This window comes from Herbaspirillum sp. C7C8 (assembly GCF_022627875.1).
Classification (GTDB): domain Bacteria; phylum Pseudomonadota; class Gammaproteobacteria; order Burkholderiales; family Burkholderiaceae_D; genus Herbaspirillum.
Genome location: NZ_JABXGG010000024.1, coordinates 1 through 56,563, shown reverse-complemented (window position 1 = coordinate 56,563; position 56,563 = coordinate 1). Strand labels below are relative to the sequence as shown.

At 63.4% G+C, this 56,563-nt stretch carries 53 protein-coding genes and 1 pseudogene (1 of these 54 cut by a window edge); 38 read left to right on the top strand and 16 right to left on the bottom strand.

What is annotated here, in order from left to right:
* The 6 genes from HWE01_RS21000 to HWE01_RS20975 all read right to left on the bottom strand — a co-directional run.
* Positions 1-843, bottom strand: the 5' portion of a protein-coding gene (locus tag HWE01_RS21000) for a CaiB/BaiF CoA transferase family protein (RefSeq protein ID WP_008326320.1). 366 nt of this gene lie to the left of the window's left edge; 843 of the gene's 1,209 nt are visible here — the first part of the coding sequence; the start codon lies at positions 841-843; the stop codon falls past the left edge of the window.
* Positions 844-915: 72 nt separating this feature from the next.
* Positions 916-1,716, bottom strand: coding sequence for an oxepin-CoA hydrolase, alternative type (locus HWE01_RS20995; RefSeq protein ID WP_241822772.1), 801 nt, complete (start codon positions 1,714-1,716; stop codon positions 916-918).
* Positions 1,713-2,858: an acyl-CoA dehydrogenase family protein gene (locus HWE01_RS20990; protein WP_241822771.1), complete on the bottom strand. Its 1,146-nt coding sequence runs from the start codon at positions 2,856-2,858 to the stop codon at positions 1,713-1,715. The genes HWE01_RS20995 and HWE01_RS20990 overlap by 4 nt, the downstream gene beginning before the upstream one ends.
* A 10-nt stretch (positions 2,859-2,868) precedes the next feature.
* Positions 2,869-4,065: an acyl-CoA dehydrogenase family protein gene (locus HWE01_RS20985; protein WP_241822770.1), complete on the bottom strand. Its 1,197-nt coding sequence runs from the start codon at positions 4,063-4,065 to the stop codon at positions 2,869-2,871.
* A 39-nt stretch (positions 4,066-4,104) separates the two neighbouring features.
* Positions 4,105-5,295, bottom strand: a complete 1,191-nt coding sequence (locus HWE01_RS20980) for an acetyl-CoA C-acyltransferase (protein WP_241822779.1) — start codon at positions 5,293-5,295, stop codon at positions 4,105-4,107.
* 77 nt (positions 5,296-5,372) lie between these two features.
* The gene (locus tag HWE01_RS20975; RefSeq protein ID WP_241822769.1) at positions 5,373-7,514 is read right to left on the bottom strand and encodes a 3-hydroxyacyl-CoA dehydrogenase NAD-binding domain-containing protein; all 2,142 of its coding nucleotides are present in this window, start codon (positions 7,512-7,514) and stop codon (positions 5,373-5,375) included.
* 360 nt (positions 7,515-7,874) lie between these two features.
* Between HWE01_RS20975 and HWE01_RS20970 the strand changes: the two genes are divergently transcribed.
* From HWE01_RS20970 to HWE01_RS20945, 6 genes are all read left to right on the top strand, one after another.
* Positions 7,875-8,675, top strand: a complete 801-nt coding sequence (locus HWE01_RS20970) for an IclR family transcriptional regulator (RefSeq protein WP_008326330.1) — start codon at positions 7,875-7,877, stop codon at positions 8,673-8,675.
* 311 nt (positions 8,676-8,986) lie between these two features.
* Positions 8,987-10,171 carry an ABC transporter substrate-binding protein gene (locus HWE01_RS20965; protein WP_175344651.1) on the top strand — a complete coding sequence of 395 codons (1,185 nt, stop codon included), beginning with the start codon at positions 8,987-8,989 and terminating at the stop codon, positions 10,169-10,171.
* 64 nt (positions 10,172-10,235) lie between these two features.
* A complete protein-coding gene (locus tag HWE01_RS20960; protein ID WP_008326334.1) occupies positions 10,236-11,108 on the top strand; it encodes a branched-chain amino acid ABC transporter permease in 873 nt (290 codons plus the stop codon).
* 4 nt (positions 11,109-11,112) lie between these two features.
* On the top strand, positions 11,113-12,093 hold the full coding sequence (locus HWE01_RS20955; RefSeq protein WP_241822768.1) for a branched-chain amino acid ABC transporter permease: 981 nt from the start codon (positions 11,113-11,115) through the stop codon (positions 12,091-12,093).
* Positions 12,080-12,784, top strand: coding sequence for an ABC transporter ATP-binding protein (locus HWE01_RS20950; protein WP_008326342.1), 705 nt, complete (start codon positions 12,080-12,082; stop codon positions 12,782-12,784). The genes HWE01_RS20955 and HWE01_RS20950 overlap by 14 nt, the downstream gene beginning before the upstream one ends.
* The gene (locus HWE01_RS20945; protein WP_008326344.1) at positions 12,785-13,486 is read left to right on the top strand and encodes an ABC transporter ATP-binding protein; all 702 of its coding nucleotides are present in this window, start codon (positions 12,785-12,787) and stop codon (positions 13,484-13,486) included.
* Positions 13,487-13,560: 74 nt separating this feature from the next.
* On the opposite strand, the gene HWE01_RS20940 is transcribed toward HWE01_RS20945, so the two are convergent.
* Positions 13,561-14,835, bottom strand: a complete 1,275-nt coding sequence (locus tag HWE01_RS20940; protein WP_241822767.1) for a glucarate dehydratase family protein — start codon at positions 14,833-14,835, stop codon at positions 13,561-13,563.
* 44 nt (positions 14,836-14,879) lie between these two features.
* Entirely contained in the window at positions 14,880-16,199 is a 1,320-nt protein-coding gene (locus HWE01_RS20935) for an MFS transporter (RefSeq protein WP_241822766.1), read from the bottom strand.
* Positions 16,200-16,410: 211 nt separating this feature from the next.
* Between HWE01_RS20935 and HWE01_RS20930 the strand changes: the two genes are divergently transcribed.
* On the top strand, positions 16,411-17,118 hold the full coding sequence (locus tag HWE01_RS20930; RefSeq protein ID WP_008326349.1) for a GntR family transcriptional regulator: 708 nt from the start codon (positions 16,411-16,413) through the stop codon (positions 17,116-17,118).
* Positions 17,119-17,214: 96 nt separating this feature from the next.
* On the opposite strand, the gene HWE01_RS20925 is transcribed toward HWE01_RS20930, so the two are convergent.
* Entirely contained in the window at positions 17,215-19,491 is a 2,277-nt protein-coding gene (locus tag HWE01_RS20925; protein ID WP_008326352.1) for an NADP-dependent malic enzyme, read from the bottom strand.
* A gap of 514 nt (positions 19,492-20,005) precedes the next feature.
* Here HWE01_RS20925 and HWE01_RS20920 point away from each other — a divergent pair.
* From HWE01_RS20920 to HWE01_RS20885, 8 genes are all read left to right on the top strand, one after another.
* A complete protein-coding gene (locus HWE01_RS20920; RefSeq protein WP_241822765.1) occupies positions 20,006-20,752 on the top strand; it encodes a DUF2076 domain-containing protein in 747 nt (248 codons plus the stop codon).
* A gap of 200 nt (positions 20,753-20,952) precedes the next feature.
* Positions 20,953-21,390 (top strand): MarR family winged helix-turn-helix transcriptional regulator, encoded by a 438-nt coding sequence (locus HWE01_RS20915; protein ID WP_241822764.1) that lies wholly within the window; start codon positions 20,953-20,955, stop codon positions 21,388-21,390.
* Between the two features lie 103 nt (positions 21,391-21,493).
* On the top strand, positions 21,494-22,789 hold the full coding sequence (locus tag HWE01_RS20910; protein WP_175344660.1) for an MFS transporter: 1,296 nt from the start codon (positions 21,494-21,496) through the stop codon (positions 22,787-22,789).
* A gap of 203 nt (positions 22,790-22,992) precedes the next feature.
* Positions 22,993-24,378 carry a S1C family serine protease gene (locus HWE01_RS20905; RefSeq protein WP_237713508.1) on the top strand — a complete coding sequence of 462 codons (1,386 nt, stop codon included), beginning with the start codon at positions 22,993-22,995 and terminating at the stop codon, positions 24,376-24,378.
* Positions 24,379-24,436: 58 nt separating this feature from the next.
* Complete coding sequence (locus HWE01_RS20900; RefSeq protein WP_241822763.1) at positions 24,437-25,552, top strand: LacI family DNA-binding transcriptional regulator; 1,116 nt, start codon at positions 24,437-24,439, stop codon at positions 25,550-25,552.
* A gap of 169 nt (positions 25,553-25,721) precedes the next feature.
* A complete protein-coding gene (gudD, locus tag HWE01_RS20895; protein WP_241822762.1) occupies positions 25,722-27,101 on the top strand; it encodes a glucarate dehydratase in 1,380 nt (459 codons plus the stop codon).
* A 113-nt stretch (positions 27,102-27,214) separates the two neighbouring features.
* On the top strand, positions 27,215-28,570 hold the full coding sequence (locus tag HWE01_RS20890; protein WP_241822761.1) for an MFS transporter: 1,356 nt from the start codon (positions 27,215-27,217) through the stop codon (positions 28,568-28,570).
* A gap of 287 nt (positions 28,571-28,857) precedes the next feature.
* Entirely contained in the window at positions 28,858-29,781 is a 924-nt protein-coding gene (locus HWE01_RS20885) for a DedA family protein/thiosulfate sulfurtransferase GlpE (protein ID WP_241822778.1), read from the top strand.
* Here HWE01_RS20885 and HWE01_RS20880 read toward each other — a convergent pair.
* On the bottom strand, positions 29,763-30,149 hold the full coding sequence (locus HWE01_RS20880; RefSeq protein WP_008326374.1) for an OsmC family protein: 387 nt from the start codon (positions 30,147-30,149) through the stop codon (positions 29,763-29,765). The genes HWE01_RS20885 and HWE01_RS20880 overlap by 19 nt on opposite strands.
* A 54-nt stretch (positions 30,150-30,203) precedes the next feature.
* Positions 30,204-30,995: an IclR family transcriptional regulator gene (locus tag HWE01_RS20875; RefSeq protein ID WP_241822760.1), complete on the bottom strand. Its 792-nt coding sequence runs from the start codon at positions 30,993-30,995 to the stop codon at positions 30,204-30,206.
* 332 nt (positions 30,996-31,327) lie between these two features.
* Between HWE01_RS20875 and HWE01_RS20870 the strand changes: the two genes are divergently transcribed.
* The 4 genes from HWE01_RS20870 to HWE01_RS20855 all read left to right on the top strand — a co-directional run bounded on the left by HWE01_RS20870 (position 31,328) and on the right by HWE01_RS20855 (position 34,874).
* The gene (locus HWE01_RS20870; RefSeq protein ID WP_008326387.1) at positions 31,328-32,095 is read left to right on the top strand and encodes an ABC transporter substrate-binding protein; all 768 of its coding nucleotides are present in this window, start codon (positions 31,328-31,330) and stop codon (positions 32,093-32,095) included.
* Between the two features lie 88 nt (positions 32,096-32,183).
* The gene (locus HWE01_RS20865; RefSeq protein WP_241822759.1) at positions 32,184-32,840 is read left to right on the top strand and encodes an amino acid ABC transporter permease; all 657 of its coding nucleotides are present in this window, start codon (positions 32,184-32,186) and stop codon (positions 32,838-32,840) included.
* On the top strand, positions 32,837-33,565 hold the full coding sequence (locus HWE01_RS20860) for an amino acid ABC transporter ATP-binding protein (protein ID WP_241822758.1): 729 nt from the start codon (positions 32,837-32,839) through the stop codon (positions 33,563-33,565). The genes HWE01_RS20865 and HWE01_RS20860 overlap by 4 nt, the downstream gene beginning before the upstream one ends.
* 16 nt (positions 33,566-33,581) lie before the next feature.
* Entirely contained in the window at positions 33,582-34,874 is a 1,293-nt protein-coding gene (locus tag HWE01_RS20855; protein ID WP_241822757.1) for an NAD(P)/FAD-dependent oxidoreductase, read from the top strand.
* A gap of 74 nt (positions 34,875-34,948) precedes the next feature.
* On the opposite strand, the gene sodB is transcribed toward HWE01_RS20855, so the two are convergent.
* Positions 34,949-35,527, bottom strand: a complete 579-nt coding sequence (sodB, locus tag HWE01_RS20850; RefSeq protein ID WP_175344665.1) for a superoxide dismutase [Fe] — start codon at positions 35,525-35,527, stop codon at positions 34,949-34,951.
* A 337-nt stretch (positions 35,528-35,864) separates the two neighbouring features.
* A complete protein-coding gene (gene xseA / locus HWE01_RS20845; protein ID WP_241822756.1) occupies positions 35,865-37,271 on the bottom strand; it encodes an exodeoxyribonuclease VII large subunit in 1,407 nt (468 codons plus the stop codon).
* Between the two features lie 173 nt (positions 37,272-37,444).
* Between xseA and HWE01_RS20840 the strand changes: the two genes are divergently transcribed.
* From HWE01_RS20840 to HWE01_RS20765, 16 genes are all read left to right on the top strand, one after another.
* The gene (locus HWE01_RS20840; RefSeq protein ID WP_008326395.1) at positions 37,445-38,050 is read left to right on the top strand and encodes a MotA/TolQ/ExbB proton channel family protein; all 606 of its coding nucleotides are present in this window, start codon (positions 37,445-37,447) and stop codon (positions 38,048-38,050) included.
* A gap of 21 nt (positions 38,051-38,071) precedes the next feature.
* On the top strand, positions 38,072-38,500 hold the full coding sequence (locus HWE01_RS20835) for an ExbD/TolR family protein (RefSeq protein ID WP_175344667.1): 429 nt from the start codon (positions 38,072-38,074) through the stop codon (positions 38,498-38,500).
* Positions 38,501-38,613: 113 nt separating this feature from the next.
* Complete coding sequence (gene lpxK, locus HWE01_RS20830; protein WP_241822755.1) at positions 38,614-39,642, top strand: tetraacyldisaccharide 4'-kinase; 1,029 nt, start codon at positions 38,614-38,616, stop codon at positions 39,640-39,642.
* On the top strand, positions 39,623-39,802 hold the full coding sequence (locus tag HWE01_RS20825) for a Trm112 family protein (RefSeq protein WP_034349859.1): 180 nt from the start codon (positions 39,623-39,625) through the stop codon (positions 39,800-39,802). Before lpxK ends, HWE01_RS20825 begins: the two co-directional genes overlap by 20 nt.
* 55 nt (positions 39,803-39,857) lie before the next feature.
* The gene (kdsB, locus tag HWE01_RS20820) at positions 39,858-40,673 is read left to right on the top strand and encodes a 3-deoxy-manno-octulosonate cytidylyltransferase (protein ID WP_241822754.1); all 816 of its coding nucleotides are present in this window, start codon (positions 39,858-39,860) and stop codon (positions 40,671-40,673) included.
* Between the two features lie 280 nt (positions 40,674-40,953).
* Complete coding sequence (adk, locus tag HWE01_RS20815; protein ID WP_008326404.1) at positions 40,954-41,610, top strand: adenylate kinase; 657 nt, start codon at positions 40,954-40,956, stop codon at positions 41,608-41,610.
* Between the two features lie 275 nt (positions 41,611-41,885).
* Positions 41,886-43,925, top strand: a complete 2,040-nt coding sequence (locus HWE01_RS20810; RefSeq protein WP_008326405.1) for a sodium-translocating pyrophosphatase — start codon at positions 41,886-41,888, stop codon at positions 43,923-43,925.
* Positions 43,926-44,151: 226 nt separating this feature from the next.
* The gene (locus tag HWE01_RS20805; protein WP_241822753.1) at positions 44,152-44,910 is read left to right on the top strand and encodes an SDR family NAD(P)-dependent oxidoreductase; all 759 of its coding nucleotides are present in this window, start codon (positions 44,152-44,154) and stop codon (positions 44,908-44,910) included.
* A gap of 60 nt (positions 44,911-44,970) precedes the next feature.
* Entirely contained in the window at positions 44,971-46,176 is a 1,206-nt protein-coding gene (locus tag HWE01_RS20800) for a patatin-like phospholipase family protein (protein ID WP_034349863.1), read from the top strand.
* 125 nt (positions 46,177-46,301) lie between these two features.
* Positions 46,302-46,697: a guanyl-specific ribonuclease gene (locus tag HWE01_RS20795; protein WP_034349949.1), complete on the top strand. Its 396-nt coding sequence runs from the start codon at positions 46,302-46,304 to the stop codon at positions 46,695-46,697.
* Between the two features lie 33 nt (positions 46,698-46,730).
* Positions 46,731-47,237 carry a barstar family protein gene (locus HWE01_RS20790; protein WP_502798461.1) on the top strand — a complete coding sequence of 169 codons (507 nt, stop codon included), beginning with the start codon at positions 46,731-46,733 and terminating at the stop codon, positions 47,235-47,237.
* Between the two features lie 100 nt (positions 47,238-47,337).
* Positions 47,338-47,949 carry a phosphoribosylglycinamide formyltransferase gene (gene purN / locus HWE01_RS20785; RefSeq protein ID WP_008326418.1) on the top strand — a complete coding sequence of 204 codons (612 nt, stop codon included), beginning with the start codon at positions 47,338-47,340 and terminating at the stop codon, positions 47,947-47,949.
* Between the two features lie 63 nt (positions 47,950-48,012).
* A complete protein-coding gene (locus HWE01_RS20780; protein ID WP_008326420.1) occupies positions 48,013-49,275 on the top strand; it encodes an RsmB/NOP family class I SAM-dependent RNA methyltransferase in 1,263 nt (420 codons plus the stop codon).
* The gene (locus HWE01_RS20775; protein ID WP_241822752.1) at positions 49,272-49,847 is read left to right on the top strand and encodes a phospholipase D family nuclease; all 576 of its coding nucleotides are present in this window, start codon (positions 49,272-49,274) and stop codon (positions 49,845-49,847) included. Before HWE01_RS20780 ends, HWE01_RS20775 begins: the two co-directional genes overlap by 4 nt.
* 39 nt (positions 49,848-49,886) lie before the next feature.
* Positions 49,887-51,245: a mechanosensitive ion channel family protein gene (locus HWE01_RS20770; RefSeq protein ID WP_241822751.1), complete on the top strand. Its 1,359-nt coding sequence runs from the start codon at positions 49,887-49,889 to the stop codon at positions 51,243-51,245.
* An 82-nt stretch (positions 51,246-51,327) separates the two neighbouring features.
* Positions 51,328-52,524 (top strand): DesA family fatty acid desaturase, encoded by a 1,197-nt coding sequence (locus tag HWE01_RS20765; RefSeq protein WP_008326424.1) that lies wholly within the window; start codon positions 51,328-51,330, stop codon positions 52,522-52,524.
* A gap of 290 nt (positions 52,525-52,814) precedes the next feature.
* Here the strand turns inward: HWE01_RS20765 and rpmG are convergent, their stop codons facing one another.
* From rpmG to radC, 3 genes are all read right to left on the bottom strand, one after another.
* Positions 52,815-52,982, bottom strand: coding sequence for a 50S ribosomal protein L33 (rpmG, locus tag HWE01_RS20760; RefSeq protein WP_006463731.1), 168 nt, complete (start codon positions 52,980-52,982; stop codon positions 52,815-52,817).
* A 24-nt stretch (positions 52,983-53,006) separates the two neighbouring features.
* The gene (gene rpmB / locus HWE01_RS20755; RefSeq protein WP_006463730.1) at positions 53,007-53,243 is read right to left on the bottom strand and encodes a 50S ribosomal protein L28; all 237 of its coding nucleotides are present in this window, start codon (positions 53,241-53,243) and stop codon (positions 53,007-53,009) included.
* 206 nt (positions 53,244-53,449) lie between these two features.
* Entirely contained in the window at positions 53,450-54,130 is a 681-nt protein-coding gene (gene radC / locus HWE01_RS20750; protein WP_008326427.1) for a RadC family protein, read from the bottom strand.
* A 240-nt stretch (positions 54,131-54,370) separates the two neighbouring features.
* Here radC and HWE01_RS20745 point away from each other — a divergent pair, with 240 nt between their 5' ends.
* The 3 genes and pseudogenes from HWE01_RS20745 to HWE01_RS20735 all read left to right on the top strand — a co-directional run.
* Positions 54,371-54,826, top strand: coding sequence for an FKBP-type peptidyl-prolyl cis-trans isomerase (locus HWE01_RS20745; protein ID WP_241822750.1), 456 nt, complete (start codon positions 54,371-54,373; stop codon positions 54,824-54,826).
* A gap of 59 nt (positions 54,827-54,885) precedes the next feature.
* Positions 54,886-55,854, top strand: coding sequence for a 4-hydroxy-3-methylbut-2-enyl diphosphate reductase (gene ispH / locus HWE01_RS20740; RefSeq protein WP_241822749.1), 969 nt, complete (start codon positions 54,886-54,888; stop codon positions 55,852-55,854).
* 614 nt (positions 55,855-56,468) lie between these two features.
* A pseudogene (locus HWE01_RS20735) lies at positions 56,469-56,563 on the top strand (branched-chain amino acid ABC transporter permease); the annotation flags it as partial.

Below are 56,563 nucleotides of genomic sequence, written 5' to 3'. Positions count from 1 at the left end.
GGTCTTGAAGCGCGCATCCTCGGCCAGGTCGGGACGGTCGATGACGCTGTGGCAGAAGCGCTGGTACTGGCTGTTGGTGCCTACCGTGATGACCAGGCGGCCATCGGCCGCATCGAAGACGCCATAGGGAATGATGGAAGGATGCGCATTGCCATAGCGCGGCGGATCGTCGCCCAGGATCAGTGCTTCCAGTCCGTAATACGAAGTGATCATGACGCCGCAGTCGAACAGCGCCATCTCCACATGCCGGCCCTGTCCGGTCTGCTGGCGCTGGTACAGCGCGGCCAGCACGCCCTGGGCGGAATACATGCCGGTGAACAGGTCCACCGCCGCCACGCCCAGTTTCAGCGGCGGCTGGCTGGCCTCGCCATTGAGTGACATCAGGCCGGATTCGCCCTGGATCACCAGGTCATAGCCGGGCCGTGTGGCCTCCGGCCCGCTGCTGTCGTAGCCGGTGATGGAGCAATACACCAGGCCGGGATTGTCGCGGCGCAGGGTCTCGTAATCGAGGCCAAATTTCTGCACGCCGCCGAACTTGAAATTCTGGATCACCACATCGCTCTTGCGGGCCAGCTGGCGCACGATGTCCTGGCCTTCTTCGGTCTGCAGGTCCACGCTGATGGAGCGCTTGTTGCGGTTGACGCTGTTGAAATACGCGGTCTCGGTCGAGCCGATGCGGGTACCCCAGTCGCGCGTGTCGTCGCCGCGTTCGGGGTGCTCGACCTTGATCACTTCGGCGCCCAGGTCGCCCAGTACCATCGCACACCAGGGGCCGGCCAGCACGCGCGAGAGGTCCAGTACGCGCACGCCGGCCAGCGGCAGGGATGCAGTTTGTTCAGTCATCTTGTCTCCTCATGGACGGGATGCGTGCTGCGCTTGTTGTTCTGTATGACGTCCGTGCGCATCCCGGTACAGCTATTGTTTCGTTGCCTGACGCAGCCGCCGGAAATCGGCAGGCCGTTTTTCGAGGAAGGCGTGAATGCCCTCGGCCGCTTCGTCTTCGCCCTGCGAGAGCACCATGTGCTGCGCTTCCAGTTCCAGTTGTTCTTCCAGCGTGGCGCCGTAGGCATGCTGGCACAGGTGCTTGATGCGGGCCATGGCCTGTGCCGGACCGTCGGCCAGGGTGGCGGCCAGTTGCACGGCGGCTTCCAGTGCCTGTCCTGCCTCGGCCAGCTGATTGACCGCACCCATGGCATGCAGGCGTTCGCCATTGAAACGCTCGCCCGACAGGCACAGCTGGGTCAGCATCTGGCGCGACAGGAATTGCGCGAGGAAGGCCGTCACGCCGCCATCGGGCGTGAGCCCGACCTTGACATAGGCCACCGAGAACTGCGCTTGGCGCGTGGTCACCAGCAGATCGCAGGCCAAGGCCAGCGACAGTCCGGCACCTGCTGCGCCACCTTCGACTGCGGCGATCACCGGCTTGCTGCAGCGGCCGATGTGGCGGATCAGGTCGTGCAAACCTTCCAGCTTTGCACGGCGCTGCTGGGGTGCCATGCTGCGGCGCTGGGCCAGCAGGCGCAGGTCGCCGCCGGAGCAGAACAAGTTGCCGCCCCCGGCCAGCACGATGGCCCCCACTTGCGGATCAGCCTGGGCCTGGTCGAGCGCGGCCGTCAGCGCGGCATACAGGTCAGCGTTGAGGGCATTGCGCGTGGCCGGATCGTGATTGATGAGCACGCGCACCGCACCGCGCTGCTCCTGCAGGACTTCGCTCATGCCGGCATGTCGCGGCTCAGCGCGATATAGCGTTGCAGGTGGTAGTCCTCGTCACCGAGCTGGTGGTCGATCATCACCAGGCGCTTGGCGTAATGCGACAGCGGCAGTTCCCAGGTCATGCCGATGCCGCCGTGCAGCTGGATGGATTCTTCGGCCACCAGCGTACCGATGCGGCCGATGCTGAACTTGGCCGCCGACAGGGCGCGTTCGCGTGTGAGACGATCGGCCTCCAGTGCGGCCGCGGCATTGATGACCGCCGAGCGGGCCTGTTCCACCTCCAGCAGCAGGTCGGCCATGCGATGTTGCAGGGCCTGGAAGCTGCCGATGGGCAGGCCGAACTGCTTGCGGGTGCGCAGGTAATCCAGCGTGGCTTCCTTGGCCACTTCCATCGCGCCCAGTGCTTCGGCGCACAGCGCCAGCACGCCGCGTCCGAGGATGCGCTCCAGCAGCGCAGCGCCTTGGCCCGCGCTGCCCAGCAGGGCGTCGGCGGGCAGGGCCACATCTTGCAGCAGCAGGTCGGCTACGCGGCCACCGTCGATGGTGTCGCTGCCTTGCAATTGCAGGCCCGCCGTATTGGCCGGGATCAGGAACAGCGAGATGCCGTCAGCGTCATCGCTCGAGCCGCTGGTACGGGCTGAGACCAGCAACACATCCGCCGCTTCCGCTTGCACCACGACCGCCTTGTGGCCTTGCAGGTGCCAGCTTCCGTCGGCTTCTTGCGTGGCGCGCGTGGTCACATGCGTGGGTGCATAGTGGCTGTCGGCTTCTTCATGGGCCAAGGCGGCCAGGGTCTGGCCGGCGATGATGGGTTCCAGCAAGGCCTTCTGTGCGGGCGTGCCAGCGGCCGCGATGGCCTCGCCGACCAGGATGGCACTGCCCAGCAAGGGCTCCAGCAGCAGGCCGCGGCCGATCTCTTCAAACACCACGGCGATATCGAAACCCCCACCGCCGTAGCCGCCGTCTTCCTCACGGAAGAGTGCGCCGATCACGCCCATTTCGGCCAGCTGCGACCACATGTCGCGGCTCATGCCGGGTGCGGATTGCAGCAGGTGCTTGCGTTCTTCAAAACCATACTGTTCGGTAATGAGACGACGCAGGCTGTCGGCCAGCATGCGGCGTTCTTCGGTGTGCTCGAAATTCATGGGCATTCCCTCACAGGCCAAGGATCATCTTGGCGATGATGTTCTTCTGGATTTCATTGGAGCCGCCGAAGATCGACAGCTTGCGATTGTTGAAGTAATGCGCGGCCGCGCCGGCAGCCGCTTCCGGGCCGAGCGTATGGCCGTCGTGGCCTTCGTCCTGCGCCTGCCATTGATACGGGCGCGCGTAAGGGCCCATGGCACGGCGGGTGAGGGCGGTGATTTCCTGGCGGATCTCGGTGCCGCGTATCTTGAGCATGGAGCTTTCTGCACCGGGTGCACCACCGCCGGCGACGGCCGAGATGACGCGCAGGTTGGTGGTCTTCATGTTCTCCAGATCGATTTCCACGCGGGCCATGCGGGCAGCGAAGAGCGGGTCGTCGGCCAGCGGGCGACCATGGCCGCGTTGCGCGGTGGCGATTTTCTTCAGGCGTTGCAGGGCGGCCACCGAGAAGCCGATGCCGGCGATGTTGGTGCGCTCGTAGGTCAGCAGATACTTGGCGCAACTCCAGCCGCGATCTTCCTCGCCGACCAGGTTTTGTACCGGCACGCGCACATCGGTGAAGAAGACCTCGTTGACTTCGTGCTCGCCGTCCAGGGTGATGATGGGGCGCACTTCCACGCCCGGTGCATTCATGTCGATCAAGAGGAAGCTGATGCCTTCCTGCTTCTTGGCTTCGCGGTTGGTACGTACCAGGCAGAAGATCATGTTGGCGTAGTGGCCCAGCGTGGTCCAGGTCTTCTGGCCATTGACGATGTAATGGTCTCCATCGCGGACCGCATGCGTCTTCACGGCGGCCAGGTCGGAACCTGCACCGGGTTCCGAATAGCCCTGGCACCACCAGTCCTCGCCACTGAGGATGCGCGGCAGCCAGTATCGCTTCTGCGCTTCATTGCCGTACTTGATCAGTACCGGTCCCAGCATGTTGACGCCGAAAGGCACCACGCGCGGCGCATGCGCCAGGCAGCATTCGTGTTCGAAGATGAATTTTTCGATCACGGTCCAGCCGGTACCGCCATATTCGCGGGGCCAGTGATTGGCCAGCCAGCCGCGTTCGTTGAGGATGGCGTGCCATTGTTCCATCTCGTCGCGGCTCAGGTGCTTGCCGCTGGCCACCTTGTCCGACAAGGCCTTGGGCAGCTTCTCGGCGAGGAAGGCGCGCACGCTGTCGCGGAAGGCTTCTTCGGCCGGGGTGAAATTCAGATCCATTCCAGTCTCCTTGGGGATGCAGTGCAGCGATGCTGCGCTTCAATAGATTTCAAACAGGCCGGCCGCACCCATGCCGCCGGCGATGCACATGGTCACCACCGCGTAGCGCGCACCGCGCCGCTTGCCCTCGATGAGCACGTGGCCGGCCAGGCGCGCTCCGGTCATGCCGAAGGGATGGCCGATGGAAATGGCTCCGCCGTTGACGTTGAGCAGTTCGTCCGGAATGCCCAGGCGGCGCTGGCAGTACAGGGCTTGCGAGGCGAAGGCTTCGTTGAGTTCCCACAGGCCGATGTCATCCATGCGCAGGCCATGGCGCTGCAACAGGCGCGGCACCGCAAAGACCGGGCCGATACCCATCTCGTCGGGTTCGCAGCCGGCCACCACCAGGCCACGGAAAGCGCCCAGCACCGGCAATCCGGCGCGTTCGGCGGCGCGCGCTTCCATCATCACGCAGGCCGAGGCACCATCGGAGAGCTGCGAGGAATTGCCGGCGGTGATGAACTGGTCCGCACCCATCACCGGGGCCAGCTTGGCCAGCGCCTCATAGGTGGTGCCGGGACGATTGCAGTTGTCGGCCTCCACCGTGACTTCGCGCAGGCTGGTCTGGCCGCTGGCCTTGTCGGTGACCTGCATGGTGGTGGTGCAGGCCACGATCTCGTCGCGGTAGCGTCCGGCCGCCTGTGCCTCGGCGGTCTTGCGCTGGCTGGCTTCGGAGAAGCGGTCCTGGTCTTCGCGGGTGATGCCGTAGCGCGCGGCCACGATGTCGGCGGTCTCGATCATGGGCAGATAGAGATCGGGCTTGTGTTCGACGATCCATGGGTCCATGCCGCTGTCGCCGCTGTCGGTGGCACTACGGCTGCGGATCTGCGAGATGCTTTCGACACCGCCTGCGATCATGGCATCAGCACCATCGACCACGATGCGCCCGGCCGCCATGGCAATGGCTTGCAGGCCGGAGGCACAAAAACGATTGACGGTGGTGCCGGCGATGCTGATGGGCAGGCCCGCGCGCACGATGGCCTGGCGCGCGATATTGCGGCCGGTGGTACCTTCCGGATAGCCGCAGCCGAGGATGGCATCCTCGATCTGGCCCGGGTCGATGCCGGCGCGCTCAACCGCTGCGCGCACCGCAAAGGCCGCCAGGGTCGGACCGGGCGTGACGTTGAATTCGCCGCGATGGGCCTTGGTCAAGGGGGTACGCGCGGTGGATACGATGACGGCTTCCCGCATCATGGAATTCTCCTGGAAGGATGGTGCAATGGGGAGACCGGCGATGCCCACGGTCTCCGGCGAGTCCGGTTTGGCGATCAGCCGGCCTGGTTCAGCGAATCAAAATTGGCACCGCGTTCGACCAGCTCCACCAGCAGCGGCGAGGGTGTCCAGAACAGCGGGTCTTCGGCGGCAAAGGTACGGATGTCGGCCAGCACATTGGGCAGGCCCACCATGTCGGCATATTTCATGGGGCCGCCACGATGGCGCGGGAAACCGTAGCCGTACAGGAAGGTGACATCCACATCCAGCGGACGCAGGGCAATGCGCTGATGGACCACATTGGCACCTTCATTGATCATCGCGGCCAGGTAGCGGCGCTGGATGTCTTCCTTGCTGAAGCTGCGCGGGGTGATGCCGGCGCGTGCACGTTCCTCGTCGATGAGCGCCAGCACTTCCGGATCGGGTGCGCCGCTGCGCGGACCATCGGGATAGCGATAGAAGCCGCGTCCGCTCTTCTGTCCAAACCAGCCGCGCTCGCACAGGCGGTCGGCAATGTGGACGTAGCGCGCACGCGGATCGCGGGTGGCGGCGCGGCGCTTGCGGGTGGCCCAGCCGATGTCGCCACCGGCCAGGTCCACTACCTGGTACGGCCCCATGGCAAAACCGAAGTCACGCACGGCGGCATCGATCTCATAGGGTGAAGCGCCATCTTCCATCAGGGCATCGGCCGCCTGGCGATACACGGCCAGGATGCGATTGCCGATGAAGCCATCACAGACACCGGCGCGCACCGGCACCTTGCGCAGGCGCTTGGCCAGTTCGAAGGCGGTAGCCACAACCTCGCTGGCGACCTGGCGCGGTACCACGATTTCCAGCAGCTTCATCACATTGGCGGGGGAGAAGAAGTGCAGGCCGATCACGTCCGCAGGACGGGAGATGCTGGCGGCAATCGCATCGATGTCGAGGTAGGAAGTGTTGGTCGCCAATACGGCACCGGGTTTGCAGACGCGGTCCAGTTCAGCGAAGACGGCTTGTTTCACGTTCAGATCTTCGAACACGGCTTCGATCACCACATCGGCGGCGGACAAGTCTTCATAACGGGTGCTGCCGTGCAAGCGCGCCAGCACGGCATCGCGGGCCTCTTGCGTGAGACGGCCCTTGGCCACCTGGGCGTCGTAAACTTTTTCCACATGGCCGCGTCCACGTGCGAGGGCTTCATCGTCGCGTTCGATCATGGTCACCGGCAAACCGGCATCGAGTACCGCCACGGCGATGCCCGCACCCATGGTGCCGCCGCCGACCACGCCGATCCGGGCGATGGGGCGGGGCTGGGCGTTGCGGGTCTCGGGGGCTTTCTGCACTTCGCGTTCGGCGAAGAAGGCATGGATCAGACCGGCGCGCTGCGGGCTGTCCAGACATTGCAGGAAGAACTGGCGTTCCAGCGCCAGGCCCTGGTCGAAGGGCAGGGTGATGGCGGCTTCGACGGCATCGATGATCTTGTGCGGGGAGAACAGGCCGCGCGATTTCTTGCCGGTCTCGGCGCGGGCGGCGCTGATGGCGGCCTGCGCGGCAGCGCTGTCGGCCAGGGCGCTGCCGTCGCGACTGCGGCGTACCGGGGCGCCCATGTCCAGCAGCGTCTGCAATTCGCGCAGACCGGCCGCGCGCGCTTGTGCGGCGTCCTCACCCTCGGCCAGATGGTCGACCAGTCCCAGCCCCAGGGCTTCCTTGGCGCCCAGGTGGCGACCGCTGAGCATCATCTCCAGCGCGGCCTGCGCGCCGATGAGGCGTGGCGTGCGCTGGGTGCCTCCGGCACCGGGCAGCAGGCCCAGCTGGACTTCCGGCAGTCCCAGACGGGCGTTGGCGAGGGCCAGCCGGTAGTGCGCTGCCAGCGCCACTTCCAGTCCGCCGCCCAGGGCCGCGCCGTGGATGGCCGCCAGCACCGGCTTGCTGCAGGCCTCGATGCGGTTGCACAGCTCGGTCAGCAGCGGTGCCTGGGGCGGTTTGCCGAACTCGCGGATGTCGGCACCACCGATGAAGTTGCGGCCCGCGCCAGTCACCAGGATGGCGGCCACGCCTGCATCGGCCTCACCTTCTTCGATGGCCGCCAGCAAGCCCCGGCGCACTGCGACACCCAGTGCATTGACCGGCGCATTGTCGATGGTCACGACCAGGATGGCGCCTTCGCGCGCCAGATGAACGGGGGGTAGCTCGCCCGCAACCGTGGCTTGGTTGGACATGCAGCAGTCTCCTGATTTAGTTGGTTCGCATAGCGAAATTCAAGTTCGCAAATTGGATTTTCCGGCAACGATACCGCATTTGCGTCGTGTGTGTAAACCGTGCATGAACAAGGGTGGCAATCTGCACAATTCTCTAAGGGAGGCAGAAGGGGCGCGGCTTTGCGGGCGATTCTTCAGAATGGGGTCGGGGCCGGCAGGGCCTTTCCACGATGCAGATGGACCACACGTAGACCGATGATTTCGCACAGCGGAACACGCGTTCGCAAATAATTGACACTGCCAATTCAGGTGTGTACATTCCACTGCCAATGAGGGCGACGTGACCACTCGGCACGACCCTGCCACGCGGAGAAGTGACGGATGGATGAGATAGTGTCGTTCAAGGGAGAAGATGAGAGCCACGACCGGCAGTTCGTCAATGCCCTGGCGCGCGGGCTGGAGATTCTGCGCTGCTTTCGTCCCGGCGAGATCTATCTCACCAACACTGAACTGGCCAAGCGTACCGGTCTGCCCAAGCCGACCATCTCGCGACTGACGCATACCCTGACCCGGCTGGGTTATCTCGAATATTCCGAAGACCAGGGCCGCTATCAGCTCGGCTCGGGCGTGCTGGCGCTGGGCTACTCGCTGCTCTCCGGCATGGATGTGCGCAAGCTGGCGCGTCCGGCCATGCAGGAGCTGGCTGACTATTCGCAATGCAATGTGGCGCTGGGCATCCGCGATCGCTTGAGCATGGTCTACATCGAGGCCACGCGCGGCCAGTCCGCGGTGACCTTGCGCCGCGACGTCGGTTCGCGCATCCCGCTGGCCACCACCTCCATGGGCCGCGCGCTGCTGTGCGCATTGCCCCAGAACGAACGCGATTTCCTGATGGACCACATCCGCCTGCGCAACGAAGAGCAATGGCCCAAGGTCAAGGCCGGCATCGAGCAGGCTTTCAAGGATTATCAGGATCATGGCTTCTGCATTTCCGTGGGCGAATGGGAAAAGACCATCAGTGCCGTGGGCGTGCCCATGATCGATGCCAACGAGGAAAAGATCATGGCCTTCAACTGCGGCGGCCCGGCCTTCATGCTCACGCGCGAGATGCTCATGGAAGATCTCGGCCCGCGTCTGGTGAACGTGGTGCGCACGGTAGAAGCCAGCATGGGCCGCCATTGAAGGGCAGCAGTACAGAACAGGCAAGAACCAGGTCGGAGACAGGCAAGCCGGCAGCGCCGCAGGCGTGAGCGCTTCCGGCAATCGTGCAGTAGCGTGCAGTAGCGTGCAGTAGCGCAAGTCCATCACAACAAGAAACAACAAGATCGAGCCGTCCGGGTCATGGCGACCTGTTTCGGCAATGGCTGCCCGGTGCGGTGAGGCCGGGATGCGTCCGCATGGATGGCCTCATCCTGCGTACGTCCATTGCTGAAACGAGCGCTATGCGTGGCGGACATCACATCAACATCACTCAGATGAAAAAGGTGGAGACAATGACGAACAAGCATCACGGCATCAAGCGACTGGTCCTGCTGGCCGGGTTTGCCTCGGCACTGGCCGGCGGCATGGGCAGGGCGGTGGCCGACGAACTCAAGGTCGGCGTGGAGATCCCCCTCACGGGCAGCCTCGCGCGGGTTGGCTCGGGCATGCAGGAAGGCATCAACGTGGCTGCCGACGTCTTCAACAAGACCAATGGCAAGCACAAGATCAAGCTGGTCACCATCGATAACGAGTCGGCCCCGGCCAAGGCCATCGCCGCCGTCGAGAAGCTGGCCGGCGAGGGCGTGGTGGCCATCACCGGCGGCTACGGTTCCAACAACATCGCGCCGGCCGCCGATGCGGCGGGCAAGGCCGGCCTGGTCTACGTGACCTCGGGCGGGGTCGATGACAACCTGGTCAATAGCGGCCGCAAGAACTTCTTCCGCATCAACAATGTGGCCGGTTACCAGAAGGCCATGGTGGGACTGTTGGAGGACATGAATGCCCGCTCGGTGTCGATCGTCTATTCCACCAAGGAAGCCACTGCCGCCCTGGCCAAGGATCTGGAGAAAGCCTGGGGCGCCAAGGGGCTCAAGGTGACCTCCCATGCCTTCGATCCGGCCATCAGTGACTTCAAGCCCATCATCAACAAGATCAAGCTGCAGGACAAGCCGGAAGTCATTGCCATGATCGGCTACGAGAATGACTACGTCGGCATCCTGCGCGCCGCCCGCGTGTTGAAGCCTGCCGTCAAGGCCATGGTCGGCGTCTGGTCGCTGGCCACTCCCAAGATGGCCCAGGACTTCCCCGATCTGGTGCCCAACGTCTACGGCACGGCACTGCTGCCTTATCCGGCACAGTTCACCAGCGCCGACGGCAAGCTCTTTGAGGAAACCTACCGTCGTCTCTACAAGAAGGACCCGGACTATCTCGGTCAGTTCGGTTACGTGCAATCGATGCTGCTGTTCGAAGCCATCGCCCGCGCCGCCGACAAGGGAACGCTGAAGAAGGATGGCGTGGCCGAGGAAATGCGCAAGACCGACCGCGAGACCCTGATCGGTCGTGTGCAGTTCGGTGCCAATGGCGACAACCTGAACTTTACGCATCACATGGGCCAGCACCAGGGGGACAAGATCGCCATCGTCTGGCCCAAGTCGGCCGCCACCAACAAGATGAATTATCCGGCAGTGCCCTGGTAATGCCCGGCCGGCGCGTGCTGCCCTGAGGCGACCGCGCCGCAGCCTACTCCAACGGAATGCAGACATGACTGAACTGATACTGCAAGCCCTATATTCCGGGCTGCTGCAGGGGGGCTCCTACGCTCTCATTGCCCTGGGCCTGGCGCTGGTATTCGGTGCCATGCGGGTCATCAACCTGGCCCAGGGCGAGCTGGTGCTGCTGGCCGCCTACATTGCCTACTCGGTGGAATCCGGCCTTGGTCTCAATCCGGTGCTGGCCATTCCCATCGCGCTGGTGGTGGTGTGCCTGACCTCGGCCATCGTGTATTTCGTGGTCAGCCGCATCAAGAAGGACCGCGAGATCAATTCGCTCATCCTCACCTATGGCATCGGCGTGATCCTTACCAACGGCATGTTGCTGATCTGGAAGGCAGACATCCGTTCCACCAGTTCGGAATGGCTACAGGAAGCCTTCGTGCTCGGTCCCTTCTACAGCATGCGCAGCGAGGTGCTGTTCTTTGGTGTGAGCCTGCTGATGATGGCGGCGCTCTGGTGGTGGCTCTCGCGCAGCTGGTACGGCCGCGCGGTGCGTGCCGTCTCCAGCAATCGCGATGCGGCCAAGCTCATGGGCATCAACCCCGGCTATACCGAACTGGTGTCCTTCATCGTGGCGGGCGTGCTGGCTTCCTTCGCGGGGGTGGCACTGTTCAGTTATGGTGTCATCAGTCCAGCTTATGGCGGGGTGCTCACGGTCAAGGCTTTCATTATTACTGTGCTGGCCGGTGTGGGTTCGATTCCGGGCGTGCTCATCGGTGCGGTGCTGCTGGGCGTGGCCGAAGCGCTGACCGTGACGCTGGCCAGTTCGGCCTTGCAGGAACTGGCCGGCATGGGATTGTTCCTGCTGGTGCTGTTCATCATGCCCAACGGCTTGTTCGGCGTGCGGGCAAGGAGGGGATGAGACCATGACGATGAACAAGAACAAGCTGTCCGCTCTGGTGCTGCCGCTGTTGCTGGTCGCTGCCCCCTTGCTGCTGGCGCAGGATCACTACGTGATGAGCCTCATGGTGGCCGCCATGGTGATCGGCGGCATCGCGTTGTCATGGGCACTGCTGGGCAATCTGGGCGGCATGATCAGCTTCGGCCATTCTGCCTTCTTCGGGGTCGGGGCTTATACCTCGGCGGTATTGAGCATGAAATTCGGCGTCCCCGTACTGATCGCACTGCTGCTGGGCGGCGTCGGTGCGCTGGTGGCGGCGCTGGCGATGTTGCCGGTGCTGCGCCTGCGCGGACCGTATTTCGCGCTGGCCATTCTGGCGTATGCGCATATTTTCCGCATTCTGGCCACAGAGTGGACCTCCATGACGGGCGGCTCCGGCGGGCTCTCCAGCATCGCGCGCCTGCCCACGGTGATGGGGGTGGACTTGTCCAGCAAGATCGGTGCGTATTTCGTGATCCTGGTGATCGTGGCCCTCTTCGCCGTCATCTATGCCGCCGTGCGCGAGAGCCACCATGGGCTGGCGCTGCGTGCCATGCACGAGAGCGAGGATGCGACCCGCGTGGTCGGTGTCAACAGCACCGTGCTCAAGGGCATGATGCTGCTGCTGTCGGCCTTCATGTGCGGGGTGGTGGGCGCCTTCAATGCACACTACATCAGCTTCCTGGAACCGGACTACGCCTTCAGTGGCCTGTGGGTCACCATCCCCATCGTGGCGGCCATCTTCGGTGGTTATCGCAGCATCACCGGACCGGTGGTCGGTGCGGTGGTGGTCTACCTGCTGGATCAGCTGGTATTCAAGAACATCATCCCCTCCGGCCATCAGCTGGTGCTGGGCGCCTTGCTGGTGGCGATGATCGTCTTCAGTCCCGATGGCCTGCTGCCGCTGCTGCGCAAGCTGGGACGGGGCAAGGGCAACGGTGCAGGAGGTCAGCATGCTGCAACTTGAAAAAGTGTCGGTGCGTTTCGGTGGTCTCACCGCCGTCGATGAAGTCTCGCTGCAGGTCGGCACCGGCGACGTTGTCGGACTGGTCGGCGCCAATGGCGCGGGCAAGACCACGCTCTTCAACGCCATTTCCGGATTGGTGCGGCCCACGGGCGGGAGCATCCGCTTCGACGGCACCGATATCCTGAAGGCGCCGCTGCATCGCCGTGCGCGGCTGGGCATCGGACGCACCTTCCAGATTCCGCAGCCCATGCACGAACTGACGGTACGGCAGAACCTCATCGTGGCGCAGCGCTTTGCCACCGGTAAAGTGGATGCGGGCAGGATTGCCGAGGTGCTGGCCTTTACCGGCCTGGCCGAGAAGGCCGATCGCGATGCCGCCACCGGCCTGGCGCTGACCGAACTGAAGGCGCTCGAAGTGGCCAAGGCCCTGGCCACGCAGCCCAAGCTGCTCTTGCTCGATGAAGTGCTGGCCGGTCTGGAGACCAATGGCAAGCGGCGTTTCATGCAGATGCTCAAGGGTTTGCACGAAGCCTTCGCGGTGGGCATCGTCATCATCGAACACGACATCGAGACCATCAGCAACCTGTGCGCGCGCGTGGCCGTGCTCAACTTCGGGCAGCTCATCGCCGAGGGTACACCGGCGCAGGTGTTCAATGATCCGGCCGTCATCAAGAGCTACACGGGAGCCTGAATGCTTGAAGTCACCAAGCTGCGCGCCGGCTATGGCGCCATCAACGTGCTGTGGGATGTCTCGCTGACGGTGGGGCGGGGACAGCTGACCACCATCATCGGCCCCAATGGGGCCGGCAAGACCACGCTGCTGCGCGCGATCATGGGCCTGATCCCGATCGGGCAGGGGCAGGTCGCGCTGGAGGGGCGCGTGCTCAATGGCACGCCGACCTGGGAGATGTCCAAGGTCTCGATGGCGATGATCCCGGAAGGGCGCATGATTTTCCGTGCCATGAGCATCGAGGAAAACCTCATCGTCGGCGCCTTCGCCCCGCAGCATCGCGCCCGCGTGAAGGACAACCTGGAGCGCGCCTACACCATGTTCCCGCGCCTGCGCGAGCGGCGCCGCCAACTGGCCGGATCGCTCTCGGGTGGCGAGGCGCAGATGCTGGCCATGGCGCGCGGGCTGATGTCGGAGCCCAAGCTGCTCATTATCGATGAGCCCTCGCTGGGACTGGCACCGGTGGTGGTCAACGAACTCTTCGAGATCCTTGCCCGCCTGAAAGAAGAGGGGCGCACCATCATCCTGGTGGAACAGAACACCGAGCGCGCCGTGGGCGTGGCCGATCATGTCTATCTGATGCAGGGAGGCAAGGTGATCCTGTCGCAGCAGGCCGATCAGGTGGCGCTGGACCACCTGCATGATCTTTACTTCGCACGGTGAGGCGGGGGCCGCGATGTTCCTGCTTGCCCCTGCGCGGCAGGGTGAAGCTTTCTGTCAAAAACTGAGAGCGGCCCTCAGAAGCGCGGCTTGACGGTCTTCCAGTCGGGTTTGTACTTGCGCATCTGCCCCACGTCGTCGCGCTGGCGGATGCCGCATTCCAGGTAGAGCTGGTGCAGCTTGCGCAACTGTTCCGGGTCCACCTCCACGCCCAGGCCCGGTGCGTCAGTGATCTGTACGCAGCCGTTGCGAATGGGCAGCTTGCCGCCCCGGATGACTTCCTCGTCCGGCTCCTGCCAGGGATAGTGGGTATCGCAGGCATAGGAGAGATTCTCCACCGCTGCCGCCACATGCGACATCGCCATCAGGCTGATGCCCAGGTGCGAGTTGGAGTGCATCGACACGCCCAGGCCGAACACATCGCACATCTTGGCCAGTTGCTGGGTATCGCGCAGGCCACCCCAGTAGTGGTGATCGGCCAGGACGATCTGGACGCTGTTCAAGGCCACGCTGCGGCGCAGTTCATCGAAGTCGGTCACCACCATGTTGGTGGCCAGCGGCAAACCGGTGCGGCGGTGCAGTTCGGCCATGCCTTCCAGGCCGGGGGTCGGGTCTTCGTAGTATTGCAGATCGTCGCCCAGCAGTTCGGCCATGCGGATGGCCGTCTCCAGCGACCAGTTGCCGTTGGGGTCGATGCGCAGCGGGGCGTCGGGGAAGGCTTTCTTCAAGGCCTTGATGCAGGCTACCTCATGCTCGGGGTCCAGCGCGCCGGCCTTGAGCTTGATGCTCTTGAAGCCGTTTTCCTCGATCATCCTGCGCGCCTGCGCGACGATCTGTTCTTCGCTCAGCGCCTCGCCCCAGACGTCCGGTGCATAGGGGCTGTCGATGTGCCGGGCGTACTTGAAGAACAGATAGGCGCTGAACGGGATTTCCTTGCGCACCGCGCCGCCCAGCAAATCCACCAGCGGTACCTTCAGATAGCGTGCCTGCGCATCCAGGCACGCCACTTCGAAGGCCGAATAAGCGTTCGAGACGGCCTTGCCGGCATGCGAACCCGGTGCCAGTTCGGCGCCCGCATTGCTGGCCGGGGCCATCCTGGCGACTACGCCGCGCACGATGGCGCGCAGACCGTTGAGGTTGAACGGGTCCAGACCGATCAACCGGTCCTTGACCAGATCGAGGATCTTCAGCGCCGGTGCGTCTGCATAGCTTTCGCCCAGGCCGATGTGGCCGTTGTCCGTTTCGATCTCGATGATGGAGCGCAGCGCATAGGGTTCATGGATGCCGCTGGCATTCAAGAGCGGGCCATCCTTGAAGGCGATGGGCGTGACGGTGACGCGGGTGATTTTCATGTTGGACTTCCTATGATGTGCGGGAAACGGATTTGCTCTGTTGTTCAGCGCGAGGCGCCCGGCCCCGAGCGGGCCAGAAACACCACGCCGGCAGCCACCAGCGAGGTGATCGCCAGGCCCATCAGGCCGCCCTGGATGGAGCCGGTGCGCTGCTCCAGAAAGCCGAAGGCGGTCGGTGCAACGAAGCCGCCCAGGTTGCCGATGGAATTGATCAGCGCGATGACGCCGGCGGCGATGCGCGCATCCAGATACCCCTGCGGCAGTGGCCAGAACAGGGAAGAAGCCGCCTTGAAACCGACTGCCGCAAAGCAGATCGAGACGAAGGCGTAGACCGAGTCGCCAAAGGTGGAGGCGAACATGCCGATGGCTGCAATCACCAGCGCCGTTGCGGCCCAGGCCTGCTGGTGCTTGTAGCGGGCCGCCAGGGCGGCAAAGAGGTACATGGCGAGAATCGAAATCAGCCACGGAATGGAATTGAACAAACCGACCTGGAAATCGCTGAAGCTGCCCATCTTGCGGATGATGCTGGGCAGCCAGAAGGTGGCGCCATAGATGGTGAGCGAGATCGAGAAGTAGATGAAGCAGAAGATCAGGATCTGCGGATCGCGCAGCAGGCGCAACGATGACACATGTTCGGGTTTGTGCTTCAGGCGCTCGGCCTGTTCTACCACGATGGCGCGGGTGATGGCAGTGCGTTCCTGTTCGGTGAGCCATTTGGCGTCGCCGGGCATCGAATCCAGCCAGAACCAGACGAAGCCGCACAGCACCACCGAGGCCATGCCCTCGATGATGAACATCCATTGCCAGCCATGCAGGCCGCCGCCACCGAGTTGCAGCAGCCCGCCCGAGATCGGGCCGGAGAGAATGGACGCCAGTGCCGAGCCGGACAGGAAGATGGCCATGGCGCGTCCGCGCTCGCTGGCCGGCAGCCATTGCGTGAAGTAGTAGATCACGCCGGGGAAGAAGCCGGCCTCGGCTGCGCCCAGCAGGAAGCGCAGCACGTAGAAGGTGGTTTCGCTGTTGACGAATGCCATTGCGGTGGCCGCCAGGCCCCAGGTCGCCATGATGCGGGTGAGCCAGGCCTTGGCGCCGAAGCGTTGCAGCAGCAGGTTCGAGGGGACCTCGAAGATGGCATAGCCGACGAAGAACAGGCCGGCGCCCAGGCCGAAGGCGGCGGTGCCGATGCCCACATCGGTGGCCAGATGGCTGCGTACGAAGCCGATGTTGACGCGGTCAATGTAGTTGACGATGAACATCACCACGAATAGTGGCAACACCCGATGCTTGATCTTTCTGACCGCCTGCAACAGCAGGGAAGGTTCGGCCGCTGCGAAGGCGCTGGCCGATGGCTTGATGGTTTCCACGCATGTCTCCTGAATGGGAAGGGCGCTGCCGCCGGGCCTCTCCCGGGCCGTGCCGTCCAGACTCAACGGTCGTCATGCGTAGCGCGATGTGGTGCATTAAAACACTAATATATTAGTGCGTCAATGAGGCGAGGACGGGTATCATGCCGGGCAGGAGCGCGGGCTGATCGTTTATATGAAGCCTGCCAGTTTTGAGCTGAGGATTGTCTGCATGAGCACTGCCACCGAACCGATCACCATTACGATTCCGCCGCTGGACCGTTCACGGCACGCTGCGCCGCAGGTCTTCGAGCATCTGCGCGAACTCATCATCGGCATGCGCCTGGTACCGGGCACCGTGCTGCAGCGTGCGGAACTGGCCACGCAATACGGATTGAGCCAGACGCCGATCCGCGATGCACTCATCAAATTGGGCGAGGAGGGGCTGGTGGACATCTTCCCCCAGCATGCGACGGTGGTCAGCGCGATCAATGTGACGCAGGCGCGGCAGGCGCATTTCCTGCGGCGCTCCATCGAGCTGGAGATTGTCCATACGCTGGCGCGGCGCATTGATGGCGCGCTGGTGAAGCGATTGCGCGACAGCATCGAGGTGCAACGCGTATTGGCCGGGCGCGAGAACTACAGCGAGTTCGTGCTGGCCGATCAGGCCTTCCATCGCCAGATGTACGAGGCCGCGCAAGTGCCGGAGCTATGGGTGATGGTGCGGCGGCAGAGCGGCAACCTGGACCGCCTGCGCAATCTGCATGTACCCATTCCCGGCAAGGCCAAACGCGTGCTGCGCGATCACGCCGCGTTGGTCGATGCCCTCGCGGCGGGCGATGCGCCGACGGCACAGGCGGCGCTGCGCGAGCACCTGTCGGGCACCCTCACGCATCTGGAAGAGATCCGCGAGCGTTTCCCTCACTACCTCAAGGATTGAATGGCACGGCCAGCAGCCTGACGCCCATGAACAACGCCCCGCCATCTCACGATGGCGGGGCGTTGTTCATGATGCCGCTGAAACGGCGTTACCAGATCAGGCCTTGGATTTGCCGTCCTGCGCCTTGGCCGCAGCCAGTGCGGTCATGTTGATGACGCGGCGCACGGTGCTCGACGGGGTCAGCACGTGCACCGGGGCGGCGGCGCCCAGCAGGATGGGGCCGATGGTGGTGCCCTGACCGCTGCTGGTCTTCAAGACATTGAAGAGGATGTTGGCCGCATCCAGGTTGGGGCAGACCAGCACGTTGGCCGCACCGGTCAGAGCGCTGTCGGTCAGGCCCGCATTGTGGCGGATCTTCTCCGACAGGGCGGCGTCGCCATGCAGTTCGCCGGCGGACTCGACCTCCGGTGCCAGCTTCTTGAAGGCGTCATGCGCGGCGGCCATCTTGCGGGCCGAGGGGCGCGAGGAGCTGCCCCCGTTGGAGTGCGACAGGAAGGCCACCTTCGGCGGCACACCAAAGCGCGCGACCTCTTCGGCAGCGGCCTTGGCGATGCGGGCCAGCTGCTCGGCGTCCGGAGTGTCATTGACGTAGGTGTCGGTGATGAAGAGCGTCTGTTCCGGCAGCAGCACGGCGTTGAGGGCAGCGAATTCCTGCGCGCCGTCCTTCAGGCCAATCACCTTTTCCACATGGGCCAGATGGCCATCGTAGTTGCCATCGAGGCCGCACAGCATGGCATCGGCATCACCGGCCTTGACCATCAAGGCCGCCAGCAGGCTGGCGCTGGCGCGCACGTCGGCTTCGCTGCCATCCTTGTATTGGGCGGCGTACTGCGCCACGCGGGCATCGCTGGCCGGGTCGATCACTTGCACGTTCTGGCCGATCTTGATGCGCAGGCCGGCCTTCTTGATGCCGGCTTCGATGGCGGCGGGCTGGCCCACCAGGATCGGTGCGGCCAGGCCTTCGTCGGCCACGAACTGCACGGCGCGCAGTACGCGCTCATCCTGGCCTTCGGCGTAGACCACGCGTTGCGGCGCGACCTTGGCGGTATTGAAGACAGGCTGCATGAACATGCCGGTCTGGTAGATGAAGCGGGTCAGTTCTGCACGGTAGGCGTCGTAGTCCTGGATGGGGCGGGTGGCCACACCCGACTCGGCGGCGGCCTTGGCCACGGCGGGGGCGATCTTGAGGATCAGGCGCGAATCGAACGGGGTCGGGATCAGGTAGTCAGGGCCGAACACCAGTTCCTTGCCCGGATAGGCGGCGCTGACTTCGGCGCTGGTCTCGGCCTTGGCCAGGTCGGCGATCTGGCGCACGCAGGCCAGCTTCATGGCTTCGGTGATCTTGGTGGCGCCGCAGTCCAGCGCACCACGGAAAATGTAGGGGAAGCACAGCACGTTGTTGACCTGGTTCGGATAGTCCGAACGGCCGGTGGCGATGATGCAGTCGGGACGGACCGACTTGGCCAGTTCGGGACGGATTTCCGGTTCCGGATTGGCCAGCGCCAGGATGATGGGCTTGTCGGCCATGGTCTTGACCATCTCGGCAGTCAGCACGCCCGGGGCGGAGCAGCCCAGGAAGACGTCGGCACCATTGACCACATCGGCCAGGGTGCGTGCTTCGGTCTTGATGGCGTAACGCTGCTTGGAAGCGTCCAGGCCACCGGGGCGACCTTCATAGATGACGCCCTTGCTGTCGACCATGTAGACGTTCTCGCGCTTCACACCCAGGCCGATCATGACTTCCACGCAAGCGATGGCGGCCGCGCCCGCGCCGGAGACGGCGATCTTGACTGCGCCGATGTCCTTGCCGACCAGTTCCAGGCCGTTGAGCAGTGCCGCCGAAGAGATGATGGCGGTGCCGTGCTGGTCATCGTGGAAGACCGGGATGTTCATGCGGGCCGAGAGTTTCTGCTCGATGTAGAAGCATTCCGGGGCCTTGATGTCTTCCAGGTTGATGCCTCCCAGGGTCGGTTCCAGTGCGGCGATGATCTCGACCAGCTTGTCGGGGTCGTTCTCGGCCAGTTCGATGTCGAACACGTCCACGCCGGCGAACTTCTTGAACAGGCAGCCCTTGCCTTCCATCACGGGCTTGGAGGCCAGCGGACCGATGTTGCCCAGGCCCAGCACGGCGGTGCCGTTGCTGATGACGGCCACCAGGTTGCCGCGCGAGGTGTAGTCGAAGGCCTTCAGCGGATCGGCTTCGATGTCCAGGCAGGGATAGGCCACGCCCGGCGAATAGGCCAGCGACAGGTCGCGCTGGTTCGACAGGGGCTTGGTGGCGCGCACTTCGATCTTGCCGCGGGTCGGGGTACGGTGGTATTCGCGGGCGGCGTCACGCAGGAGTTGCTCGGCGGCGGAAATTTGTTGGGTCATGGTCTTCTTGAGGGGTTAAACGGTCCTGGACAAGCGGTCTGTGCAACGACGGGCGTCGGCGGCCAGCTTGCGCTGTTCTTGTTTCCTGGTCTTGAATGCGGCGGGCCGATCGGGAAGGATGGTGGATTCTCGTCGGTCCGGAGTGGGGTGCGGGAACCGCTGGCCAGTTCTGCCTGCCGGTGGTCCGCGCCTGCCTCCGCCCGCTCCGGGCTTGTGGCCGCTGGAACGGGTGCGGGGAGGGGGATATTACCTAAAAATTCACACTTCGGGTTTTTTGCGGCCATGCCGTTTGATATCAGGGGCCGCGTGCGGCTGTTACAAGCTGTTTCCAAGTTGACGATTGTTGACACAAATCTTCGGCTTCCGCGCGCGCATAATCATTCATACCGCGAAGATGAGGGCGCTTCAGGTCATCCACGTCAGCTGTTTCCATCGTTGTGTCTACAGTCTTCGTTTCAAACGCGATGCACGCGTTTTTCTTGGATTTTTCATTTTTCGTTGGGAGCCAGGCATCATGAGTCCGCAAGAAACACAAGCACTCCAGGATTTTCTCCAGCAATTGACGCAGGTGCAGGGCATCAGCAAGGATGCCCAGGCCGACGCCATGATCCAGGCGGCGGTGGCGCGCCAGCCGGATGCGGCTTACCTGCTCGTGCAACGGGCCTTGCTGATGGAGCAGGCCCTCAACGCCACCAAGGCGCAAGTGGCTGCGCTGCAAAGCCAGGTGCAGTCCTTGCAGGCCGGTGCGGCGGGCGGTGGGCGCGAGCCGGGCTTTCTGGATGGCAACGCCTGGGGGCATGCCCCGGCAGCTGCATCCGCCCGCCCGCAGGCTGCTGCGCCGGCTTATATGCCACCCCCGGCGCAAGCTTATGCTTCGCCTCAGCAGGCTGTGCCCGCTTATCAGGCCGCACCGGCTGCGGCGCCTTCCTCCGGATTCTTCGGCGGTGGCATGGGCAGCATGCTCGGCACCGTGGCGGCAACTGCTGCGGGGGTGGCCGGTGGTGCCTTCCTGTATCAGGGCATCGAACACCTGTTCAATGGCAGCGGCGGATCGGGGTTTGCGCACCAGAATGGCTTGAGTGCGCCGGTGGAGAATATCGAGAACACTACCGTCAACAACTATTACGGGAGCGATGGGGATCGCCAGTCCACTTTCGCCAGCAATGACAATGGTAGCGATTCCGGTAGCAGCAGCGACCTTGCCGATCTGAGCAATTTCGATCTGGATGACAGCGGAGGGTATGACGATTCGCTGGTGTGAGCCACGGCCAGTATCGTGAAAGCCTGCGTGAGCGGGCTTTTTTTTCGTTCTTCGGTTTTTCTTTCGTCCTTTCTCAGTGGGTGTCCGAACGTTTTCGCGCTTGACTTCCCGCGACACCCTTCATATCATGCGCATACATCGATGTATATACATACTTAACGCATCACCTGCTCTGCAGGTCAGCTTCCACCGGACATTCCATGAGCAAGGACATTTGCACCTGCGCCCCTCTGCGCCGTCTCACGCGCCGGATCACCATCATCTACGACCATCACCTGCAGGACAGTGAACTGAGCATCACCCAGTATTCGCTGTTGAGCCGCATCGGCCGCAAGGGCCCGATCGCCAACATCGTGCTGGCGCAGGACATGGGCATGGATCGCAGCACTCTGAGCCGTGCACTCAAGCCCCTGATGGCCGCCGGCTGGATCGAGACCGTGGACCTGCCCGAGGAGGCCCTGCTGGACAAGCGCTCCTTCGCGCTGCAGCTGTCGCGCCCGGGCCGCGCCAAGCTGGAAGAGGCCCGCCCGCGCTGGCGTCGCGCCCAGGACGAGATCGATCGCCGCCTCGGCCCCCAGCTTGCGCGTGAATTCAATGACCTCATCGAGGATGCCTACACCCGCCTGCAGGACGCCTGACGCGTCCGCTTGCCCGGTTTGAGCACCCTATGAAGATTGCTTCAGCCAACGATTTCCTCACACCCATCCTACAAGCTCGCACCGCCCTCCCGACTGGATCGCCATGAACAAACTGACCCAAACGCTGGCCAACGCCGTTGCGCCCCGCTTCCACTATGCCTGGGTGGTGGTGGGCGTGATCTTCCTCGTGCTGCTGTGTTCGGCCGGCATCCGCGCCACGCCCTCGGTGATGATCCTGCCGCTGGAGCAGGAATTCGGCTGGAATCGCTCCACCATCTCGGTGGTGATCTCGGTCAACATCGCGCTCTACGGTCTCATCGGTCCGTTCTCGGCAGCGGCGATGCAGCGCTTCGGCATCCGCCGTGTGGTGCTGGGGGCGCTGGTCCTGCTGGCCAGCGGGACCGCCTTGTCCACCCTCATGCACATGCCCTGGCACATGCTGCTGTCCTGGGGCTTGCTGGTCGGTGCCGGTACCGGCGTGGCCGCCAATACCCTGGGCGCCACCATCGTCAGTCGCTGGTTCGAAACCCGGCGCGGCCTGGCCATGGGCTTGCTGACCGCCAGCGCCGCCACGGGGCAGATGGTGTTCCTGCCGCTGATGGCCTCCATGGTGGGCAGCTATGGCTGGCGCTCGGTGGCTTTCCTGGTCTCGGCGGTGGCACTGCTGGCCATTCCGCTGGTGTGGTTGCTGCTGCCGGAAAACCCGGCTGCCATCGGCCAGAAAATGGTCGGCCAGACCAGCGATACTGCGGACGATGGCCGTTCCAGGCGCAATCCCCTGGCCATCGCCCTGGATGCACTGCGCAGTTCGGTGCGCATGCCCGATTTCTGGCTGCTGTTCATGAGCTTCTTCGTCTGCGGGCTCTCTACCAATGGCTACATCGGCACCCAGTTCATCGCCATGTGCAATGACTACGGCATCAATGAAGTCAGGGGCGCCTCCATCCTGGCCGCCATGGGCATGCTGGACCTGGTCGGCACCACGCTCTCGGGCTGGCTCTCGGATCGCTACAACCCGCGCGTGCTGCTGTTCTGGTACTACGGCCTGCGCGGCCTGGCGCTGATCTTCCTGCCGTACGCCTTCGGCCTGCAGTATTACGGGCTGACCATCTTCGCCATCTTCTACGGCCTGGACTGGATCGCCACGGTGCCGCCCACGGTGCGCCTGGCCAATGATGTCTTCGGTCGCCTGGCCGCGCCCATCGTGTTCGGCTGGATCGTGGCCGGGCACCAGCTGGGGGCCGCCACCGCCACTACCATCGCCGGCTACCTGCGCGCCACGCTGGGCAACTACACGTTGTCGTCGATCATGATGGGCGTGGCCTGCCTCATCGGGGCCGTGCTGGTTTTGCGCATCAAGGGCCATCAGGGGGCGCAGCCGCAAACGGCCAGCGCGTAAATTATTTCACCTGCCTCTTTTGGAGAAGGTCATCTTTCTTGTGGGAGATGACCTTTTTTTTCACATATCGGGCATTTGGTGCAATCGCGGAGACATCCGGGGGCGTGCGAGAATCGCTCATCGGCCAGCAGCGGTGCTGGCCTCCTATTGCTCGCTCGATGATGAACAAGACATTCCGGCAATCCCGGCAGCTCCCTTGCGCCATGCTGCCCGTCAAGCTTGCGCTGCTGGCCTGCGCGTTCGGCGTGGTGCCAGGCGCGCAAGCCACCCAGGCGCTCATGCCCGCCGTGGACAACAAGACTCCGCTGCTGCTGCCTGCGCAAGCCAGTGCGCGCCCGGCCTTTTTGGCGCGCGCCCAGCGTCGTTTCGATCAGGGCAGTCAGGGCCGCGAGGTGATAGGGGAGCTGCAGGGCGGCTTGTTCTGTAGCCGCAAGAACGAGATCGTCTGGAACCAGGGCAGTGCCGATGTCATGTTGCCGGCCAATGCGCTGTTCCAGCGCTTTCGCAACGAGTTGCAGCAGCATGGCTATCCGGTGCCGACGGCACCGGTCGAACCGCTGTTCGAGGAAAAAGGCGACGATGCCGCCGGCGAGCGTGCGCGCCCGGCTGATTTCAACCTGCAGGTGGGCGTGATCATCACGCAATTGCAGACCAATCTCTGCGCGAAGGGCGGCGACAGCTGGACTGGCGAAGCCTATATCCGGCTGGAATGGCAGGTGTTCGCACCCGAGCAGCGCAAGGTGATCTATCGCGCCACCACCGAAGGAGTGTTCCGCTCACGCGAGCGCAGCCTCGATGGCACCGCGCCGCCGATTCCGATGGAAGCCTTTGGGGTGGCGGTGCGCAACCTGCTGGCCGATCCCCGCTTCGCCCTGGCCTTGCAGTCCCCCTATGACAGCGTGGCCGCCGCCGCCAACGGCCGCGCCAGTGGTGAGGCCACGCGTGCCCCCGTCGCCTTGCCGCCGGGCAGTGCGCTGCCCATCGACAACCAGCCGACCGAACCCGGCGGGACCGAGATCGCCAGGCTGATGCCCGATCTGCGTTCGGCCGTGGTGACGGTGTTTGCTGAGCGGGGTTCCGGAACCGGCTTCTACATCGGCAGTTCCGGCTGGTTGCTGACCAACCAGCACGTGATCGGCCAGGCGCGCGCCGTGCGGGTACGCCTGCCGAGCGGACGCGAACTGCTGGCCGAGGTCGTGCGGGTGGATGCAGCGCGTGACATCGCGCTGCTCAAGACCGAAGCGCCGGGGGTACGACCGATGCCGCTGCGCACCGGCGAGCCGGGCATCGGCGAAGACGTCTATGCGCTGGGTTCCCCGCTGGGAGATGCGTTCAATGCCACGCTCACGCGCGGCATCCTCAGTGGTGTGCGCAAGGTGCGCGACCTGGAGTTCCTGCAGAGCGACGTGGCGATCCTGCCAGGCAGCAGTGGCGGGCCCCTGCTGGACAAGTCGGGCCAGGTGATCGGCATTACCGTGGCCGGGCTCGGCGCCAAGGGAATGGCCGGGATGAATTTCTTCATCCCGGTGGGCAGCGCCATCGAGCGCCTGCAACTGCAATTGCGGAACCCGGAGCCGCGCAAGCCTTGATCCGGTGCAGTCCGGCGCACCGGTGGCTGTTGGTATCGCTACCAGCGGCGATGCTAAAATGCCGCCCATGCCCGAACATAGTACCTTCCCCCCCGATTCCTCCGTGGTTGCGAACCGCAGCGCGCGCGACGACGACAGCACCGAACCGCGCCGTCGTGGTCCGCGCAAGAGTGCCGGCGGCATCACCCTGCGCGACGTGGCGCAGCTGGCCGGGGTGGCACCGATCACCGCCTCGCGGGCGTTGAACACACCGGCGGCGGTCTCGCCCAAGGTCTTGCAGAAGGTGCGCGAGGCGGTCGAGAAGACCGGCTACGTCCCCAACCTGCTGGCCGGTGGACTGGCCTCCAACAAGAGCCGCCTGGTGGCGGTGGTAGTGCCCACCGTCATCGGACCGGTGTTCCAGGAAATCGTCCACACCCTCACCGAAACCCTGGCGGCGGCCGGTTACCAGGTCATGCTGGGCCAGAGCGGTTACGAAAACTCGCGCGAAGATGCACTGCTCGAAGCCATCATCGGTCGTCGTCCCGATGGCGTGGTGCTCACCGGCATCATGCGTTCGGCCGAGGCGCGCAAACGTCTGCTGGCCAGCGGTATTCCGGTGGTGGAGACCTGGGACCTGACCCCCACGCCCATCGACATGCTGGTGGGCTTCTCGCACGAGGCCATCGGCCGGGAGGTGGCGCGCTACCTGCATGCGCGTGGTCGCCACAAGGTGGCCGTGGTGGGCGGACGCGATGAACGCAGCCAGCGGCGCATGAATGCCTTTGCCGACGAATGCGCGGCGCTGGGCATGCAGCAGGGCAGGGCCTGCGTGCCGATGTATCACGTCACTGCGCCCACCACACTGGGCCAGGGACGCCAGGGCCTGGCCGAACTGCTGCAGGCACGGCCCGACCTGGATGCCATCTTCTGCAGTTCCGACCTGCTGGCCTTGGGGGTGATGATCGAGGCGCAGAGCCGCGCGATTTCCATCCCCGGACAACTGGCCGTGGTCGGGTTCGGCGATCTCGAATTCTCCCGCGACCTGCAGCCGCGCCTGACCACCGTGCGCATCGATGGCACCGGCATCGGCCAGCGGGCAGCACGCTTCATCATCGACCGCGCCTCGGGCATCGAGGTCAATGAACGCATCGTCGATGTCGGCTTCTCCATCATTGCGCGCGACAGCGCCTGAGTTTCCCCCTCTCCCTTTCATCCTCGCCCTGCCGAGATTTTCATGATGCCTTGAGGCAACAGGAAATCGCCATTGACATCTCAATTTGGTACCGCTACCATTCTTTCATTCGAATTTGGTACCGCTACCAAATCACGTCCTATCTTTTCCGCAAGGGAGAACGCTTCTCATGACCCAGACTTCTGCTTCCGTAACGTCCTCGATGTCTTCGCCGGACCTGCACAAGGGGGCGCCGCGCGTGACCGCCATGCGCGTCATCCCGGTGGCCGGGCATGACAGCATGCTGTTGAACCTGTCCGGGGCGCACGGCCCGTATTTCACGCGCAACATCGTCATCCTCACCGATAGCGCGGGCAACACTGGCGTGGGCGAAGTGCCGGGCGGGGAGGGCATCCGCCAGACACTGGAGGATGCACGCGCACTGGTGGTGGGCCAGTCCATCGGTAACGTACAGGGCATCCTCAACCGTGCACGTACCGCATTTGCGGACCGCGATGTGGGCGGGCGCGGCCTGCAGACCTTTGACCTGCGCATCGCCATCCACGCGGTGACCGCGCTGGAGGCCGCCTTGCTGGATCTGCTGGGCAAGTTCCTTGACGTACCGGTGGCGGCCCTGCTGGGCGAAGGCCAGCAGCGTGACGAGGTGGAGATGCTGGGCTATCTCTTCTACGTGGGCGACCGCAACAAGACCGATCTGCCTTACCTGGCTGCGCCCGAGGCCGACGACGACTGGCTGCGTCTGCGCCATGAAGCCGCACTCACGCCGCAGGCCGTGGTGCGCCTGGCCGAGGCGGCCTATGCCCGCTATGGTTTCAATGACTTCAAACTCAAGGGCGGCGTCATGCGCGGCGAGGACGAGATCGCTGCCGTCACGGCCCTGGCCGAGCGCTTCCCCAAGGCGCGCATCACACTGGACCCCAACGGTGGCTGGCTGCTCAAGGATGCGATCCGCCTGTGTCGGGATCAGCACGATGTGCTGGCCTACGCGGAAGATCCTTGCGGCGCCGAGGACGGTTATTCGGGCCGCGAAGTGATGGCTGAATTCCGCCGTGCCACCGGCTTGCAGACCGCGACCAACATGGTGGCGACCGACTGGCGCCAGATGGGTCATGCGATCTCGCTGCAATCGGTGGACATCCCGCTGGCCGATCCGCATTTCTGGACCCTGCAGGGCTCGGTGCGCGTGGCACAGATGTGCCATGAGTGGGGCCTGACCTGGGGTTCGCATTCGAACAATCACTTCGATATTTCGCTGGCCATGTTTACGCACGTTGCGGCCGCGGCGCCCGGCAAGATCACGGCCATCGATACTCACTGGATCTGGCAGGACGGCCAGCACCTCACGCGTGATCCGCTGAAGATCATCGGGGGCAAGGTGCAGGTGCCGTGCAAGCCGGGCCTGGGCGTGGAGCTGGACATGGCGCAGGTGGAAGCGGCGCACCAGACCTATCGCAACATGGGGCTGGGCGCGCGCGATGACGCGGTGGCCATGCAGTACCTCATCCCGGGCTGGAAGTTCGATCCCAAGAAACCTTGCCTGGTGCGTTGAGCACGAACCTTCCTGTTTTTCAGCAGGGCCGCGACAAGAGCGCGCTGCAAGCGCCGGCGGCCTGAATTTTCTTTCATCCACCGTCAGTACGGGCTCAACAGAGGAGACAACCCGTGAATCCATCCCAGTCATCCCCCGCCGGCAACCTGGCGCTCACCTCGGCGGTGAGCAAGATCAAGTGGCGCATCCTGCCGCTGTTCGTGGCCATGTTCATCATCAACTACATCGACCGCGTCAACATCGGTTTCGTGCGCAGTCATCTCTCCACCGACCTGGGGATCGGTGCCGCCGCCTTCGGGCTGGGGGCAGGCCTGTTCTTCGTCGGCTATGCGATCTTTGAAGTCCCTTCCAACATGCTGCTGCAACGCTATGGCGCCCGCGCCTGGTTGACGCGCATCATGTTCACCTGGGGCCTGGTGGCGGCCTGCATGGCCTTCGTGCAGAGCGAGACCAGTTTCTATGTCATGCGCTTCCTGCTGGGAGTGGCCGAGGCCGGATTCTTCCCGGGCGTGGTGTATTACTTCACGCAATGGCTGCCCAACCATGAGCGCGGCCGGGCGATGGCCATCTTCCTGTCGGGGTCGGCGATTGCCTCCATCCTCTCCGGCCCGATCACCGGCGCGCTGTTGCTCATCGAGGGCGGCGGACTGCATGGCTGGCAGTGGATGTTCATCATTGAAGGTGCGGCATCGATGGTGTTCTGCGTGGTGGTGTGGCTGGTGCTGGACTCGAGTCCGCGCGATGCGAAGTGGCTCTCTGCGGAGCAACGCGAGGCACTGGCTACGGTCATCGCGGCCGAGCAGGAGCAACGCGCGGCCAATCGTCCGGCGCATGTGTCGGCGCTGACACTGCTGCGCGATCCGCAGATCGTGTTGTTCTGCCTGATCTATTTCGCCATCCAGCTGACCATTTACGGTGCGACCTTCTGGTTGCCGACCATCATCAAGAAGATGGGGCACTTCAATGATTTCCAGGTGGGCCTGTTCAACACGATCCCATGGATCGTGGCCATTGGAGCGATGTATCTCTTCGCGGTGCTGGCGGCGCGGCACAAGAAGCCGCAGATGTGGGTGGCCACGGCATTGGTGATTTCGGCCGTCGGCATGGCCATCTCGGCCTCGACCGGTCCGGTGATCGGCTTCGCGGCAGTGTGTTTCGCCGCCCTCGGGTTCAAGGCAGCCTCGTCGCTGTTCTGGCCGATTCCGCAAGCCTACCTGGATGCCCGCATCGCAGCAGCGGTGCTGGCACTGGTCAATTCGCTGGGCAACCTGGGTGGCTTCTTCGCGCCGGCGACCTTCGGCTATCTGGAGCAGAAGACCGGTTCCATCGAGGGCGGTCTGTATGCCTTGTCGGCAGCCTCGCTGGTGGCGGCGGTGCTGGTGTTCCTGGCCCGTACGCGGCCTTCGGCGCAGGATGGCGGTGATGCGGTTCAGGCACAGGGCGAGGCGGTGACCAAGCGCGCGGCCTGAGCGCTTCACAGTATTGGTTTCTCCGAGGTCTTTCCTCGTTTGCCCCGTGTCTCTGGTGGTAGCCAGAGGCCGGGGCATCTTTGTATATAAAGATCAGAACCGGTCCAGGAGGTCGTGTTCTGCATTTTGCGGCGGGAATTCTCCATAAATTACGATGAACAATTGGTCTGCTTCGGTCTGCGGCGAGCATACCGGACCCGGCAAAACTATAATGGCACCCTGCAATCCGCCATCACGGCGGAACAGTCGCCGCCTCCCCGGTGGCGGGACATCAAGGCAGCATGGCCATGGACACCCTCTATCACCTGATCGAGCAATACGGTCTGATCCTCGTTTTCGTCAACGTGCTGGTCGAGCAGTTGGGCGCGCCGGTGCCGGCATACCCCACGCTGATCATCACCGGCGCGCTCTCGGCCACTGGCCGCTATTCGCCGGCGCTGTTGCTGCTGCTGGCGGTGAGCGCGGCACTGATCGCCGACTACTGCTGGTATCTGGCCGGGCGCCGTTATGGCCGCCGGATCATGACGCGGCTGTGCCGTATTTCGCTCTCGCCGGATTCCTGCGTGCGTCAGACCGAATCGATCTACCTGCGCTGGGGCGCGCGTTCGTTGCTGCTGGCCAAGTTCATTCCGGGATTCGCCTCGATCGCCAGCGCGCTCTCCGGCACCATGGGTACGCGCCGCCTCAGCTTCGTATTGTGGGATGCGGCAGGGAGTGCCCTGTGGGCAGGACTGGGGATTTTTCTCGGGTCGCTGTTCAGCTCGGCGGTGGATGATCTGCTCAACGTGCTGGCCGAGTTGGGCCACTACGGCATGCTCATGATTGCCGTGGCGCTGGCTGCCTTCGTGGCCAACCGTTGGTGGCAGCGTCGGCGTTTTCGCAAGTCGCTGGAGATGGCGCGCATCTCGGTCGATGAGTTGAATACCCTGCTCGAAGAGGGCAATGCGCCCACCATCATCGATGTGCGCTCGCCGATGTCGCAGCAGGATGGTCGCATTCCGGGGGCGCTGACGATCTCCAACCAGGAGATCCAGACCTTCGTCTTCGATGGCCCTGTCGAGGGCGAGGTGGTGGTCTATTGCGCCTGTCCCAATGAAGCTTCGGCGGCCATGGTGGCGCGCCAGCTGATGCGGCGCGGCTATACGCGGGTGCGTCCGCTGACCGGCGGCATCGATGCCTGGCGCGCGGCGGGCTACGCCATCGACGTCTGAATCGCGGTGCCCTGGCGGATGGTCTTGGTGACCGGGGTCTTTTCGCAGATCTCGGCCAGGCGGGTCAACTGCTCTTGAGTGAGCGTATTGCCGAAGCTGATCTTGCGGGTGATGGTTTCCAATCCGCTGTCGTCTCGCCCGAAGTGGGCATCCACCGAAATGCTGCCCAGGTCCCAGCCCTTGCGGTCGGCATACATGCGTAGCGTCAGCGAGGTGCAGGAGGCCAGTGCGGCCAGCAGCAATTCATACGGGGCCGGGCCGGTGTCCTTGCCGCCATTGCTTTCGGGTTCATCGGACTTGAGCTGGTGGATGCGCGCCTTGATGTCCTGGGCGTAGCCGGCGGCATTGTGCAGGGTGACGTGGGCCATGAGGGTCTCCATTGGGGGAAGTGATCAATGTGACCGGTGATTGTGTCACAAGCCTCACACCAGCGTGCGCACCGAATTGGAAATCGACCGCGCGCATTCCAGCACCAGCGGGCCCAGCTTCTTCTCGGCATCCTCCACGCTCCAGCGGCTGGTCGGCGCCACCACGTGGACCGACGCCACCGGCCTGCGCTCGCTGTTGAACACCGGCGAGGCGATGGTCATATCCCCCAGGAACAATTCCTCCCGGTTGCTGGCAAAGCCGCGTTCGCGGATGGTGTCCAGGAGCTGCAGGATGTCTGCCACGTCGGTGCGGGTGTGCGGGGTGTGCACCGTGCGTTCGCTGGACTCCAGGATGGCCTGCGCCTCGGCCGGGTCAAGCCCGCTCAGGTAGGCGCGGCCCGAGGCCGTGCAATACATCGGGATGCGGCTGCCGATGGGCATGTGGATGGGGATGAACTTGCTGGCCACGAAGCGCGCGACGTAGACCATTTCGCAGTCGTAGGGCTCGGTGAGATTGACGGTCTCGCCGGTGATGTTGGCCAGTTCCGACAGAAAGGGATTGGCCACGTCCACCAGGATGTCGGCGGCCAGATAGTTGTAGCCCACCTCCATGACCTTGGGGGTGAGCTGGTAGCGCCGCGTCTTGGGGTGCTTGCAGACATAACCCAGCATTTCCAGCGTATGCACCATGCGTTGCGCCGAACTCTTGGAGATGCCCGTGGCACTGGCGACGTCGCCCAGCGTCATGGTGCGGTGCTGGGCGTCGAAGGCGCGCAGCACGGCCAGGCCCTTTTCCAGCGATTGATTGAACAGCAGGTCCGATGCGGTCTCGTCGGGCTCGTTCATGCGCGCTCCTGGGAGAGTGAGTAAGGCCTCGATTCTACGATAATTCACATCATGCGTATCGAATATCGATACATAAATATCTATTGACGATTCAAGTAAATTAAATATACTTATTTCAACGCGTCATATTGATATTCAAGCCCTGCATCGAGGCCATACCGGGCAGTCCGATGCAAGGCCGCTTCCAGTGTTGCAGCATCCGGTTCCGTGAGGGGCCGCCGCAGTCCTTGCATGTCCACGCACCGCCGAGGGTTCTCCAGCACCGTCGCGCGGACTTCCAGCTGTCCATTCTGATCGCGCCTGGTCGCGGTCTCGCGTCAAAGGGGAGTCGTATGAAGCCGTTCCATTGCCTTTTCAAACACCTGGTGGGCGGCATCGCCCTGGTCGCCACGCTGGGCATCGCGCCCGCCGTGGCGCAGTCCAGCTACAACGTGGGGGCCACATCCACGGGGGTGCCGTTCACCTTCCTCGATATCAAGACCAACAAGCTGCAGGGCATGATGGTCGATACCGTCACTGCCGTGGGCAACAAGGCCGGATTCACGGTCAACATCCAGCAGACGCCCTTTGCCGCGCTGATCCCGTCGCTGACCGGGAACAAGATCGACATCATCGCCGCCGCCATGTTGAAGACCGAGGCACGTGCCCAGATCGTGGACTTCAGCGATCCGGTGTATTCCTATGGCGAGGGCCTGTTCGTCAATGCCCAGGATAACAAGAGCTACAAGACCCTCGATGATCTCAAGGGCGAGATCGTCGGCGCCCAGGTCGGTACCGTGTTCGTGGATGCCTTGAACAAGAAGGGTGGTTTCAAGGAAGTGAAGACCTATGATTCGGTGGCCGACATGATGCGCGACGTCGGCCTGGGCCGCATCAAGGCAGGCTTCGCTGATCGTCCCATCGTGGCCTACCAGTTGTCGCAAGGCGCCAATGCGCAGGTGCGCCTGGTCAAGGAGTACCAGTCCACGCTCATGGGTGATGTCTGCCTGGTCATCCGCAAGGGCGACCCCAAGCTCATGGAGCGCTTGAACAAGGCCATCGCCGAACTCAAGGCCGATGGCACGCTGGCGCGCATCGTGGAGCAGTGGAAGCTGAACTGATCCCGCCGATCACCGTCGTCAGCAGCGGTGGTGCCGCTCCACCGGCGCCCCGCTTGCTTCTTCCCATCCTCACCGTCCGTCTGCGCCCATGCTCCTGCACACCGTGCTGGACTTCCTGCCCATCGTCCTCCAGGGAGCGCTGGTCACCGTGGAAGTCACGATCTGTTCCTTCCTGCTCAGTTCACTGATCGGACTGCTACTGGCCTTGTTGAAGGTCTCGCGCCTGAAACCGGTAGCGCTGGCCGGCGCCACCATCATCAACATCATCCGCGGGCTGCCCATCATCGTGCAGCTGTTCTACATCTACTTCGTGCTGCCGGAGATCGGTATCCAGTTCTCGGCCTTCCAGGCGGGCGTGATCGGTTTGGGAATCGCCTATTCGGCCTATCAGGCCGAGAATTTCCGCGCCGGTATCGAGGCGGTGGATGTGGGGCAGATCGAGGCAGCGCAATCGATCGGCATGCGCGGCCCGCTGATCATGCGCCGCGTGATCCTGCCGCAGGCCTTTCGCATTGCCTTGCCGCCCTATGGCAATACGCTGGTGATGATGCTCAAGGATTCCTCGCTGGTGTCGACCATCACGGTGCTGGAGATGACCCGGGCCGGCCAGATGATTGCCTCCAGTACCTTCCAGAACATGACGGTCTATACCACCGTGGCGGTCCTGTACCTGATGCTGTCGCTGCCGCTGGTGTTCCTGATCCGGCGTCTGGAGATTCGTTATGGCAAGGGGAGGGCGCGATGATCGAGGTCAAGCGTATTTCGAAGTGCTTCGGCCAGCACGAAGTGCTCAAGGATGTGTCGCTCTCGGTGGCCGAGGGCGAGGTGGTTTGCCTGATCGGCCCGTCCGGCTCGGGCAAGTCGACCGTGCTGCGTTGTATCAACGGGCTGGAGTCCTACGAGCGCGGCGATATCCTGATCGACGGCCAGCGTGTCGATCGCAATGGCGCCCACATCCACCGTCTGCGTACCCGCGTGGGCATGGTGTTCCAGCGCTTCAACCTGTTCCCGCATCGCACCGTGCTGGAGAACGTCACCGAGGGACCCATATTCGTCAACCGCGTGCCGCGCGAACAGGCGCGGGCGCAGGCCATGGCGTTGCTGGACAAGGTCGGGCTGGCGTCGCGCTGTGATGCCTATCCGTCCCAGCTTTCCGGTGGCCAGCAGCAGCGTGTGGCCATTGCCCGCTCGCTGGCCATGCAGCCTGAAGCGATCCTGTTCGACGAGCCCACCTCGGCGCTGGATCCTGAACTGGTGGGCGAGGTGCTTGCAGTGATGCGCACGCTGGCCGCCGATGGCATGACCATGATCGTGGTCACGCACGAGATGGGGTTTGCCCGCGAGGTGGCCGACCGCGTGTGCTTCCTGCACAGCGGCAGCATCGTCGAGTCCGGCGCGGCAGCGCAGGTGCTGTCTGAACCACAGCATGCGCGCACGCAGGATTTCCTGCGGCGCGTGATCGGCAAGTGAGAGTGAGGCCTGGTCCATGACACAGCAATTGAACGCGGCTTTTCCACCTTCGTTATGGGAAGCCACCGGCGGTGACCCGCTCAAGACTCCGCCGCTGCAGGCCAGCGCACGCTATGACGTGGCCATCGTCGGCGCCGGCTACACGGGGCTATCCACCGCCCTGCATTTGGCCGAGGCAGGGGTGTCGGTGTGCGTGCTGGATGCCCATGCCCCGGGCTGGGGCGCATCCGGCCGCAACGGCGGGCAGGTCATCCCCGGCCTCAAGTACGACCCCGACCAGTTGCGGGTGATGTTTGGCAGTGCGGTTGCCGATCCCCTGATTGCGGCGATTGGCTCGGCAGCCGATACGGTGTTTGACCTGATCGGGCGTCATGGTATCGATTGTGAAGCCCAACGTGGCGGCTGGATCCAGCCCACGCATTCTTCCAAGGTGATGCGCGCGCTGGAGTCACGTGCGCGTCAGTGGATGGCCGAGGGCGCGCCGGTCCGGCTGATGGATGGCGCCGAAGTGACACGCCGCATCGGTACCGGTGCCTATGTCGGAGGATGGAAGGATGAGCGCGCCGGCAGCCTGCATCCCTTGAAATATTGCCGGGGACTGGCGCAGGCGGCGCAGCGGCTGGGGGTGATCATCCACGGTGATACGCCGGTGGCGAGCCTGGAACGCCGTGAGGGCGGCTGGCGCTTGCATGCCGCGCAGGGCCCGCATATCGATGCCGACCGCGTGGTTCTGGCCACGAATGGCTATACCGATGACTTGTGGCCGCACCTGCGCCAGTCGGTGATCGCCGCCAACAGTTTCATCGTCGCTACCCGGCCGCTGCCGCCCGAGCTGGGGGCCAGCATCTTGCCTGGCGGCGAAGTGACCTCGGATTCGCGCCGCTTGCTGCTGTATTACCGGCGCGATGCGCAGGGCCGCCTGCTCATGGGCGGACGCGGCCCCTTCCGTGAACCGTGCGGGCCGGCGGACTTCGCCCACCTGGAGCGCTCGGTGGCCCTGCTGTTTCCGCAACTGGCCGGGGTGGAGTTTGAATACCGCTGGTCGGGGCGGGTGGCCATCACGCGCGACTTCCTGCCGCATGTGCATGAGCCGGCTGCCGGCTTGAGCATCGCGCTGGGTTACAACGGCCGTGGCATCGCCATGGCCAGTACCATGGGGCGCTGCCTGGCACAGCGCCTGACCGGGCAGGCGGGGACGTTGTTTCCCTTCCCCGTCAGTACCATCCAGCCGATTCCCCTGCATGGCTTGCAGCGGTTCTATATCGCCGCCGGTGTGGCCTGGTACAGCGTGCTGGATCGCTTCTCCTGAACCTTGCGGCAAGTGGCGCAGGCGAAAAAAAACCACGCTTGCGCGTGGTTTTTTCTTGCCCGGAAGCCTGTGGATCAAGCGAAGTTCTTGGCCACGAAGTCCCAGTTGATGATGCCCCAGTAGTTTTCGACGTACTTGGCGCGTGCATTGCGGTAGTCGATGTAGTAGGCGTGTTCCCACACGTCCACGGTCAGCAGCGGCTTGCTGTCGGTGGTCAGCGGGGTGCCGGCGCCGGTGGTGTTGACGATGTCCAGGGTGCCGTCAGCCTTCTTGACCAGCCAGGTCCAGCCGGAACCGAAGTTGCCCAGGCCCTGCTTGGTGAACTCGGCCTTGAAGGCGTCGAAAGAACCCCACTTGGCGTTGATGGCGTCCGCCAGCGCACCGCTCGGAGCGCCTTGGCCCTTCGGGGTCAGGCCGTTCCAGTAGAAGGTGTGGTTCCACACCTGGGCAGCGTTGTTGAAGATGCCGCCGGAAGATTTCTTGATGATCTCTTCCAGGGACAGGTTTTCGAATTCGGTACCCGGGATCAGGTTGTTCAGGTTGGTCACATAGGTCTGATGGTGCTTGCCATAGTGATATTCCAGGGTTTCCTTGGAAATCGTGGGCGCCAGCGCGTCCAGATCGTAAGGCAGTGCCGGAAGGGTATGTGCCATGATGAATCCTTTCAGTCTTGTTGGTTTGCTACGAAGGGGTCTTTTCCGAACCTGAGATTCTAAAGCGGAAGACAATTCTTTGCACTCGGTCAAATCTTGCGCGCGTCAGGCGGGCGTCGGCCTCCAGTGCGGCAATGCGAATGGTTCCCAATGGCAGGAGCCGGTCGCCGGTGCAAGGAACTTCATAGATGCCAGTCCCCGCAAGACGTTCCAGCTCATCTGCACATCCGCATCCGACCGCAACGGGCGTAATACGGCAGTCTGGCCTGTATTTCACCGGAACATGCTTATGCCAAAAAAGTCTGCCACAGCTGTCAAGCAGGGCAACCGGATCACCTCAATCCAGCCGCGGCTGCACGCTGGCAATGCCGATCTCGGCGCTGCCTTCAGCCAGGCGGATGGTGACTTCGCTGCGTGCGGCCAGCTCGGCCGGGGCGTGCAAGACACGTCCGTGGCGATCGCTGACGATGGCGTAGCCTCGTTCCAGCGTGCGTTGCGGATTCAGTAGTTCGAGTTGCGTGGTCAGGCCCGCCAGCGCCTGCCGCTGGCGCAACTGCCGGGCGGCCTGGGCTCCTTGCAGCCGTCGCGTCAGGTCCAGCAGGTCGCGGCGGGCGTGGGCGGTGTCGGGCATCTGGTGCGACAGATGGGTAGCCAGTTGCTGCAGGCGATGGCGCATGCGGGTCAGCGGCACGCGCGTAGCGTGGGCGAGCCGGGTTTGCAGCGCGGCCAGCTTGACGCGTTCGTGCTGTATATACGCACCCGGGTTGACCAGGCGGCGTGAGAGCCAATCCACGGTCTGCGTTTTTTCGGTCAGGCTTCTGCGCAGCGCCCGGGTCAGGTCGTTGGCATGGCTGCGCAGCTCGGCCAGCCAATCCGCGCGGGCGGTGGCGGCCAGCTCGGCGGCGGCGGTGGGAGTGGGTGCTCGCAGGTCGGCGGCGAAGTCGGCAATGGTGAAATCTGTTTCGTGCCCCACGCCGGAAATCACCGGCATGCGCGCCGCCACGATGGCTCGCGCCACCACCTCTTCATTGAAGGACCACAGGTCTTCGATGCTGCCCCCGCCCCGGCAGACCAGCAGGACTTCGCATTCGCCACGCTCGGAGGCGCTCTGGATGGCGTTGGCGATGCGTTGGGCCGCGCCTTCGCCCTGCACGGGCGTGGGGTAGAGCACCACTTCCACATGCGGCGCGCGGCGGCGCAGGGTGGTCAGTACGTCGCGCAGGGCTGCCGCCTGGGGGCTGGTGACGATGCCGATGCGACGCGGGAAGCCCGGCAGGGCGCGTTTGCGCTCACGGTCGAAGAGCTCCTCGCGTTCCAGCCTTTCCTTGAGCTGTACGAAGGCGGCGTAAAGATCGCCGACCCCCGAGCGACGGATGGCTTCCACGTTGAGCTGGTAATCGCCGCGCGGGGCGTACAGCGTCACCAGCGTGCGCACCTCGACCTTGTCGCCCTCGCGCGGCATGAAGCCGGCGTATTGCGCGCGTCCTTTGAACATCACCGCGCGCACCTGGGCGCCGTCATCCTTGAGGTTGAAATACCAGTGGCCGGAGGCGGCGCGGGTGAAATTGGAGATCTCGCCCTTGACCCAGATCAGCGGGAAATTGCGCTCCAGCATGCGTGCCACCGCCTGGTTCAGGGCCGAGACGGTGAGCATGGGCGGGCCGCCCTCGGTGACGCCGGTCGCCGGCAAGGTGTCGGAACGGGGGCGGGCGGTGGGGAAGGGCGGCAACTTGTCAGCAGGCATGGGACGCAGAGACTCCAGGGGCGATACAATGCCGCATTGTAAAGCCAAGCCGGCTGCGCTTGCCGAGCCGCACACAACCGGCTACATTCTGCACCGCAGAAACGGCTGTGTCGCGACAGCGTCGCCGCCTGCCCCGGATTCACCGCTCATCCGCATTTCATTAGGAGTACGTTTTGCTCGCCATCATCCTCGCCGCCGGCTGGCCGATCTGGCCCTTGCTGATCGCTTCCATCATCGGCCTGGCGCTGGTCATCGAAAGACTGGTCTACCTGCGCCGCACCCGCATCCTGCCGCCGGACCTGCTGGGCGAAGTGGTCCGGGTCTACCAGAGCGGGCGGGTCAATGAGGACGTGATCGACAAGCTGGAACAGAATTCCCCGCTGGGCCAGGTACTGGCTGCGGGCCTGCGCAATGTCGATGCCCCGCGCGAAGTGATGAAGGAAGCCATCGAGGAAGCCGGCCAGGCCGCCGCGCATCGGCTGGAACGCTTCCTCACCACACTGGGCACGATCGCCTCGCTGGCGCCGCTGATGGGCCTGTTCGGTACGGTGGTCGGGATGATCGAGATCTTCGCCTCGCAGAACGCCGTCGGGACCAATCCGGCGCAGCTGGCGCATGGCATTTCCATTGCGCTCTACAACACCGGGTTCGGGCTGGCCATTGCCATGCCGGCGCTGGTGTTCTATCGCCATTTCCGCGCGCAGGTCGACGGCTTCGTGGTGGACATGGAGCAGCAGGCGGTCAAGTTCGTGGACATCGTCCACGACGTGCGCCGCTGATTGCGCAGGCTGGAGAACCGCATGAACTTCCGCAAGGGACGTCCCCGCGAAGACCTGGAGATCAATCTGATCCCCTTCATCGATGTGCTGCTGGTGATCGTGATCTTCCTGATGGTCACCACCACCTACAGCAAGTTCACCGCGCTGCAGATCACGCTGCCTACGGCCGATGCACAGAAGGCGCTGGAACAGCCCTTCGAGATCAACATCGCAGTCGACGCCAATGGCCGCTACGCGGTCAACAACAAGCGCATCGCCGCGCGCGATGCACAGGGCCTGTCGGAGGAGATGCAGGCGGCGGTCAAGGCCAGTGGCAGCAAGGTCGATCCGGTCATCATCATCAATGCCGATGCACTGGCGACGCACCAGACCGTGATCAACGTGCTGGAGGCCGCGCGCATGGCGGGGTATCCCAAGGTGACCTTCGCGGCGCAGTCGAGCAGCAAGTAGTGCGCAGCAGGTCTTGCTGAAAATTTACAAATGGCTTCACGTCATCCAAAAGCGATGGCGCCCCGGCCAGGCCCCGCCTGGCCCTCGTTTTTTTTATTCACTGGAACAAGAAAATGGCCGAATCCAGGCCCTCCGCCGAAGCCATCCTGACCCGTGCCTGGCAAGGTCGCGGTCTGCTGGCCTGCCTGCTGTGGCCGCTGTCGCTGCTCTTCGGCACGCTGGCGGCGCTGCGCCGTGCGCTCTTTGCGCTCGGCATCAAGCGCGCAGAGCGGCTGCCGGTGCCGGTGATCGTGGTAGGCAACGTGTTCGTCGGTGGCACTGGCAAGACCCCGTTTGCGATCTGGCTCATCGAAGCCTTGCGTGCTGCCGGTCGCCATCCTGGTGTGATTTCACGTGGCTATGGCGGCGGTGCCGAACAGGTGCAGGAGGTCATGGCCGATGCGGCGGCGGCCGAGGTGGGTGACGAGCCTTTGCTGATGGTTCAGCGCACGGCCGTGCCGCTGGTGGTGGGACGGCGTCGCGTCCAGGCCGGGCGAGCCTTGCTGGCGCGGCATCCGGAAGTTGATGTGATCATTTCCGATGATGGCCTGCAGCACTACGCCCTGGCGCGCGACATCGAGATCGTGCTCTCGGACGCGCGCGGCGTGGGCAATGGCTGGCTGCTGCCGGCCGGGCCGTTGCGCGAGCCGGCCTCGCGCCGACGCGATTTTTCGGTGCTCAACGTGGGTGTGCAGGGGGTGGCGCCCGCGGGCTTGTACGCCATGCGGCTGCAGGCGGACCAGGCCGTGCAGCTGGCGCCCCCCGCTGCGCACAGGCCGCTGGCCCGGATGGGCGAGGGTGGTCTGCGGCTGGCGGCGGTGGCGGGAATCGGCAATCCGGAGCGTTTTTTCGCTACCCTGCAGGGCGCGGGTTTGTCCTTTGCGCGCCATCCCTTGCCTGACCATTTTGACTTTGCCAGCAATCCCTTTGCCGGCCTTGCGGCCGATGTCATCCTGATCACGGAAAAGGATGCAGTAAAATGCAGGGCTATTGAGGCCATCCGAAACGACCCGCGCATCTGGGTCGTGCCTGTCTCGGCGCGCATCGACGGCGCGCTGGCTGAACACATAGTGGAGAAACTCCGTGAATGCCCGACTGCTTGATATCCTGGTTTGCCCCCTCTGCAAGGGCCCGTTGGACTATGACAAGAAAGCCCAGGAACTGATCTGCAAGGCAGACAAGCTGGCTTACCCCATCCGTGATGGCATCCCCATCATGTGGGCCGACGAAGCGCGTGAACTGGCGGCTGCCCCGGCAGCCTGAGTCCGGCGCCTGTCTCTTGATTCCCGATTTCTGCCTTCCTGCTGCGGTTGATTCCATGACCTTCACCGTCATCATCCCGGCGCGCCTGGCTTCCACGCGCCTGCCCAACAAGCCCCTGGCCGACCTCGGCGGCAAGCCCATGATCGTGCGCGTGGCCGAGCGGGCCGCGCTCTCGGGGGCGGCCCGCATCATCGTGGCCACCGACCATCACGACATCCACGCCGCCTGCGAGCAGCATAGCATCGCCGTGGCCATGACCCGCGCCGATCACCCTTCCGGCACCGACCGCATCGCCGAAGTGGCCGCCGCGCTGGGCCTGGGTGAGGATGAAGTGGTGGTCAATGTGCAGGGCGACGAGCCGCTGATCGATCCCGGCCTGATCGCCGCCACCGCCGCCCACATCAAGGCTGGCGTGCCCATGGCCACGGCCGCGCACGCCATCGAGACCGCCGAGGATGCCTTCAATCCCAACGTGGTCAAGGTGGTGTTGAACAAGGAAGGCTGCGCCATGTATTTCTCGCGGGCCACCATTCCCTGGCATCGCGACGCCTTCGCCAAGTCACGTGACACGCTGCCCGACGCCAGCGGCCCCGATCACGCCAATGAATACGTGCCGCTGCGCCATATCGGCCTGTATGCCTACAGCAACCGCTTCCTGCAGCTCTACCCGACGCTGGCCCCGGCCCCGCTGGAACGCATCGAGGCGCTGGAACAGTTGCGCGTGCTCTGGCACGGCCATGCCATCGCGGTCCACGTGACCTCGCTGGTGCCGGAAGCCGGCGTCGATACGCCCGAGGATCTGTTGCGCGTGCGCAAGCATTTCGAGCTGCCGCCCGACAGTGCGCTGGTGCAGACCATCTCCGCCCTGTGATGTTGGCGCGGCAGGCATGATCCGGCGCAAGGCCGGGCGGATCGGCCTGCTGTAAGTTCCGTGTCAAGCTGACACGACACAATCAGAGCCCGGAGACTGCTTAAAAATCAGGCGTTTGTCATGGTTCGGTAAGATTTTGTGGTAAGTTTCGTCCCGGAGCTGATGCAAAACGGCGCGCAAACAAGCTGCATAACCGTCCAGATGGTAGCGATCCTCTGCCATCACGTCGCAAAAGAATTCAAGCATTCATATTTCAGAAACCCTCAATTTAGGAAACGACATGCGCCTCATCCTTTTAGGAGCGCCTGGTGCCGGTAAAGGCACGCAAGCCACTTTTATCAAGGAAAAATTCAACATTCCGCAAATCTCCACCGGCGACATGCTGCGCGCGGCCGTGGCGGCGGGTACCGAACTTGGCATCGCGGCCAAGAAGGTGATGGATGCGGGCGGTCTGGTTTCCGATGACATCATCATTGGCCTGGTCAAGGATCGCCTGCAGCAGGCTGACTGCGCCAATGGCTATCTGTTCGACGGCTTCCCGCGCACCACGCGCCAGGCCGACGCCATGAAGGAAGCCGGCGTGGCCATCGACTACGTGCTGGAAATCGACGTGCCCGACAGCGCCATCGTCGAACGCATGAGCGGCCGCCGCGTGCACCCGGGTTCGGGCCGCACCTATCACGTCAAGTTCAACCCGCCCAAGGTCGAGGGCAAGGATGACCTGACCGGCGAAGCGCTGATCCAGCGCGACGACGACAAGGAAGAAACCGTCAAGAAGCGTCTGGCCGTGTATCACGAACAGACCGAAGTACTGGTAGGCTATTACGGTGACTGGGCCAAGTCGGGCCAGCCGGGCGCACCCAAGTATCGCAAGATCGCCGGCGTCGGTCCGGTGGAAGAAATCAGGGATCGTGCATTTGCCGCCCTGGCGGAGTAAAGTGAAGCGGACTTCGGTCCGCTTTTTTTATGCTGTTGCTGTTGATGCAGTCAGCACGGCAGTACGCAAAAACTAAGTAAATAAACCGATCACCGGTAGTGACGCCCGCCCGAGGACGTTGCACCGGCGGCCCGGCAAGACAGAACAAGTCCAATAAAAAGGGCGACGCAATTTGCAGGCGCAGTATCGACCGTGACGAACCGGAACAGCAGAACCCGGACGGCGCAGCCGATGTTCGTGATTGTTGATGAGTCGTGATAACAAAGGAGACGAAGATGGCACTTGCCCTGTGGTTTGCCATTGCCTGCGGCTTGGTCGCGGTGATCTATGGCCTGGTTTCACGGAGCTGGATTCTCAAGCAGGATCCCGGCAATCCCCGCATGCAGGAAATCGCCCTGGCCATCCAGCAGGGTGCTGCGGCCTATCTGGCGCGGCAGTATCGCACCATCGCCATGGTCGGGGTGGTGCTGCTGATCGTCATTGCACTCATTCCGGGTTTGGGTTGGCTCACCGCCATCGGCTTCCTGCTGGGAGCGGTGCTCTCCGGCGCCTGCGGCTTCATCGGCATGAATGTCTCGGTACGCGCCAACGTGCGCACTGCCCAGGCTGCCACGCGCGGGATGAACGAGGCGCTGGGCGTGGCCTTTCGGGGTGGCGCCATCACCGGGATGCTGGTGGTGGGGCTGGGATTGCTAGGAGTGTCGCTGTTCTTCTGGGTCTTGTACGTCCATGGACAGGGCCGCGCAGCCAGCCTGCATGATGCCATCCAGCCGCTGATCGGGCTTGCCTTCGGAGCCTCGCTCATTTCGATCTTCGCGCGCCTGGGTGGCGGCATCTTCACCAAGGGCGCCGATGTAGGCGCCGACCTGGTCGGCAAGGTCGAGGCCGGCATTCCCGAGGATGACCCGCGCAACCCGGCTGTCATCGCCGACAACGTCGGGGATAACGTGGGCGATTGCGCCGGCATGGCCGCCGACCTGTTCGAGACCTACGTGGTTACGCTGGTGGCGACCATGCTCCTGGGCAGCCTCATGTTGAAGGGACTGGAGACGCTGGCGGTGCTCTATCCGCTGGCGCTGGGCGGGGTCTCCATCCTTGCCTCCATCGTCGGCTGCGCGATGGTCAAGGCGCAGCCGGGCAAGAAGATCATGTCGGCGCTCTATACCGGATTGTGGTGGTCAGCTGGTCTGTCGCTGGTCGGTTTTGCTGTGGTCACCTGGCTGCTGCTGCCGCCCGAACTGCGGCTGCCGCTCATGGGCGCGGCCGTGGTGGGCATCGTGCTGACCGGTCTCATGGTCTACATCACCGAGTACTACACCGGCACCGACTTCAAGCCGGTGCGTCATATCGCCCAGGCTTCCACCACCGGGCATGGCACCAACATCATTGCCGGACTGGGCGTGTCGATGAAATCCACGGCCTACCCGGTGCTGGCGGTGTGCGCGGCGATCCTGGCCTCCTACTGGCTGGCGGGCTTGTACGGGATTGCCATTGCGGCCACCGCCATGCTCTCCATGGCCGGTATCGTGGTGGCGCTGGATGCTTACGGCCCCATTACCGACAACGCTGGTGGTATCGCCGAGATGTCCGGCTTGCCCGATTCGGTACGGGCCATCACCGACCCGCTCGATGCCGTGGGCAATACCACCAAGGCCGTCACCAAGGGCTATGCCATCGGTTCGGCGGGACTGGCGGCGCTGGTGCTCTTTGCCGATTACACGCATGCGCTGGAGTCGGTCGGCAAGACGGCCAGCTTCGATCTCTCCAGCCCTGCCGTCATCATTGGCCTGTTCATCGGTGGGCTCATTCCTTATCTGTTCGGCGCCATGGCCATGGAAGCGGTGGGGCGCGCGGCGGGGGCCGTGGTGGTGGAGGTGCGGCGCCAGTTCCGCGACATTGCCGGCATCATGGATGGCAGCGGGCGTCCCGAGTATGACCGCGCAGTGGACATGCTGACCTCTTCGGCCATCCGCGAGATGATCCTGCCCTCGCTGCTACCGGTGATCGTGCCCATTCTCGTGGGGCTGCTGTTGGGGCCGTCGGCGCTGGGCGGGCTGTTGATGGGGACCATCGTGACCGGGCTCTTCGTGGCCATCTCCATGACCACCGGCGGTGGCGCCTGGGATAACGCCAAGAAATACATCGAGGACGGCCACCACGGCGGCAAGGGCTCCGATGCGCACAAGGCGGCCGTCACCGGCGATACCGTGGGCGATCCCTACAAGGACACGGCCGGACCAGCGGTCAATCCACTCATCAAGATCATCAACATCGTGGCGCTGCTGCTGGTGCCGCTGCTGCCGACGGTCTCCTGATTCAATCTGGCGCAATCTGACGCAATCTGACGCTTCCCATGATTGTCGCCGCACGGATAGTCTCCCGTGCGGCGACCTGCGCATAATCCCGGCACCACGAAGCGATGGTCTGCATTGCCAGGTCGGCCGATTCGTCAAATAATGCCCCCTGATGTATCCCATCATCATTGGCTCGTCAGCCCGGCCATCCGCCTGGCTGTGCGCAGAGAAAAAAACAGGAGACTCCATGCGTATCGAAGGAAATGTTTTCATTGTCACTGGCGCCGCGTCCGGCCTGGGCGCGGCCACCGCCCGCATGATTGCGGCAGCCGGTGGCAAGCCGGTGCTGGCCGATCTCAACGAGCAGGCCGGCAGCGCGCTGGCCGCGGAACTGGATGGCGTCTTCGTGCGCTGCGATGTCAGTTCTGAAGACGATGCGCAGGCTGTGGTGCGGGCCGCGCAGGAACTGGGGACGGTACGCGGACTGGTCAATTGCGCCGGTATTGCGCCGGCCGAGAAGCTGGTCGGCAAGAGCGGGCCGCACAGCATGGCGCTGTTCATGAAGACGCTCAACATCAACCTGGTCGGCAGCTTCAACATGGCGCGCTGGGCCGCCGATGCGATGGCCAAAATGGAGCCGCAGGAAGAGGGCGAGCGCGGCATCATCATTCATACCGCGTCAGTGGCCGCCTACGACGGGCAGATCGGGCAGACCGCCTATTCGGCTTCCAAAGGGGCCATCGTCGCCATGACCCTGCCGATGGCGCGCGATCTTTCACGCAGCGGCATTCGCGTCATGACCATCGCCCCCGGCATCTTCGAGACCCCCATGATGCTGGCCATGCCGCAGGAAGTGCGCGATTCGCTGGGCCAGGCCGTACCCTTCCCGCCGCGCCTGGGCCGGGCCAGCGAGTACGCGCAGCTGGCCAGGACCATCATCGAGAACGTGATGTTGAACGGCGAGACCATCCGTCTGGATGGCGCCATCCGCATGCAGCCCAAATAGACGGCATTTGCCTGCCAATTCTCTTGTCCACGATGAGGGGCCTGCTGATAAGCTCCCCTCATGGAGACCATGGAACACAAAACAGGCTTGATCCTGACCGGCGGCGGCGCGCGGGCAGCTTACCAGGTGGGTGTGCTCAACGCCCTCTCGATGATCCTGCTCGAAGCCGGCTGGCCGGTGCACAGCAATCCCTTTCCCATCATCTGCGGTACCTCGGCCGGCGCCATCAACGGCACCGCACTGGCCTGCCGGGCTGACGATTTCGGCGAAGCCGTGCGCGAGCTGATGGCGGTATGGAGCAATTTTCAGGTGGAGCAGGTGTACCGCGCCGATTCGCTGGGCGTGATCCGCTCGGGCGCGCGCTGGCTGTCCCTGTTCTCCTTCGGGTGGCTGCTGCGCAAATGGCGCGCCAACCCGCCCAATTCCCTGCTGGACAATACCCCGCTGGTGAGCATGCTGCACCGTCTGCTGGACCTGCCGCGACTCGATGCCGCGCTGGCCGAAGGCCAGCTGCATGCGCTGGCAGTGACCGCCTCGTCCTACACCAGCGGCCAGCACATCACCTTCTATCAATGTGCGCAAGAGATCGAACCCTGGCGCCGCACCCAGCGCCTGGCCATGCGCGACCAGATCGGTATCGATCATCTGCTGGCCTCTTCAGCCATTCCCTTCATCTTTCCGGCCATTCCGGTGTACATCGACGGGCGTTGCGAGTATTGCGGCGATGGCTCGATGCGCCAGATTGCGCCGATTTCCCCGGCCATCCACCTGGGCGCCACCAAGGTCCTCATCATCGGGGCCGGACGCATGGGCGAGAAGGGCGAACAGGCGCCCACCCATACCCCGCACTACCCCAGCCTGGCGCAGGTGGCGGGGCACGCGATGTCGGGCATCTTCCTCGATGGCCTCTCCGCCGACATCGAACGTATCAACCGGGTCAACCAGACCTTGTCGGTTCTGAACGATGAGCAGCGCCGCCATACGCCCTTGAAACCCATCCGCACCCTGGTGATCTCGCCCTCGCAGCGCATCGACAGCATCGCCAGCCGCCATGTCGGCAGCCTGCCGCGCCCGATCCGCACCATGCTGGGTGGCATCGGCGCCACCGAGGTCCGCGGCTCGGCGCTGGCCTCCTACCTGCTGTTTGAACAAAGCTTCACGCGCGAGCTGATCGCCCTGGGCCAAAGCGATACCTACGCCAAGCGTGAGGAGGTATTGGCCTTTTTTGAACCGGATACCGCTCAACTGCTCCAAGCCTCTGCCTGATTTGCTGCCGGTCAAGTTCCTCGCCTGCCGTGGTTGCCTAGCCGAAAGCAACGGGTTAATCTACCGAGTGCTGTTGCCATTAATTGACAAAATTGCAATTAACAGAATAAATGCAGACGATGCAAATGCGAGCCCGCTTCATTTCTTCCTTCTTCGCCCGCTACTGGCTGGTTCTTCTGACGGCGCTGATGCTGGCAGCGCCGGTCCATGCCAAGGGGCCGGTACCGGGCAATTTGCCCGAGGTCAACCTCGACCAGCTGCCGCGCGAAGCCCAGCAGACCATGGCCCTGATCCGTCAGGGCGGCCCTTTCCCGTATGAAAAGGATGGCGCGGTCTTCGGCAACTATGAAGGGGTTTTGCCCAGGCAAAAGCGCGGGTATTATCGCGAATACACGGTCAAGACGCCGCGCGCCCGCAATCGCGGCGCCCGTCGCATCGTCAGCGGGGGAGAACCGGCCACTTCGGGCGAATACTATTACACCAGTGACCATTACAAGACCTTCCGCCGCATACGCGATTGATCTTGTGCGGGAGCAGGGCAGGGCTCGCAGGTCCTGCTGCAACCAGCGCCACGGCAGTTCCGCCAGGTCAGCCATCACCCTCCAGACAATTACGACAACTACGATAGCCACACTGCCCCGCTTATGGATACTGAAGGGAAAATGAGTTTGTTCAAAACGGTGCCGCCCAACATCGTGCAGTCGATTCGCGCCTTCCGCGTGACCGAGCTGCAGCAGGAGGCCGCCGACCTGCAGCAGCATTTTCTCTATGCCTATTGCGCCGAGGCCGTGACCAAGCAGCAGGTGCTGACCACCATCGCCACCGCCTTCCAGTTTCCCCGGCACTTCGGCAAGAACTTCGATGCCCTGCATGACTGCCTGACCGACCTCACCCACAAGGCCGGCAAGCAGATCGGGTTCGTCGTGGTGCTGGAGCAACTGCCCAACACCCAGAAATTCGACAAGGAAGCGCGCGAGACCTTGCTCGATGTCTTCCGCGATGCGGCCGATTACTGGGCCGAAAAGAAGGTGCCGTTCCGCGTGTTCTATTCCTTCCAGTAAATTTTCTTCACATTTTGATAAACCTTTTACGCCACGCCGGACCTTTCACATCGTGAAAACCGGCGGCGGAGAGGCCGCCAGCAGGTACAATGCGCACACCATGAGAAGCATTGTCATCCTGATTTCCGGACGAGGCAGCAATATGGAAGCCATCGTCCGTGCTGCACAGGCCGAGCGGTGGCCTGCCAGAATCGCCGCTGTCATCAGCAACCGCGCCGACGCCAGCGGGCTTGAATTTGCCGCCCGCCACGGCATTGCGACCGCCGTCGTGGCCAACCGCGACTATTCCACGCGCGACCAGTTCGATGCCGCCCTGCGCGAGCAGATCGATGCGTTCGCGCCGGACCTGGTGGTGCTGGCCGGCTTCATGCGGATCCTGACGGCACCGTTCGTCAACCATTACCAGGGCCGCATGCTCAATATCCACCCGTCACTGTTGCCCAGTTTCCCGGGCCTGGCGACGCACCGCCAGGCGCTGGCCGCCGGGGTGAAGCTGCATGGGGCTACCGTGCACTTCGTCACGCCCGACCTCGACCACGGTCCCATCGTGGCCCAGGCCGCCGTGCCGGTGCTGGAAGAGGACAGTGAGGAGACCCTGGCCGAGCGTGTCCTGGAACAGGAACATGTGATCTATCCGCGCGCCGTGCGCTGGTTCGTGCAAGGCCGCCTGGCGCTGGACGGCGCCCGCGTGCGGCTGGCCGCCGACGCCTGAAGCGCAAACGAGCCAACGCCGCCGCGCACCCTCTTATCTTGAATTGAACATGAAGGACCTAGCATGAGATTGCCTCCCGCGATCATCCCCCATACCGAAGAACTGCTGCGTGAAGTGCTGCGCTTTACCGGCCCGGCCGACGTCACCTTGTCGCGCTACTTCCGTGACAATCCGCGCCTGGGCAGCCGCGAGCGCGGCGTGATCGCCGAAGCGGTCTACGGCCTGCTGCGCAACAAGACGGTGCTGACCAACTTCGCCGAATCCGGCAGCGGCCCCATGATGCGCCGCCTGGCCCTGCTGGGCCTTGCCGATGCAGTCGGCGCCGAATCCATTGCCGGTTTGCAGGAAGGCGAAGCCGAGTGGCTTGAGCGCGTCGCCCAGATCGACCGCACCCAGCTGGCGCCCCAGATGCGCAGCAACCTGCCGCCCTGGCTGTGGGAAAAGCTGGTCGCCCGCATGGGCGAGGAAGCCACCCTGCAACTGGCCGATGCCATGAACCGTCCGGCACCGCTGGACCTGCGCGTCAACGCCCTCAAGGCCGACCGTGACACGGTCATGGCCGAACTGGCCAAGGCCCCGGTGGCCTGCGAGCCGACCCCGTATTCCCCGCTGGGCCTGCGCGTGTTCAAGAAGCCGGCCCTGCAGAACCTGCCGCTGTTCAAGGATGGCGCCATCGAAGTGCAGGATGAAGGCAGCCAGTTGCTGGCCCAGATCGTCGGTGCCAAGCGCGGCGAGATGGTGGTCGATTTCTGCGCCGGCGCCGGTGGCAAGACCCTGGCACTGGGCGCACTGATGCGCAATACCGGCCGCCTGTATGCCTTCGACGTGTCCGAAAAGCGCCTGGCCAAGCTCAAACCGCGCCTGGCGCGCAGTGGCCTGTCCAACGTGCATCCGGTGGTGATCGCCCACGAGAACGACGCCAAGGTCAAGCGCCTGGCCGGCAAGCTCGATCGCGTGCTGGTCGATGCGCCCTGCAGCGGCCTGGGCACCCTGCGCCGCAATCCCGACATGAAGTGGCGCCAGAGCGTGGAGACGCTCACCGAAATGCGTGCCAAGCAAGGCTCGATCCTGGCCAGCGCCGCGCGCCTGGTGCGTCCGGGCGGACGCCTGGTGTACGGCACCTGCAGCTTCCTGGAAGAGGAAAACGATGAAGTGATCGCCGACTTCCTGGCTTCGCATCCCGACTTTACGCTGCGTCCGATGAGCGAAGTGCTGGCCGAGCAGAAGATTGCGCTGGATACCGGCGACTTCCTGAAGCTGCTGCCGCATCAGCATCAGACGGACGGTTTCTTCGCTGCCGTCCTGGAGCGCCGCGCCGCATCATGATGCGCCGGGTCTGGATGCCTTGTCTGGCCGTCGGCCTGCTGGCGGTAGCTGCCGTGCCCGGCCTGCAGGCCCGGGAAGCGCTGCCGCCGCCAGCGGTCATGGCGGTCCAGGGGACGATCCAGTCCGCCTTTGCGCCCTGGGATGATATCGAAGCTCTGATCGTCGGCCAGCTTCAAGCCGCACATCGCCAGATTCTGATGCAGGCCTATCTGCTGACCAGTCGTCCCATCACCGATGCCCTGGTCGCTGCCCGCAAGCGCGGTGTTGATGTGCGCGTCCTGATGGATGCCGGCCAGCTCGACAGGAACTCCGAGGACCGCCTGCGCCAGTTGCGCTCCGCCGGGATTCCGGTGTGGCTGGAAACCGCTTACCGCAACGCCCACAACAAGGTCATCATCATCGATGCCGCCTTGCCGACCGCCACCGTGATCACGGGCAGCTACAACTTTACCTGGTCAGCCCAGCACAAGAACGCCGAGAATGTCCTCATCCTCGGCAAGAACCCGCCGCTGGCCGCCCGCTACGCCAGCAACTGGCAGCGTCATCGCCAGGATGCCCAGGCCGCGCCCTGATCCGGCCCGCTTCGACTCGATCTGCCCACCCGGCCAGCCATGACCGATCATTTCTTTTCTCTCTTCACCGATATCAGTACCGTCGACCTGCTGCGCCAGCTGGTCGTGATCGCGCTCTCGCTGCTGGGTGGCATTGGTCTGTCGCGCTGGCTGCGTGCGCGCTTCGTGCTGCCGGCCGATGGCCAGGAGCAGTCGCTGGTGATGCAGATCGGCGTCAAGAGTTTTGCCCGCGTGCTCTCGCCGCTGCTGGCCCTGGGCCTGCTGGCGGCGGCGTATGCCATCTTGAAGCGCGGCCACCATGCCGTCACGCTGTGGGAAATCATGTTCCCCCTGACCATCGCCCAGGTGGCGATGCGTTTCGTGTTCTACGTGTTGCGTGGCATTTTCGTCAAGGATGCGACCATCGGTGCCTTGTTGCACCTGTCGGAAAAAGTCATCGCGCTGCTGGTCTGGCTGTGCGTGGTGCTCTGGATTACCGGCCTGTGGCCCGATTTCGTCGATTACCTGGACAGCACGACCTTGCCGCTGGCGCGTCACAAGGTCTCACTGTTGACGATGTTGCAAGGCGCGGCGTCGGTGCTGGTCACGCTCATCATTGCCCTGTGGATAGGGACGGTGGTGGAAAACCGCCTCATGAAGTTCAGCGGCATGCACTCCTCGCTGCGCACGGTGGTGGCGCGCATGATGCGGGCCTTGCTGATCCTGGTGGCCTTCCTGGTCAGCCTCTCGCTGGTGGGGATCGACCTGACGGTGCTGTCGGTCTTCGGCGGCGCGCTGGGCGTCGGTATCGGTCTGGGCCTGCAGAAGATTGCCAGCAGCTATGTTTCCGGTTTCGTCATCCTGCTGGAGCGCAGCATGGTCATCGGCGACATGGTTGCCGTGGATAAATATTTCGGCAAGGTCACCCAGATCAATACCCGCTATACCATCCTGGAAGGGCTGGACGGGATCGAATCGGTGTTGCCCAATGAACTCTTTGTCTCCAATCCGGTACAAAACTATTCCTTGACCCATCGCATTGTACGTTTGGCTACACAGCTTACAATTCTGTACCAGGACGATGTGGAAACGGTCTTGTCCATCATGGAACAGGCCGCACTTGGCGTGCAGCGGGTGTCCCAGCAGACCGCCCCGCAAGCCTTGCTGGTCAAGATCGGTGCCGACGGGCTGGACCTGGAGCTGGGATTCTGGATCACCGACCCGGAAAATGGCCGGCTCAATGTGATCTCCGACGTCAACCGGGCCATCTGGGCTGCTTTCAAGCAACACGGCATCCAGGTGGCGCATCCCAAGCGCGATATTCGCATCATGGATGAGCGCAGCTTCCGCCAAAGTACGCGCCAGGAAATTCCTGATGGCCCAGGGCCGCAGAATTCGCGTACAATGCCCGGCAATTAAAAGAAAATAAAACCATTTTCACGGAACAAGTAATAATCCTGTTTTGTAGTCCGATAGTTGTTTTCTATTTGGAGTTGTACTGATGACCCTTGATGCGATCCTCGACTTTGTTGCCAACGGCCTGCTGCACGCGACCGGTTGGCAGATTGTCATATACACCCTGGTGATGACGCACATCACCATCGTGGGCGTGACTCTCTACCTGCATCGTTGCCAGGCGCATCGCGCGCTCGAACTGCACGCGATCCCCAGCCACTTCTTCCGTCTGTGGCTGTGGATGACCACCGGCATGGTGACCAAGGAATGGGCCGCCATCCACCGCAAGCACCACGCCAAGTGCGAGACCGAGGAAGACCCGCACAGCCCGCAGACGCGCGGCATCAACAAGGTGATGTGGCAGGGTGCCGAGCTGTACCGCAGTGAATCCAAGAATGCCGAGACCATGGAGAAGTTCGGTCACGGCACCCCGGACGACTGGCTGGAACACAACATCTACAGCAAGTACGGCTGGCAGGGTGTGGGCATCATGCTGATCATCGACGTGCTGCTCTTTGGCGCCATCGGCCTGACCGTGTGGGCCGTGCAGATGGCCTGGATCCCGTTCTGGGCGGCCGGCGTGGTCAATGGCCTGGGTCACTTCTGGGGCTATCGCAACTACGATTGCAATGACGCGGCCACCAACCTGTTCCCGATCGGCATCATCATCGGCGGCGAGGAAATGCACAATAATCACCACACCTTCGGCACCTCGGCCAAGTTCTCGGCCAAGTGGTATGAATTCGACATCGGCTGGATGTATATCCGCATCCTGGAGACCGTCGGCCTGGCCAAGGTCAAGAAGGTGGCTCCCGTCCCCAAGTTCGACAGCCAGAAGTCGGTGATCGACTTCGATACCCTGCAGTCCGTGATCGCCAACCGCTATGACGTGACCGCCAAGTATGCGCGTTCGCTCAAGACTGCCTGGAAGGACGAGCTCGATCACCTGATCGAGAAGGCCAAGCTGGAATCGCGCTTCCTGAAATCCTCCAAGAAGCTGCTGCAACGTGAACCTGCCCGTCTGGAAGACGGCCAGAAGCAGCAATTGTCGGAACTGTTCGCCCACAGCAAGGCTCTGCAGACCATGCACGAGATGCGCATCGAGCTCAGCGCCATCTGGGAACGTTCGCACTCCACGCGCGAACAACTGCTGCAGCAACTGCAGGACTGGTGCACCCGCGCCGAGGCATCCGGTGTGAAGGCCTTGCGTGACTTCGCCCTGCGCCTGCGCAGCTACGCCTGATCCGCCAAGGCCGGACAATTCCTCCGGGGTAAAAGCCGGATATGAAGGAAAAGACCAGGAAAACCCCGCAGAGCAATCTGCGGGGTTTTTTTTTGACTGCTGTCTGTGCGGAGGTGAAGGTTCGTGTCAAAAATCGCGAGAGGGGAGCAAAGCCGTCAGCCCCGTCGACAGGGCGCTCCTGGCGCTGAGCTGCTGTGGCCAGGTCCCGCGGATCGATGGCGACGGCGCGGCGGGCAATAAAAAACCCGCAGAGAACTCTGCGGGTTTTTTGACAGTGAAACCGGGATCAATTACTTGATCTTGGTTTCCTTGTATTCCACGTGCTTGCGTGCCTTGGGATCGAACTTCATGATGCTGATCTTTTCGGGCGTAGTACGCTTGTTCTTGGTGGTGGTGTAGAAGTGACCAGTACCTGCGGTCGACTCCAGTTTGATTTTGTCGCGGCCGGATTTCGCCATGATAGATTTCCTTTACTCTGCTAATTAGACTTTTTCGCCACGAGCACGCAGATCGGCCAGAACGGCATCGATGCCGATCTTGTCGATCACGCGCAGGCCGGCGTTGGACAAACGCAGCGAAACCCAGCGGTTCTCGGATTCGACGAAAATGCGGCGGTTCTGCAGGTTGGGCAGAAAACGACGCTTGGTCTTGTTGTTTGCATGGGAAACGTTGTTGCCGACCATCGGCCCCTTCCCGGTGACTTGGCAGACACGTGCCATGTGAGACTCCTTAAAAATTTCCGAATTTGGGAAAAACGAGAGTATATGGAAAAAACTCTGCTTTTTCAATGACTTGCGAAAAACAATTGTGTCTTGATGCGTCAAGTGGATTTAACAATTTAAGAAACATTGTCTTTCCAGTCTTCCCGTCAGTGACGCAATCCCAGTACAGGCAAGGGTTTGCGGCCGATTTCCCGGTTCCGGATTCACACCTTGCCGTGATCGGCGAAGGAGTACAGGCGTGTCCCGGCCACCACGATATGGTCCAGCAACTCGACGTCGATGACCTCCAGGGCTTTCTTGAGGGTCCTGGTCAGGCTCAGGTCGGCGTCACTGGGGCGGGGGTCGCCCGACGGGTGATTGTGGGCCACGATGACCGAAGCGGCGTTGTAACGCAGCGCCATCTTGATCACTTCGCGGGGATAGACGGTCGTATGGTTCAGCGTCCCTCTGAACAGTTCTTCCGTGCCCAGCAGGTGGTTGCGCATGTTCAGGAAGAGCGCGACGAAACATTCATGTTCCTTGCCGAAGAAGGTCAGTTTCAGGTATTCGCCTACGACGCGGGTTGAATTGAGGGCCGAAGCCTGCTTGAGGTCGCCGTGGATGGCGCGCTTGGCCAACTCCAGGGAAGCCGACAACTGGGCGCATTTGGCCGGGCCGAGGCCGCTGCCCAGACTGGGCTCGCGCTGAACTGCGCTGCATAGTTTCTCCAGCGAGCCGAAACGTTGCAACAGTTCCATGGCCAGCTGCATGACGCTCTTGCCGGGCGTTCCCACGCGCAGGAAGATCGCCAGCAGTTCCGCATCCGACAGGGCGGCCGGGCCCAGCTCCAGCAGGCGTTCACGGGGCCGCTGCTGCTTGGGCCAATCGATGAGGGACATGGTCATGAGGTGAATCTCCTTTCATTCAGATTGCACGTGAGACGGAAGAACGCGGCAGCCCCTGCAGTCAGCGCCCACAGCAAACGCCGCATAGCAGCATTGCAGCATTGCCGCAGTCGGCTTGCGCCGCCGCAAGGAAGTCCCGGATGCAGCAACTGGCAGCGCGCCCGGATGAAGCTGCCAGCGGCGTATCGGCTCAACGTGGCTTACAATAGCGGGTTCCTGTGCACCTTCCCGATTCCCGTCATGTCCAGCTCAACCGTCCCCGTCGTCACCGAAAGCGCCTACCTCACCCTGCATTACCGCCTGGCTTCGCTGGACGGTGAAGACATCGTCAGCACCTTCAACGAGAACCCGGCGACCCTGCAGTTCGGTCAGGGCCAGCTGGCGCCCTTCCTCGAAGCCTGCCTGCTGGGCTTGCCCGAAGGTACGCACCAGACCTTTGAACTGACACCGGCCCAGGCTTTTGGCGAGCGCAGTGAAGAGCTGATCCAGCGCATCTCGCGCGCCACCCTGGAAGAAAACTCGTCCATGGATGAGGACTATCGCGTCGGTGACCTGGTCGACTTCGCCGCCCCCGGTGGCGGCCGCTTCGCTGGCATCCTGCGAGCGATCGATGATGATGGCGCAATTTTCGACTTCAATCATCCGCTGGCTGGGCAAACGCTGAAGTTCGAAGTAAAAATCATAGGAATCCTGTAATCGCCTCGTCATTTGGCGATGCGGTCCTCGCAATATTTTGAAGAATCAAGGGAATCACCATGACCATGGAACAAGCCGACGCTGAAATCCTGCTGGCCCAGCCCCGGGGTTTCTGTGCGGGCGTGGATCGCGCCATCGAGATCGTCGAACGTGCGCTGGCGCAGTTCGGCGCGCCCATCTACGTGCGCCATGAAATCGTGCACAACGCCTACGTGGTCAATGATCTGCGGGCCAAGGGTGCGGTCTTCATCGAGGAGCTGGCCGATGTGCCGGCCGGCAACACCGTCATCTTCTCGGCCCATGGCGTGTCCAAGGCGATCCAGGCGGAGGCGGCCGAGCGTGGCCTGACGGTATTCGATGCCACCTGCCCGCTGGTCACCAAGGTACATATGGAAGTGGCCAAGATGCGCCGCGAAGGGCGCGAGATCATCATGATCGGCCACGCCGGTCACCCCGAGGTCGAAGGCACCATGGGCCAGACCGAGGCCGGCATGCACCTGGTGGAAACGGTGGAAGACGTACAGCGCCTGCAGGTCGCTGATCCCGAACTGCTGGCCTATGTCTCCCAGACCACGCTGTCGGTGGATGATACCGCCGACATCATTGCGGCCCTGCGCGCGCGCTTCCCGGCCATCGCCGAGCCCAAGAAGGGCGACATCTGCTATGCCACCACCAATCGCCAGGAAGCCGTCAAGTTCATGGCGCCGCAGGTGGAGGTGGTGATCGTGGTGGGCAGCCCCAACAGCTCCAACTCCAACCGTCTGCGCGAGCTGGCCGAGAAGAAGGGCGTCCCGGCCTTCATGGTCGACAATGCCGCCCTGATCGACCCGCAATGGGTGGTTGGCCGCCAGCGCATCGGCGTGACCGCAGGCGCCTCTGCCCCTGAGGTGCTGGTGCAGGCCGTGATCGACCGTATCAAGGAAATCGGTGCGCGCAGTGTGCGCGTCCTGGACGGTATTGAAGAAAACGTCACCTTCCCCCTGCCCAAGGGCCTGGGGGCCCGCACACCGTCTGCCGAATCCGCATGAGCCCCTCGGGAGTATGTGAGGACATGTGAAGGTTCGGACAAAAAACCGACCAGCCGTTTGCGCAAAGAGGCCTGCTGATGCAGGCCTTCTTCATTTCCGCGACAGGTGTTGTGAAGTCACCGACGATTCATTGGTCTTACCGCACTTTCTTCTGTAACAGGCGATTGTTTGTGCTCGATTGTTGGAATCTTCTGCGTATAATTCCGCACCATTATCGACGGACCGCCCAAAAGGCGGCCGAGCGCTAGCCCTCACCAAAGAGGGCAGGGCGCCGCGAACGCGGCGTCAACCAGAGACGGGAGACATTCATATGCAGCAGCATCTGCCCACCGGCACCCTCCGGTGCTTCCGGCGAAGACCTCCCGGGCGTCCGCCCAGTCGGCGCCCCGCTTTCTGCTCCCGCCGCTGCGGCGGCAACAGCAGCTGATTTCCTGATTCCGGACCCTGCCAGCAAGCCTGCTTGCGTGGAACGCATTTGCCCTTTTTATGAAGAGTGATAACGCGATCCCGAGTGCCGGGAACGGATTTTGCTAATCGACATGCTTTCGCGCGGCGTCCGCTTTGGTGCAGACCCACGTGTTTTTCTTGTTTCCATTTAGATCGAAGAGTTATTCATGGACATTTTCCTCCAGCAGATCATCAACGGATTGGTGCTAGGCAGCATGTACGCACTGATCGCCCTGGGCTACACCATGGTGTACGGGGTGCT

Excerpts from the sequence above, each read along its gene's own strand:
- HWE01_RS20870 (WP_008326387.1), top strand. The coding sequence starts at position 31,328 with ATGAAGCCGTTCCATTGCCTTTTCAAACACCTGGTGGGCGGCATCGCC.
- HWE01_RS20960 (WP_008326334.1), top strand. The coding sequence starts at position 10,236 with ATGACTGAACTGATACTGCAAGCCCTATATTCCGGGCTGCTGCAGGGG.
- HWE01_RS20920 (WP_241822765.1), top strand. The coding sequence starts at position 20,006 with ATGAGTCCGCAAGAAACACAAGCACTCCAGGATTTTCTCCAGCAATTG.
- HWE01_RS20800 (WP_034349863.1), top strand. The coding sequence starts at position 44,971 with ATGGAGACCATGGAACACAAAACAGGCTTGATCCTGACCGGCGGCGGC.
- HWE01_RS20910 (WP_175344660.1), top strand. The coding sequence starts at position 21,494 with ATGAACAAACTGACCCAAACGCTGGCCAACGCCGTTGCGCCCCGCTTC.
- HWE01_RS20855 (WP_241822757.1), top strand. The coding sequence starts at position 33,582 with ATGACACAGCAATTGAACGCGGCTTTTCCACCTTCGTTATGGGAAGCC.
- HWE01_RS20900 (WP_241822763.1), top strand. The coding sequence starts at position 24,437 with ATGCCGCCCATGCCCGAACATAGTACCTTCCCCCCCGATTCCTCCGTG.
- HWE01_RS20940 (WP_241822767.1), bottom strand. The coding sequence starts at position 14,835 with ATGAAAATCACCCGCGTCACCGTCACGCCCATCGCCTTCAAGGATGGC.
- HWE01_RS20805 (WP_241822753.1), top strand. The coding sequence starts at position 44,152 with ATGCGTATCGAAGGAAATGTTTTCATTGTCACTGGCGCCGCGTCCGGC.
- HWE01_RS20990 (WP_241822771.1), bottom strand. The coding sequence starts at position 2,858 with ATGAATTTCGAGCACACCGAAGAACGCCGCATGCTGGCCGACAGCCTG.
- HWE01_RS20955 (WP_241822768.1), top strand. The coding sequence starts at position 11,113 with ATGACGATGAACAAGAACAAGCTGTCCGCTCTGGTGCTGCCGCTGTTG.
- HWE01_RS20810 (WP_008326405.1), top strand. The coding sequence starts at position 41,886 with ATGGCACTTGCCCTGTGGTTTGCCATTGCCTGCGGCTTGGTCGCGGTG.
- HWE01_RS20860 (WP_241822758.1), top strand. The coding sequence starts at position 32,837 with ATGATCGAGGTCAAGCGTATTTCGAAGTGCTTCGGCCAGCACGAAGTG.
- HWE01_RS20795 (WP_034349949.1), top strand. The coding sequence starts at position 46,302 with ATGCGAGCCCGCTTCATTTCTTCCTTCTTCGCCCGCTACTGGCTGGTT.
- xseA (WP_241822756.1), bottom strand. The coding sequence starts at position 37,271 with ATGCCTGCTGACAAGTTGCCGCCCTTCCCCACCGCCCGCCCCCGTTCC.
- HWE01_RS20865 (WP_241822759.1), top strand. The coding sequence starts at position 32,184 with ATGCTCCTGCACACCGTGCTGGACTTCCTGCCCATCGTCCTCCAGGGA.
- radC (WP_008326427.1), bottom strand. The coding sequence starts at position 54,130 with ATGACCATGTCCCTCATCGATTGGCCCAAGCAGCAGCGGCCCCGTGAA.
- HWE01_RS20770 (WP_241822751.1), top strand. The coding sequence starts at position 49,887 with ATGACCGATCATTTCTTTTCTCTCTTCACCGATATCAGTACCGTCGAC.
- HWE01_RS20930 (WP_008326349.1), top strand. The coding sequence starts at position 16,411 with ATGAGCACTGCCACCGAACCGATCACCATTACGATTCCGCCGCTGGAC.
- HWE01_RS20765 (WP_008326424.1), top strand. The coding sequence starts at position 51,328 with ATGACCCTTGATGCGATCCTCGACTTTGTTGCCAACGGCCTGCTGCAC.
- HWE01_RS20885 (WP_241822778.1), top strand. The coding sequence starts at position 28,858 with ATGGACACCCTCTATCACCTGATCGAGCAATACGGTCTGATCCTCGTT.
- gudD (WP_241822762.1), top strand. The coding sequence starts at position 25,722 with ATGACCCAGACTTCTGCTTCCGTAACGTCCTCGATGTCTTCGCCGGAC.
- HWE01_RS20950 (WP_008326342.1), top strand. The coding sequence starts at position 12,080 with ATGCTGCAACTTGAAAAAGTGTCGGTGCGTTTCGGTGGTCTCACCGCC.
- HWE01_RS20835 (WP_175344667.1), top strand. The coding sequence starts at position 38,072 with ATGAACTTCCGCAAGGGACGTCCCCGCGAAGACCTGGAGATCAATCTG.
- HWE01_RS20970 (WP_008326330.1), top strand. The coding sequence starts at position 7,875 with ATGGATGAGATAGTGTCGTTCAAGGGAGAAGATGAGAGCCACGACCGG.
- sodB (WP_175344665.1), bottom strand. The coding sequence starts at position 35,527 with ATGGCACATACCCTTCCGGCACTGCCTTACGATCTGGACGCGCTGGCG.
- HWE01_RS20775 (WP_241822752.1), top strand. The coding sequence starts at position 49,272 with ATGATGCGCCGGGTCTGGATGCCTTGTCTGGCCGTCGGCCTGCTGGCG.
- HWE01_RS20925 (WP_008326352.1), bottom strand. The coding sequence starts at position 19,491 with ATGACCCAACAAATTTCCGCCGCCGAGCAACTCCTGCGTGACGCCGCC.
- HWE01_RS20905 (WP_237713508.1), top strand. The coding sequence starts at position 22,993 with ATGCTGCCCGTCAAGCTTGCGCTGCTGGCCTGCGCGTTCGGCGTGGTG.
- HWE01_RS20975 (WP_241822769.1), bottom strand. The coding sequence starts at position 7,514 with ATGTCCAACCAAGCCACGGTTGCGGGCGAGCTACCCCCCGTTCATCTG.
- HWE01_RS20880 (WP_008326374.1), bottom strand. The coding sequence starts at position 30,149 with ATGGCCCACGTCACCCTGCACAATGCCGCCGGCTACGCCCAGGACATC.
- HWE01_RS20915 (WP_241822764.1), top strand. The coding sequence starts at position 20,953 with ATGAGCAAGGACATTTGCACCTGCGCCCCTCTGCGCCGTCTCACGCGC.
- purN (WP_008326418.1), top strand. The coding sequence starts at position 47,338 with ATGAGAAGCATTGTCATCCTGATTTCCGGACGAGGCAGCAATATGGAA.
- HWE01_RS20945 (WP_008326344.1), top strand. The coding sequence starts at position 12,785 with ATGCTTGAAGTCACCAAGCTGCGCGCCGGCTATGGCGCCATCAACGTG.
- HWE01_RS20780 (WP_008326420.1), top strand. The coding sequence starts at position 48,013 with ATGAGATTGCCTCCCGCGATCATCCCCCATACCGAAGAACTGCTGCGT.
- HWE01_RS20985 (WP_241822770.1), bottom strand. The coding sequence starts at position 4,065 with ATGGATCTGAATTTCACCCCGGCCGAAGAAGCCTTCCGCGACAGCGTG.
- rpmG (WP_006463731.1), bottom strand. The coding sequence starts at position 52,982 with ATGGCGAAATCCGGCCGCGACAAAATCAAACTGGAGTCGACCGCAGGT.
- kdsB (WP_241822754.1), top strand. The coding sequence starts at position 39,858 with ATGACCTTCACCGTCATCATCCCGGCGCGCCTGGCTTCCACGCGCCTG.
- HWE01_RS20965 (WP_175344651.1), top strand. The coding sequence starts at position 8,987 with ATGACGAACAAGCATCACGGCATCAAGCGACTGGTCCTGCTGGCCGGG.
- HWE01_RS20745 (WP_241822750.1), top strand. The coding sequence starts at position 54,371 with ATGTCCAGCTCAACCGTCCCCGTCGTCACCGAAAGCGCCTACCTCACC.
- rpmB (WP_006463730.1), bottom strand. The coding sequence starts at position 53,243 with ATGGCACGTGTCTGCCAAGTCACCGGGAAGGGGCCGATGGTCGGCAAC.
- HWE01_RS20980 (WP_241822779.1), bottom strand. The coding sequence starts at position 5,295 with ATGCGGGAAGCCGTCATCGTATCCACCGCGCGTACCCCCTTGACCAAG.
- HWE01_RS20875 (WP_241822760.1), bottom strand. The coding sequence starts at position 30,995 with ATGAACGAGCCCGACGAGACCGCATCGGACCTGCTGTTCAATCAATCG.
- lpxK (WP_241822755.1), top strand. The coding sequence starts at position 38,614 with ATGGCCGAATCCAGGCCCTCCGCCGAAGCCATCCTGACCCGTGCCTGG.
- ispH (WP_241822749.1), top strand. The coding sequence starts at position 54,886 with ATGACCATGGAACAAGCCGACGCTGAAATCCTGCTGGCCCAGCCCCGG.
- adk (WP_008326404.1), top strand. The coding sequence starts at position 40,954 with ATGCGCCTCATCCTTTTAGGAGCGCCTGGTGCCGGTAAAGGCACGCAA.
- HWE01_RS20995 (WP_241822772.1), bottom strand. The coding sequence starts at position 1,716 with ATGAGCGAAGTCCTGCAGGAGCAGCGCGGTGCGGTGCGCGTGCTCATC.